The sequence below is a fragment of the Acinetobacter sp. YH16051 genome (assembly GCF_013417135.1).
GTDB classification, from domain to species: Bacteria; Pseudomonadota; Gammaproteobacteria; order Pseudomonadales; family Moraxellaceae; genus Acinetobacter; species Acinetobacter towneri.
In genome coordinates, this window is record NZ_VPEN01000003.1 from 230,686 (window position 1) to 274,690 (window position 44,005).

Below are 44,005 nucleotides of genomic sequence, written 5' to 3' on the forward strand. Positions count from 1 at the left end.
GTTCAAAACTATATTGGCGGGCGATGGTACTGGATCAATATGATGGTCGCACATGGACAAGCAATTTCAGCAATCAACAACCCGTTCAGGCAGCACAATTACAGCCAGAGCAAGTCGATTTTCAGTATCAATATATTGCAGCAGATCCACGTGTACAGTGGATTATGGCGCTGGAAAAATCTGTACCGAATCAACACGGCTATGTGTTACGCCGTGATTGGAGTATGGTGCCACAGCGTCAAAATGGTCGGATTCAACCGATTGCTTTGCAGTGGGTTGGGGAATCTGCACGTATTCAAGGGGATGATGCACAGAACGAGCGTTATCGACGCTTTAGCCAGCGTTTAAATGTTCAGGTACAGACGCAATCTGACCCAAAAGCTCAGCAATTTGCCCTGCAGATGTTTGCTCAAAGTCAGCAACAACCTGAACGCTACGTGCAGAATGTATTGCAGTGGTATCGCAATAATGGCTTTAGTTATACCTTAAAACCTGGAATGCTCGGACAAAACCGAGTCGATGAATTCTTGTTTCAGAGTAAGCAAGGTTTTTGTGAACATTATGCCTCAAGTTTTGCCTTATTGATGCGTTATGTCGGGATTCCAGCGCGTGTAGTCGTGGGCTATCAGGGTGGGGAACTTGCACCCGATGGACAAAGCTGGGAAGTACGACAGCAAGATGCACATGCTTGGACAGAAGTGTTGCTCAATCAACAATGGGTACGCATAGACCCGACAGCCATCATTGCACCTCAACGTATAGATGATGGTATGCAAAACCTAATGGCAGATGATCGGGCCGTTTTGGGTGCTGACACACAAATGTGGCAATACCAACATTCTAATTTTATTCGTTCTTTACGGGTGTGGAGTGATTATGCAAGTTATCAATGGCAAAGCAAGGTCGTGGGTTATGATGCCGAGTCACAGCGTCACTGGTTTGGACGCTTAGGGCTGCACTCAAACTATGCTTTGGCAGCGGTGTTGGTTTCAAGTATTCTCATGATCTTAGCAGGGTATTTTGGCTGGATTTTTTGGAAAAAACGTCAGCAAGGTTCTCGCATAAATCGTGCCTTAGACAAATTTTCTAAAAGATTGCCCGCTCAGTTGCAAAAACAGGATGCAGAAACAGTGAGTGTGTGGATGCAGCGTTTAGCAGCGCAGGTAGATGCAAATGAACAAGAGGCATTTAAGCGTTTAGGCGTGTGCTATCAACAATATTCTTATGCGCCTGAACATGACCGTGTTTCAGAGCAGGTGTTTTTTGATTTGCTTAAAACTTGCTCGGATGTGTTGAAAAAACACAGAAAGGACTTGTCTTAAAAATCAAAACTGAATATGATGCGAAGCACTTTAGGCGTATAGCTCAGTTGGTTAGAGCGCTACGTTGACATCGTAGAGGTCTCCAGTTCGAGTCTGGATATGCCTACCAATACATTAAAATTATATGTTGTTACATAACTTCATATAAGTAATAAAGCTCTGAATTATAACGATTTAGGGCTTTTTTATTGCTTTTCTTAAAGATACATAAATTCGCTTATAGTTTAAAAATATGTACACAGTGGTGTACACATGTAAGTTTTCGGCTTATTTTGCACTAGAGCTTTGAAGCCTCTTTCCACATTTCATTTGTGCACTGATTCGTGAGCGAGAACATGGCACCATTGAGCATTTAATGGTTATGCCAGTCACGGTTTTTGAAATTATGCTGGCAAAGGTTTTATCGATGAGCCTTGTGGTGCTTTTAGCAGCTTTTTTAGGCTTAAAAGTAGTGGTGCAGGGGGCATTACAGGTACCCATAGAAGGAAGTTTGCTGTTATTTTTCTTTGGAGCCTTGCTGACCTTATTTGCAACAACCTCAATGGGTATATATATGGCAACCGTGTCTAAATCGATGCCGCAATTCGGTTTGCTGATGATGCTTATTCTGATTCCCTTGCAAATGTTGTCTGGGGCAAGTACACCACGAGAAAGCATGCCAGAAATTATTCAAAATATCATGTTGATTGCAACGACAATGCATTTTGTAACATTGGCGCAAGCAATTTTATACCGAAATGCAGGATTGGATGTGGTCTGGCCTTCCTTTCTATGGTTAATCGCAATTGCAACAACATTTTTCTATGTATCTTGGAAACGTTTTAAAAATACCATTCATACAATGGCTTAATGTAATAGATTGAGTTTGATCGCTGAAGCACAAATTTTGACTGGGGCGTATTAAGAGTTACACCGCGCATAATTTTTGCTAATATGTATGAAAATTGTTCAATAAAAGTAAATGACATGAAACACATTCTTGTGCCAGTTTTGGTGGTGTTGGTCGTTTTATTAGGTTATCTCGTTTACTTGGAAGAGGAAACGCGAAAGCAGGCAGAACTGAACCAAGTTTTGACTGAATCTGCAAATTTATCGCTAGAAAAAACAGAAGCGGCTACACCACAGATTTTGCAAGTCACAGAATAAGCGTAGAAATCTCTAACATGTTGTGTGGTAATTGCTTTATTCATCACACTTTTGTGTGCTTCACTTTATCGTAAAATTTTATCTTTAATTCAAAAAACTAGAATTTTAAAAAAATCCCTATGGTATAATTTGCCAATTGAAACTGCTTCATCACAACTCAAAGGCATTACTTTTGAGAGTGACTGAAGTAAAAAAAGATGAACAAAGCTGCATAAAATTTATGCGGCTTTTTTATTTAGCATTCCGAATTTTTGATTTTGATAAAATCAAATGCTTGATTGTGAATTAAGTTTATCTTTTTCATGTAATTTTACATGCTCATTGGGCAAATCCATTGCCGCAACTGACACAGGCTTTTAAGTGCTGACTTAAAATTGTGTCATGCTGCAAATTCAGTTTATTTACAGGGGCTAGGTCATGACGACTCCTAATCCATCCTCAGCGGGAATGCTTGAGCGCTTATTCAAATTAAGCGAAAACAAGACCACATTCCGTACCGAGATTTTGGCGGGTGTAACCACATTCTTAACCATGTGTTACATCATTATTGTCAATCCGATGATTTTATCTGAAACAGGAATGGATCATGGAGCTGTCTTTGTCGCCACCTGTTTAGCCGCAGCTATTGGCTGCTTGGTGATGGGAATTGTTGCCAATTACCCAATCGCACTCGCACCAGGCATGGGGCTAAACGCCTATTTCACTTACTCGGTTTGTTTAGGCATGGGTGTGCCTTGGCAAACGGCTTTGGCTGCAGTTTTTGTATCAGGGATTATTTTCATTGCCATTAGCATGTTTAAAATCCGTGAAGCCATTGTTAATGCCATTCCCATGTCATTAAAATTAGCCATAGGCGGTGGTATTGGTTTATTCCTTGCTTTAATCGCGCTTAAAAATGCTGGTGTTATTGTCGATAATCCTGCGACTTTGGTGGGCTTAGGTGACTTAAAACAACCCACTGTACTTTTAGCGCTATTGGGGTTTTTAATGGTGGTGGTGATGCATCACTTTAAAGTGCGTGGTGCAATTATCATCAGTATTTTGGTGCTAACTGCGATTTCAACAGCTTTAGGTTTAAGTGAATTTAAAGGAGTGGTTGGTGAAATTCCATCTATTGCACCTACTTTTATGCAAATGGACTTTGAAGGTCTATTTACAGCAAGTTTAATTGGTGTAATTTTCGTATTTTTCTTGGTCGATTTATTTGACTCCACAGGCACTTTAGTGGGTGTTTCACACCGCGCAGGCTTATTACAAGATGGCAAATTACCTCGTTTGAAAAAAGCGCTTTTTGCCGATTCTTCTGCAATTGTTGCAGGTGCGGCATTGGGTACATCTTCAACAACGCCGTATATTGAATCATCTGCAGGTGTTGCAGCGGGTGGTCGTACAGGCTTAACCGCAGTGATTGTTGGCTTGTTGTTTATTGCCTGTTTGTTCTTGGCACCACTTGCGCAATCGGTACCAGGTTTTGCGACTGCACCTGCCTTGTTATTTGTGGGTGTGTTGATGATTCAAGGCATTGTGCATATTGATTGGGATGACATCACCGAAGCCGTGCCTGCATTCTTAACAGTCGTGTTCATGCCATTTACTTATTCTATTGCCGATGGCATCGCTATGGGCTTTATTAGCTATGCGCTGATTAAACTACTCACTGGCAAAGCCAAGTCTGTACCTTATATGGTGTGGATTATTGCTGCACTTTGGGCATTAAAATTTGCCATGTTTGGCGGTTAATATTCTTAAACTGAAAAGGGGTGTAAACTCAGTTTGCACCCTTTTTTATTTTGATCAATTTTTTAATATTCTCCCATAAAATAGCAAAAAGGACAGAACATGAATCAACTTGAGCTAATCTGTGCATTACCTAAAGCAGAATTGCATGTGCATATTGAAGGTACTTTTGAACCTGAATTGATGTTTGCCATTGCGCAGCGCAACCAAATAGACATCCCTTATCAGTCCGTAGAAGAAGTCAAACAAGCATATAACTTTCATAACTTGCAGTCTTTTTTAGATATTTATTATGCAGGCGCACAAGTGTTGGTGCATGAGCAAGATTTTTACGATTTGGCTTGGGCATATTTTGAAAAATGTGTTGAAGACCGTGTGGTACATACCGAAATGTTTTTTGATCCGCAAACCCATACCGAGCGTGGTGTGGCATTTGCAACCGTGATTAATGGCTTACAACGTGCTTGTGATGATGCGCAAACAAAATTAGGCATCAGTTCAAATTTAATTATGTGTTTCTTGCGTCATTTAAGCGAAGATGCAGCATTTGCCACACTTGAACAGGCTTTGCCTTATAAAGATCAAATTATCGCAGTGGGTTTGGACTCAAGCGAAGTTGGACATCCACCTTCAAAGTTTGAACGTGTCTTTGCCAAAGCACGTGAAGCAGGCTTTTTAGTCGTGGCACATGCAGGCGAAGAAGGGCCAGCCGAATATGTTTGGGAAGCATTAGATTTACTGAAAGTAAACCGTATTGATCATGGTGTGCGTTCTGAAGAAGATCCTGTATTAATGCAACGTCTAATTGCAGAGAAAATGCCGCTCACGGTCTGTCCATTGAGTAATTTAAAGCTATGCGTAGTGGATGATATGGCACAGCACAACATCCGCCGTTTATTGCAGCAGGGTGTTAAAGTGACAGTTAATTCAGATGATCCATCTTATTTTGGTGGTTATATGAATGATAACTTTGTTGCTATTAGCCAAGCTTTAGATTTAAGCAATGCTGAATTAAAACAATTGGCGGTTAATTCTTTTGAAGCTTCATTTATTTCGGCTGAAGAAAAGCAAAAATGGATTGAGCAAATTCAAGCATTGGGATGAGTTAAACTGAATTTAGATTAGCTTAGACTACAAAAAAGCAGCTTAATTTAAGCTGCTTTTTTGTGGGAGAACGATTTGAATCGCTTTAAACTCAAGCTTTAAAAATTATTTACCTTGTTGCGTCATACTACGCAATACATCGTCTTTATCTATAAAGTGATGTTTAAGTGCTGCAAGCATATGCCCAACCACCATTGCCCCTGCAAACCATGACAAATAAGTATGCACAGGTTTAACAATTGCTAATAGTTCGGGGTTCTTATCCACCAAGGCTGGAATTTCAAATAAATACAACACAGGCACAGGTTTACCCACGCTCCAGCTAAACAAACAGCCCGTGATTGGAATCGCAATCAGCATAAAATACAGACCTAGATGTCCTAAATGCGCTAGTGTTTTCATCAACGGTGACATGCTGTCAGGCAGTTGTGGCGCAGGGTGGGTGTAACGCCAAAATAAGCGAATCACCAATAAAAATAATCGCCATGAGCCAATGTAAAACTTGTGCGGTACGGGTGTAATATGAAGTGGAACTGTTCATGTTGTATTTCAGGCGAATAGTGTGCTTGCATGCTAAACAACAGCATGTAGCGAAAAAAGTATCCACCTGCAACGGAGTGTTGAAAATCTGCGACGCTGCAAAAAAATAGCGTTCTTGAGGGAACGAGCATATTTTTTGCTGCTATTGCGTTATGAGTCAGTCATTTAGAATGACTAATTTCCTGCCTCATGCTTTATATCGGCTAAAAAACGTTGCGAGATATATCTCTCATGTCGCAAACATAGAAGAATTATCAACAGCCTCTAGCCTAAGCACTTGAATGTAGAAATTGCAAAAAGCTATTCCTTCGCCAAACAAGTTTAGGCACAATAGCGGCATTGTTTCACCCAAATGACTTGAATATTAAATACAGGAAATATCCATGAAAAAACTACTCGCTGTATTGGCACCTATCGCTTTGGTTTTATCTGCATGTACCACCACTACAGGTACTACTACAGGAACGACAACTGCACCGACAGCAACTCAACAATTGGGTATGGCGGCGATTAAAATTGCAATTAATGCCAAGTGTGTGACTGAATTAAACAACATTCCTGCATGGCACACTGCGACACGTGTTATGACACCAACGCAAAAGCAAAATGTTCAAGCGGAAATTTGTGGTTGTGTTAGTGAAAAAGCACCACAAAATGTGACTGCAGTAGATTTAGCCACTGCAGCAATTGACCCTGCTGCACGTGCAACCATTGTGAGCAATGCAGTATCTCGAACCATTAATGCATGTGTGGCAGAAGCAGTAAGATAAGTTTTACCGATTCTGTAAAATTAAAAATGGTGCGTTGTGACTCGCATCGTAAGATAGGCTGAAGATTTCAGCCTATTTTTTCTGGAAAAAGATGATGAAAATTGCAGGTGTAGATGAAGCAGGGCGTGGGCCTTTAGTGGGTTCTGTTGTCGCTGCGGCAGTTATTTTAGATCCGAATAACCCGATTGAAGGTTTAAATGATTCTAAAAAACTGACAGAAAAAAAGCGTGAAAAGTTATTTGTTGAAATTCAGGAAAAGGCTTTGGCTTGGGCAATTGCAGAAGCATCTGCAGCCGAAATTGATGAACTGAATATTTTGCAAGCGTCGTTATTGGCGATGCGTCGTGCGGTGGAAGCCTTATCTATTCAACCTGAGCATGTCTTAGTCGATGGCAATAAAATTCCGCAGGGTTTAGCGATGTCTTGTGATGCCGTTGTTGGGGGAGATGCATTACATGCAGAGATTTCGGCAGCCAGTATTTTAGCTAAAGTGGCGCGTGACCGTGAAATGGTATTGCTTGATCAAGCATTTCCACAATTTGGTTTTGCCAAACATAAAGGTTATCCAACCAAAGCACATTTTGAAGCCATTGCACAGCATGGCGTGATTGCGGCACATCGACGTAGTTTTGCACCTGTGCGTAAAGCTTTAGAATTAATGGAAAACTCACAGTAATTTTCATGCAAAACTTGTGCTGAGTTGCCTGTAAAATAGTCTTTACATGCTTCGAATCAGCGAGCAACTCTGAAATGATGCGAGTTTTTAAAAAGCATTCAGCAGAAAAATTTAAAGCGGCAAATGAGCCGCTTTATATTCAATTACCTTAATCGTTTAACGATTAAAGTCATTTTGCGAGTAGTTATCTTCTTCAAATGAAGGTTGATAATCTTGATCTAAATGTTGCAAATGCTCATGCATGGCACGCTCGTGTTGAATACGTTGATAGATTTCTTCACGATGAACCGATACTTCTTTCGGGGCATTTACACCAATACGAACTTGGTTACCTTTGACACCAAGCACAGTCACGCTGACTTGGTCCCCAATCATTAATGTTTCTCCGACACGTCGGGTCAGAATCAGCATGTTTATCTCCTTGCAAAATGCTAAACCTGCATTGATTTTTAAAGCAATTTAAAAGTCACAACCAAATAAAAACCAGTAAATTTTAACGGAACGTATCATTATTTATTTTATAAGATACAGCGCTGCCAAAATTTATGAAAGCATATTGCTCAATATAACAGAGCCACTATAAAAAAAACTATAGTGGCTCTATTTTTTTGTACTTTTTCGCAAAATTTGTCAGACAATTACATTTTCTGACAGGGGCGTATTAAGCGCGTGCGCTAGACTCACCGCTTTCACGATCTAGACCAAATACAGTGTGTAAAGTACGTACTGCAAGCTCTAAATAGTTTTCTTCAATAATGACTGAAATTTTAATTTCAGAAGTAGAAATCATGAGAATGTTAATGCCTTCATCTGCAAGGGCAGTAAACATTTTGCTTGCAACACCTGCATGTGAACGCATACCTACACCAACGATAGATACTTTCACGATGTCACCACGTGTAGCGACTTCACGTGCACCAATTTCTTTGGCAGTTGCTTCAAGAATTGATTTTGCTTTGGCAAGTTCGCCACGGTTTACAGTAAAAGTAAAGTCGGTAGTACCATCTTCTTCTACGTTTTGGATGATCATGTCAACTTCAACATTGGCAGCGCCAATAGGTGACAAGATTTTAGATGCAATACCTGGCTCATCAGGCACACCTAAAATAGTTAATTTTGCTTCGTCACGGTTAAACGCGATACCTGAGATGATAGGTTGTTCCATGTTGTCTTCCAATTCAGTAGTAATGAGTGTGCCGACATTTTGTTTAAAATCTTCGTCGAATGCGCCATCATTGTCATTATCAAAACTTGATAATACACGTAAAGGTACTTGGTATTTACCTGCAAATTCAACCGCACGAATTTGCAATACTTTAGAACCTAAAGAAGCCATTTCTAGCATTTCTTCAAAAGAAATACGATCTACTTTTTTGGCTTTTGGTGCAACGCGTGGGTCTGTGGTGTAAACGCCATCTACGTCAGTATAAATTTGGCATTCATCGGCTTTCAATGCAGCAGCAAGCGCAACGCCAGAAGTATCAGAACCACCACGACCTAAAGTAGTGGTGTTACCTTCAGCATCAAAACCTTGGAAACCAGCAACCACAATCACACGGCCTGCGTCTAGGTTTTCAGTTAACACGTCAGTATTAATCGCTTCAATACGTGCTTTGGTAAATGCGCTGTCAGTTTGAATACCAACTTGGCGACCAGTTAGTGATTTTGCCGCAACGCCAATAGAATTCAGCGCCATCGCTAACATCGAAATCGTCACCTGTTCGCCTGTAGACACCATTTGGTCTAATTCACGCGGATCAGGGGTTTCGGTAATGGCTTTCGCGAGAGCGAGTAGGCGATTGGTTTCGCCACTCATGGCAGAAACGACAACCACTACTTTGTGGCCATGATCATGCCAGCGCTTCACACGACGAGCAACATTTAAAATGCGCTCGGGAGTACCCATTGAGGTACCGCCATATTTTTGAACGATTAGTGCCATAGTTGTTCCATATAAGCCATGACCCTGAATTTACCTGCTCAGGGTCAGTTACACAAAAAGTGAGATTATTTTGCCGCAAGCCAAGCAGTTAAACCTGCCATCACCGTTGCAAAGTTCTCGTTAAGTGGCGCGCCACCTTGTGCCAAATCAGGTTTACCACCACCTTTACCACCTAGTTCTGTAGCCAAGTGTTTGATGATGTCTCCTGCTTTAATCGTAGCAGTAAAGTCTGGTGCAACAGAAGCGATTAAGCTGACTTTATCGCCTTCTACACCTGCAAGTACAATCACTGCTTGGTCGAGTTTGGATTTTACACCGTCGTGCAAATTACGCAGTGATTTTGCATCCATATTTTGTACAGTGGTAATGAGCGTGGTACGTCCAGCAAGTTCTTGTACTTGACTTAAAAGTTCAGCTGCTTGGAAGTGCGCTAATTTTTGATTGAGCTGTTCAATCTGCTTTTGAAGGCTAGATGTTGTATCGACCAATGTATTCACTTTTTCTAAAGTTTGGTCTTTTTGTGCTTTCAACAAAGCATTGATGCTGTTGATATCGCGTTCAGTTTTTTGAACGGCTTCAACGGCTTTGCTGCCTGTAATTGCTTCAATACGACGTACACCAGCTGCAACACCACCTTCAGAGATGATTTTGAACAGACCAATATCACCTGTACGTTTCACGTGAATACCGCCACAAAGTTCAATGGAGAAGTTTTTATCTTCAATGATTGAACCCATAGAAAGTACGCGAACTTCATCGCCATACTTTTCACCAAATAGCATCATTGCGCCTTTGGCTTTGGCTGCTTCAATATCCAGTAATTCAGTAGAAACTGCGGTATTGGCAATGACTTCTGCATTTACCAAACGCTCAATTTCTTGCAATTGTTCAAATGACACAGGTTGGTCATTGGCAAAGTCAAAACGTAAAATATCAGAAGCAACCAACGAACCTTTTTGCTGTACGTGTGCACCTAAAACTTGACGTAGGGCAGCGTGCAATAAGTGTGTTGCAGAGTGGTTGCGTGCAGTAGCTTCGCGGATGTCTGCTTTTACAATCGCTTCCACCGCTTGCGCAGCTTTTAAACTGCCCATGGTGACAATACCTTGATGAACAAAGGCACCGCCAGATTTTTTGGTGTCTTGAACTTCAAAAATACCTGTTTCGTTTTTGAATAGACCTGTATCGCCAATTTGACCACCGCTTTCTGCATAGAATGGGGTTTGGTTAAGTACGATTAAAGCTTCATCGCCTTCAACCACTTCATCGACTTGTTCGCCATCTTTATAAATAGCCACAATTTGACCCTGACCAGTTGTTGAGTCATAGCCATCAAATTGAGTTTCACCTTCAACTTTTACAATTGAGTTGTAGTCAACTGCAAATTTACCTGCATCGCGTGCACGTTGACGTTGCGCTGCCATTTCAACTTCAAAGCCTGCTTCGTCAATGGTCAAGTCGCGTTCACGTGCAATATCTGCCGTTAAATCTGTTGGGAAGCCGTAAGTGTCATATAGTTTAAATACCACTTCACCAGGAATGACCGAGCCTTTAAGCTGTGCCAATTCACCCTCAAGCAATTTCAAACCTTGCTCAAGCGTTTTGGCAAATTGTTCTTCTTCTTTCAGTAATGCTGCTTCAATACGCGCTTGATTTGCTGCAAGTTCAGGATAAGCTTGACCCATTACTTCAATTAAAGGCTGAAGCATTTTGTGGAAGAATGAACCTGTTGCGCCAAGCTTGTTGCCGTGACGTACTGCACGACGAATAATACGACGCAATACATAACCACGACCTTCATTCGATGGATTCACGCCATCGGCAATTAGGAAGCAGCAAGAACGAGCGTGGTCAGCAACTACTTTGAGTGAAGCAGGGTAGTCTACAGGCTTGCCAGTTTGCTGTGCAGTTACTTCAAGAGCAGTCGTGTCTAAACCAATAATCTGTGCTGCATTTTTGAGTAAGTGCTGGAACAGGTCAATTTCGTAGTTTGAATTCACATGTTGCAATACTGCAGAAATACGCTCCAAGCCCATACCTGTATCTACAGAAGGTGCTGGAAGCGGGTGTAATACACCATCTGCAGTGCGGTTGAACTGCATGAATACGTTGTTCCAAATTTCAATGAAACGGTCGCCATCTTCTTCAGGTGTGCCTGGTAAGCCACCCCAGATATGATCGCCATGATCATAGAAAATTTCAGAACAAGGGCCGCAAGGACCTGTATCACCCATTGCCCAGAAGTTGTCTGAAGCATATTGGCCGCCTTTGTTATCGCCAATACGGATAATACGAGAAGCATCTAAACCAATTTCTTTGTTCCAGATGTCAAATGCTTCATCATCGGTGTGGTAAACCGTGGCATATAAACGGTCTTTTGGTAGCGCTAACCATTGTTCACTGGTTAAAAATTCCCAAGCAAATTTAATTGCATCACGTTTGAAATAATCACCAAACGAGAAGTTACCTAACATTTCAAAGAAAGTATGGTGACGTGCGGTATAACCCACATTGTCTAAATCGTTATGTTTACCGCCTGCACGCACACATTTTTGTGACGATACAGCACGTACATAATCACGTTTTTCTAACCCAAGGAAACAGTCTTTAAACTGGTTCATACCTGCATTGGTAAATAACAGGGTTGGGTCATTGGCGGGTACTAGAGAACTCGATGCGACACGTGTATGCCCTTGCGATTCAAAGTAACGCAAAAATGCTTCACGAATTTCAGCTGATGTCATAAAACGAGTACTCACAACCAAGTCACTCCATAATTTCCGATTGGGCTAAACGCAAGACAGTCTGACAAAAATAATTCTTTTGCTGTCATGCAGGCTTAAAATTTTAAAAACGCCAAATTATAACGGAAAAAGCCATTATCACCAATCATTTTAGTGTGAATAGATGACAATTCTGACGCAAACTTGGTTGCGATTACGCAGAATAAATCTTTGCAATAGAAGATGATGAACATTTACATTCAAAATAAGCGTTTACTGTAGGTCACGGAGTATGCCGAACTGCCATAAAGTAGAATACAAAATTTAAGAAAACGTAAATGTAAGCTAGAAAGTCAAAGCTGATATTTTTGATTTGCCGAATTAAACAACAAATTGCGTGAAAATTCGCAGAATTGATCTGATTTTTTTCAGTAAGGCCTCAAAATCTATTAACATAGTCTGTGCTTAAATTTTGATTTCATTATGAAAGGATCGGTCATGCAACGAGTGGCAATCAATGGCTTTGGTAGAATCGGGCGCAATGTGCTGCGGGCTTGGTTTGAAAATCCCAAAGACTTTCATTTTGAAATCGTCGCCATAAATGACATTGCCGATGTAGAAACCTTGGTTCATTTATTTAAATACGACAGTACCCATGGTCGTTTTAAAGGGCAGGTGGAAATTAGCCTTGAAAATGAACAGATTTTTTTGAATATTTCTGCAGGTTTGGCGCAATTAAAAGTTCAGGTGTTGAATCAGGCTCAACCTGCACAGTTGCCGTGGCAAGCTTTAAATGTAGATGTGGTATTGGAATGCACAGGGTTGTTTCGTTCCCGCGAGGCGGCAACGCAGCATATTACTGCGGGCGCCAAACGTGTGATTATTGGCGCTGCACCATTCGATACTGTAGATGCTGCGATTGTTTATGGTGTCAATCATCACGAAGTCAAAAATACTGACCAAATTATTTCCAGTGTGTCTTGCACCACGCAGGCTTTAGTACCACTGGTTAAAATTATTGATGACGCTTTTGGAATTGATACCGCATTAATGACTGAAATTCATGCAGTCACAGCCGATCAAACTGTATTGGATCAGGCGCATCGCGATTTACGTCGTGCGCGTGCATCAGGACAAAATATTATTCCTACAACTTCTTCTGCCCTAGGTGCTTTAAAACAAGTCATGCCAAAAATGGCAGATCGGATTGATGGTTACTCGATTCGTGTGCCGACCATCAATGTTGCAGCCATTGATTTAACTTTTATTTCTCAGTCGCCAATTACGGTGCATAAATTGAATCAGGTGTTGTGTGCTTCGGCAGCGCATGATTATGCCGAAATTATGCAAGTGACCGATGAGCCTTTGGTATCGAGCGACTTTAACCATTCACCTTATTCTTTAATTGTCGATTTAAGTCAAACCATGGTCGTGGGTCATCAAGCCAAAGTTTTTGCGTGGTATGACAACGAGTGGGGTTATGCCAACCGTTTACTAGATTTGTGTGAATCTTTTAGTCAGCGGGCGGTGTAAGCGGCTACTTTTTAAGACATATACAAAGTGTGAAAAGCGTGTAATAGTGATGACAGATTTTACACTTCGTATTCACGGTTAATTCACTGATTGATATAACAAAGTTTGCATAGAAAATTTGAATAGAGTAGTGGCATGATGATTATTTTATTGTGGGGATTTATTTTTTTGCTGGCACTTGCTGTCATTTTTCTGATTTGGTTGCAATTTAAAAATCAGGCAGACAGCAGCAGCGACGTGCAACATCAACAGCAAGTCGAGCAAAAAGTATTACATTTAGAAGAGCATCTAAAAAAGACGTTGGAGATCATGCAGGATTTGGCTAAAAAGATGCAGGTTCAGCAAGATGCGCTAGATAAAACCGTGCAAAAAACCGCACAGCTTGAAATGCAAAATGCTGAGTTGGTCAGTTTATTGGCAAAGGCGGTGAAATCAAATCAGGACTTTTAAATGATGGCTTTGAAAGATGTGGTGTATTCATATTTTTTTACCGCATATTTCAGAAAAAGTCAGGTGCATGAGCAAAAGTATCATGCTAAACTAGGAGAAATCGGGTGTGCTCCCGATTTTTTTATGCGGATTCGTTCCGCGCAAACAAGAATTTAGGTTTACAACATGCCCATTTCAGAGACATGGTTATTACCTGATGGTGTAGCTGATGTATTACCAGAACAAGCGCAAGTGATTGAAAGCTTGCGTCGTAAGTCACTGGATTTCCTCGCATCTCGAGGTTATCAGTTGGTGTACACGCCATTCATAGAATACATTGAATCTCTATCTTCTCTTTCAGAATCGAATCAAGATTTAGACCTTGCCACATTTAAAGTGATCGACCAACTTTCAGGTCGTTTGCTGGGTGTTCGTGCCGATATGACACCACAAGTGGCGCGTATTGATGCGCATGTACATCCTGTAGATGGCATTGCACGTTACTGCTATGCAGGTACGGTTTTACATACCAAACCACAAGGTTTTAATACCACACGTGCACCATTGCAATTGGGTGCAGAGTTATTTGGTTCAGACAGCATTGATGCCGATGTAGAAATGGTTGATCTGATGCTCAGCTTGCTAAAAGAAGCAGGTTTGGCAGAAGGTGTGCATTTAGACTTGGGTCATGTCGGCTTGTTCCGTAGCTTGGTTAAACAAGCAGAATTAAGCAAAGCCACTGAACGTCAATTGTCAGATTTATATCAGCGTAAAGCATTGCCTGAATTGGCAGAATTTACCCAAGATTTAAATTTCGGTTCAGATTTTTATGCTTTAGGTCGCTATGCCAGTGATTTAACCGCTTTGCAGGCTCATTTAAGTGCTGATGTGTTGGAAAATACCGAATTTAAGCAAGCGTTTGAAGCCGTGAAAGCAACACAAGCTGAAATTCAGGCACGTTGGCCAAACTTGCATATTGGTATTGATGTGGTTGAGCTGCGTTCTTATCACTATCACACAGGTTTAATGTATGCAGTGTATGCGCCAAATCGTGCTGCACCATTGGCACAAGGCGGTCGTTATGATGGCATTGGTCAGCATTTCGGACGTGCGCGCCCTGCAACAGGTTTCTCTTGTGACTTGTTTGTATTAAGTGCAGGTCGTTTTGAATCATCGTCTGTTGTTGTTGCGCCTAAAGGCTCACAACCTGATTTAATCGCGGCTATCCAAAACACACGTGCGCAAGGCTTTAGTGTAATTCAATTGTTGGGTAATGATGATTTAAACTCGGTTCCATACGCAACGCACCAATTGGTTCTTGCAAATGGTGAGTGGACAGTCGAAAAAATTTAATCGCCAAGGCATGTTTCATGTTACAGGTCTTGGTTTTCAATTTTAACAGCATGATGTAATGAGGCTATTATGGGCAAGAATGTTGTGGTACTTGGTACCCAATGGGGCGACGAAGGTAAAGGTAAGATCGTCGACCTGCTCACAGATCAGGCGGCGGCAGTCGTTCGTTATCAAGGCGGACACAACGCAGGCCATACTCTCGTGGTTGGTGGTAAGAAAACTGTATTACACCTCATTCCATCAGGTATTTTACGTGAAAACGTACTGTGCTTAATTGGTAATGGTGTAGTACTTTCTCCTGAAGCACTCATTAAAGAAATGGGTATTTTGGAACAAGAAGGCGTGCCAGTGAAAGAGCGTTTACGTATTTCACCAAACTGTCCGCTTATTTTGCCGAACCACATTGCACTTGACCAAGCACGTGAGAAAAAACGTGGTAATGCCAAAATTGGTACAACAGGTCGTGGTATTGGCCCAGCTTATGAAGACAAGGTTGCACGTCGTGCGATTCGTGTTGCTGACTTGGTTCGTGGCGGTGAAGCACTACGCGCTCAATTGACTGAATTATTGGACTATCACAACTTCCAATTGACACAATACTACGGTGTTGAAGCAGTTCAGTTAGATGAAGTTTTAGCGCTATGTGACCAATGGCGTGAAGTGATTGCACCATTAGTGGTTGATGTAACGACTGAAATTCATAATTACCGTAAAAACGGTGACAACATTATGTTTGAAGGTGCGCAAGGTTCATTACTTGATGTTGACCACGGTACTTATCCGTATGTGACTTCATCGAATACAACTGCGGGCGGTGTAAGCTCTGGTTCAGGCTTAGGTCCATTACATTTAGACTACGTTTTAGGGATTACCAAAGCTTATACCACACGTGTAGGTGCAGGCCCATTCCCAACTGAGTTGGTGTATGACGCAGCAAATGACGTAGGTGATGCGATTGGTAAACACTTAGGTACTGTGGGTCACGAGTTCGGTGCTTCTACAGGTCGTCAACGTCGTTGTGGTTGGTTTGATGCCGAAATTTTACGTCGTTCAGTCGATGTAAACTCACTGTCTGGTATCTGCTTGACCAAGTTAGACGTATTGGACGGTTTAGAAGAAATCAAAATCTGCGTAGGTTATGAAAATACCGATTCAGGTTGTGTAGGTTCTTCTGATGCGCTTGCATACGAAAACTTAAAGCCAATTTATGAAACAATGCCAGGTTGGTCTGAATCAACTGTGGGTGCGACCAGTGTAGAACAATTGCCTGAAAATGCAGTGAACTACATCAAACGTCTTGAGCAGTTAATTGAATGTCCAATCGACATTATTTCTACAGGTCCAGACCGCGCAGAAACTATCGTATTACGTCATCCATTTGATGCTTAAGTCGTTGTGATTTAGCATAGCATTTAAGCTCTGATGATGTACTCAGCCCTGTCTAAATGATGGGGCTTTTTATTGCTGTTGTTTCAGTTTCAATAGCGACTCATTTTTGGAAACATTATAGATGATGCTGAGTGAGTTGTTTTTTCAAGACTAAAGTTGCAGATGACTGGCGCTGTGCAGAGCAGGGTGGCTTGTTACAATGGCTTTAGAAAATTAAATTTAATTAAGGTTATGCAGGATGCATAAAAATATTACCAGTACGATTTTTTATTCTTTATTGTTTGCGATGGGCGGCGCACCGACCATTGCCATGATGCTGATTTTATCGCAAAAGCATGATCCGAATATTATGTATCAGGCATTTATTGGTTTAAGCGTTATTTTTGCCTGTATTTTGGTGCCACTGATTCTGATTCAAAATGCTTACCTACTCTACAAACGCAAAAATCCAGAAATGGAAGAAAAAGTAGAAGTAGTGTCTAAAATTTACTTGGGTTTAAATGTTTTCTGTTTAGTATTTTGGTTATGTTATCAATTTCTTTACTAGGGTAGTGATTGATCGCTCAGACATACAATCTGTACACAGCTTAGGCGTTGTTTACATAAATGATATGATTATGAAGTGATTATAGATTTAAAGCCTTGAATTGATTTCATATAATTGATTGGTATGAAGATAGCTCGCAAGGCGGAGATTATTATAATGAACAAAAAACTGATGTTAAGTTTATGTGCCGCAGGCGCAATCACAGTTTCAGGGTGTACGACTGTTGCAGACATGGCGGGTGCAGATACTGCGACCTTAAATGCAACTGCAACCAAAAGCTATAATGAAATGGTGCAAGACGCACGCAATAAAAATCAGTTAGACACAAGCTCCACCACGTATAAACGTATCAATACTGTGTTTCAGCGTTTGATTCCACATGCCAATCAAATGAACCAAACAGGTCAGCCTTTCCAGTGGCAATTGGCGGTACTTAAGTCTGATCAAGTCAATGCTTTTGTCGCACCTGGTGGTAAAGTGGTGTTCTACACTGGTATTGTGAATAAACTGAATTTAACTGATGCTGAAATTGCCGCAATTATGGGGCATGAAATGGTGCATGCTTTAGAAGAACACGCGAAAAGTAAAATTGGTGCACAGGCTTTAACCAATATTGCCTTGAACGTAGGTTTAAGTGCGGCAGGCAATAACGTTGGTCAATTGGGTGCAGCAGCAGCGCAATTGGGTACCCAAATTGGGATTGGCTTGCCATATTCACGTAATTTGGAAAGTCGTGCCGATCAGGGTGGTTTAATGCTGATGGCGCGTGCAGGTTATAACCCACAAGCTGCAATTACCCTTTGGGAAAAAATGAACAAGCTTGAAGGTGGCGGCGGTGCGTCCTTCTTATCGACTCACCCATCGAACAGTCAGCGTATTGAAGCAATGCGTAAAAACTTGCCAGCAGCACAAGCGCTATATAACCAAAGTCGTCGTTAAGATGACCTCAGCCAGTTCAACTGGTTAAGATAAAACACAAAAAAGATGCGCATGGTTTTATGCGCATCTTTTTTTTGAAGACTTTTTGACTTTAAACAGCATAAAAATGATGAGTTATTGCTGAGTTCATATTTTTAATTTCATTTTAAAGCAGTGCTTAAAATAAAATTAGGGCGCTGGATTGGGTTGTTGACGATGAATGGCTTCAATGCCTTGTAAAATTTCATCTGATAAGGTGATGTCAAAGGCATCAATATTTTCTTTGAGTTGCGCCATATTCGTCGCGCCAATAATGGTACTTGTCACAAAAAATTGCTGCTTGATAAATGCCAGCGCCAGTTGCGTCAAACTCAAGCCGTGTTGTTCTGCAAGTTGGGCGTATTGCTCGGTTGCCCATTCGCTTTGTGGATTACTGTAACGGCTAAAACGTGAATATAGCGTGACACGTGCATTGGCAGGGCGTGCGCCATGACGGAATTTACCAGTTAAATAACCAAAAGCCAAAGGTGAGTAGGCGAGTAGTCCAACACCTTCATAATGGGCAATTTCAGACATACCAATTTCATAAGTACGATTCAGCAGGTTATACGGATTTTGTACGCTAACAAATTTGCTTAATCCTAACTGTTCTGCCAAGTGTAAAAACTTCATGGTGCCCCACGGGGTTTCATTCGACAGACCTATATAGCGAATCCGTCCTTTTTGAATTTCTTGTTGCAACGCGGTTAAGGTTTCAGCAAGGTCGGTTACTTCTTGCGTATTTTGTGCTTCTTGGTTGCCATAACCAAGTTTGCCAAAAAAGTTGGTTGGGCGTTGTGGCCAGTGCAGTTGGTATAAGTCGATATAGTCGGTTTGCAGGCGTTTTAAATTGCCATCCAGTGCAGAATGAATATCCTCTGCGTTAAAGCGGGTTTTGCCATCTCGAATATGACTGCCGCCTTGCGAAGGGCCTGCAATTTTAGAGGCTAAAAACAATTTGTCACGTCCGCCACGTTGTTGTAACCAATTGCCAATAATAGTTTCAGTTGCACCTTGAGTTTCTACTTTTGGTGGTACGGGATACATTTCTGCGGTATCCCAAAAATATAAGCCTCGTTCTAGCGCATAATCGAGTTGTTGAAAGGCTTCTTGCTGGGTATTTTGTTCACCAAATGTCATGGTGCCTAAACAGATTTCTGGAACTAGAATGCCTGTTTTTGCCAAAGGTCTAAATTGCATCTTAGCATCTCGCTTAACATTGTCTTTATGAAGTCATGTCCTAAGAGGCTAAACCATTTTGAGCCGCTTGTGGCAGTTAAAATTGCTGATGCTTTGTAATGGTCGTAAGAATTATATTTTTATAGTTGAAAATGGCTATAAGTTATATACAGGCAATAAAAAAGCAAATCCGAAGATTTGCTTTTTTAATGAGCATATAGATGGTTTACTCGTCATCAAAGTTGCCATCAGTGGATTCATTTTGCTCCAAAGAAGCATCAAAAATCAGAATGGCTTTACCATCAGTTTCAATCATGCCTTGTTCTTCAAGTGTTTTTAGAACACGCCCGACCATTTCACGTGAACAGCCGACAATACGACCAATTTCTTGGCGTGTAATACGAATTTGACGACCGTTTGGCAAAATCATGGCTTCTGGTTGCGCAGAAAGATCAATCAAGCAACGTGCAATACGACCAGACACATCTATAAAGGCAAGGTCAGTTACCTTACGTGTAGTATTTTTTAAACGACGTACCAGCTGTGCAAAAACGGCATAGCTTAAGTCAGGATATTGTTTGCTGAGTTCGTGGAAGTTTTCATAAGTAATTTCTGCAATTTCACAGACATCACGAGTACGAACTTCTGCAGTACGTTGTGGATTCGATTCAAACAGACCCATTTCCCCAAAAAAGTCGCCTGGATTCAAATATGCCACAACAATTTCGCGATCATCATCTTCGCGAAGAATAATTGATACTGAACCTTTTAAAATCAAATATAACGATTTAGATTCAGTCCCCGCATCAACAATAGTTGTCCGTTTTGGATAACGGTTGATGTATGCACGTTTTAATAATGCTTTGACTGAGTCAGGCAGTTGTCCAGGGGACAATGCATCAGTGCTCAGCTGTGAAAAGTTTGAAGTCATGCTAACGGTTCCGAAAATGGATAAATAATAGATCGCACAAGACCTAGTCTGAACTTGTCACACAGTAGAGATGAAATTCCTTATCAACTCAAGTTATGTTAGTGTACAAATACCCGTGTCAATTTATAGTTTTTTTTAGGTAGTTGCAATGCAAACAAGTGTTCAGTGGTTAGAGAACGTTGCTTTTGAAGCCAAATCGGAAAGTGGTCATTCTGTGGTGATGGATGGATCTGCAGAATATGGCGGTGAAAACCGTGGTCCACGTCCTATGGAGTTAATCTTAATGGGACTTGGTGGTTGTGCTTCATTCGATATTGTGACTATTTTAAAGAAATCACGCCAAGAAGTGACGCATGTTGAATGTCAGTTAAAAGCAGAACGTGCCGATAGCATCCCTGCCGTGTTCACCAAAATTCATTTGCATTTTGTGGTCAAAGGCAAGGCTGTCAAGGAAAAGCAGGTTGCGAAGGCGGTTGAACTTTCAGCAGAAAAGTACTGTTCTGCAAGTAAAATGCTATCTGATGGTGGCGTCGAAATTAGCCATGATTTTGAAATTATTGAACAAGATTAAGCTTTGACTGATAGGTCATACAATGGTTGGTATATTTTGCCAATCATTGTAACTAAATATTTCAAATGGCATAAATAACAATCAAAAGCCTTTAATTGATTGATATGCAAGTGTATGTCAATGACTCAACTAAAATAAAAAATTACCAGACTAAACTTGAAATTTACTTTAATCAGTCCAATATTATTACTGAAATCTATCTGTTAATTTTAATTAAGATTTTGAAAAATATATAAAAAATTTAATTGAAATTTACGCCTGCGTTCCCATATATCCATCAAGTACACAATTTGTTGTGAGGAATAACAAGAATGCGTTTTGAAAAGTTTACCAACCGACTACAGCAAGCTTTATCCGATGCCCAATCTCTTGCGATAGGGAAAGATCATACTGCCATTGAAGGCATTCACTTATTGGCGACTTTGCTCGAAGAAGCTTCCAATGTCAGTTTATTACAACAAGCAGGCGCAAACCTACGTGATTTGCAAAGCAAATTACAGCAAGCGATTGCCGATGCACCGACTTTGGCCAATCCAACAGGCGATATCAACTTAAGTCCAGATGCGGTTAAAGCCTTGAATTTGGCTGACAGTTTTGCCCAAAAAGCAGGTGATGAGTTCTTGTCAACCGATTGGTTGATGCTGGGTTTGACCGAAGTGGGCGCGACCAAAACACTACTGAACAGTGTAGGCGTGACCTCAGATAGTTTGCGTAGCGTGATTGACAAAATTAGAGGGGATGAAAAAGTCATGAGCAATAATCACGAAGATCAACGTGACTCACTCAATAAATATACCATCGATTTAACCGAACGTGCGTTGGCGGGCAAGCTAGACCCTGTAATTGGTCGTGATGATGAAATTCGCCGTACCGTTCAGGTGTTGTCACGCCGTACCAAAAACAACCCAGTACTCATTGGTGAACCTGGTGTGGGTAAAACTGCGATTGTTGAAGGTTTGGCTCAGCGTATTGTGAATGGTGAAGTGCCAGAAAGCTTAAAAGGTAAACGTGTTTTATCTTTAGATTTGGGCTCATTGTTGGCAGGTGCGAAATATCGCGGTGAGTTTGAAGAACGCCTAAAAGCGGTCTTAAAAGACTTGGCGAAACAAGAAGGTGAAGTCATCTTATTTATTGATGAATTACACACACTTGTGGGTGCAGGTAAAGGCGACGGTGCCATGGATGCAGGCAATATGCTGAAACCTGCATTGGCGCGTGGCGAATTGCGCTGCGTCGGTGCCACTACTTTAGATGAGTATCGTCAATATATTGAAAAAGATGCGGCTTTAGAGCGTCGTTTCCAAAAAGTATTGGTCGATGAGCCAAGTGTAGAAGACACCATTGCAATTTTACGAGGTCTCAAAGAACGCTACGAAGTGCACCACGGGGTGAAAATTTTAGATTCGGCGATTATTGCCGCCGCTAAAATGTCGCACCGTTATATCACTGACCGTCAACTTCCCGACAAGGCAATTGATTTGGTGGATGAGGCAGCGTCACGGATTAAAATGGAGCTAGATTCTAAGCCTGAAGCCTTAGATAAATTAGAGCGCCGTTTAATTCAATTAAAACTGCAACTTGAAGCCGTGAAGAAAGATGAAGATGCAGGCAGCCGTGCTGAAGTTGCACATCTGGAAAAACAAATTATTGAAGTTCAGAATGAATACAATGATTTGGAAGAAGTCTGGAAAGCGGAAAAAACCTTGGTTGAAGGCACCAAGCAAATTCAGACTCAGCTTGATCAGGCACGTATGGCATTGCAAAAAGCGCAGCGTGAAAATGACTTGGCGGAAATGTCACGTTTACAATACGGTGTGATTCCTGAGTTGGAAAAACAACTGGCACAAGATGAGTTGGTTGAAGAGAAAGAAGAACCAAAATTATTGCGTAACAAAGTTACGGACAATGAAATTGCTGAAGTCGTGAGTGCTGCAACGGGCATTCCTGTATCGAAAATGCTGCAGGGTGAACGTGAAAAATTGCTACACATGGAAGATTTCTTGCATAACCGTGTGGTGGGGCAAGATGAAGCTGTGGTGGCGGTGTCGAATGCGGTACGTCGTTCACGCGCAGGTTTGTCTGATCCTAACCGTCCAAGTGGTTCGTTCCTGTTCCTTGGCCCAACAGGGGTAGGTAAAACAGAATTGACCAAAGCGTTAGCGAACTTCTTGTTTGACAGCGATGACGCCATGATTCGGATTGATATGTCTGAATTTATGGAAAAACACTCGGTCAGCCGTTTGGTCGGTGCGCCTCCAGGCTATGTCGGTTATGAAGAAGGTGGTGTATTAACCGAAGCAGTACGTCGTAAACCGTACAGTGTGGTGCTGTTTGATGAGGTGGAAAAAGCCCATCCAGACGTATTTAACATCTTGTTGCAGGTGTTGGATGATGGACGCCTAACCGACTCGCAAGGTCGCGTGGTGGACTTTAAGAACACTGTAATTGTGATGACTTCTAACTTGGGTTCACACGAAGTACGTGAATTGGGTGACAATCCAACACGTGAAGAAGTGCGTACCGTGGTCATGGCCGCAGTTTCACAACATTTCCGCCCTGAGTTTATTAACCGTATTGATGAGTTGGTGGTGTTCCATTCACTGGAAAAAGCACAAATTCGTGGCATTGCCGATATTCAATTGGATCGTTTACGTGCGCGTTTAAGCGAACGCGACTTGAGCTTGTCGATAGACGATACTGCATTTGATCAATTGATTGAAGCAGGTTTTGACCCAGTCTACGGTGCGCGTCCATTGAAACGTGCAATTCAGCAACAAGTGGAAAACACATTGGCGCAAAAAATCCTCGCAGGTGACTTTGTTGCAGGTGATACGATTTTAATTAAAGCTGAAAATGGTCATTTGCTGTTTGAAAAAATGAAACTCAGCTAATTGGCTATGTGTAAGCAACTTTTAAGAAACCCAGCTTCGGCTGGGTTTTTTATGACTGACAATTTAGGTCACATAAGTAAAATTTTTGGTAAAAAATGACAGCTATTTTTAATATTTTGTGATGAATATTATATTTAAGTGATTTATTTGCAAAACAATTATCTTTTTTAAAGAAGATTAATTATAATTTATTGTTCAATAAGAATAGATAAATTCTGAGCAGAATCTATGTCAAAAATAGTATGGGGTGGAATGGGGGTTGCAGTGTTGGCAGGAGCTGTCACTGCAGGAAATTTATATGCAGATAAGAGCCTGCGTGAGCATTATCAACAAAATTTAAATCCTGTACCCAATGTGAGCGTCCAATATACGGACTACGACATGGGGACTTTAACAGGTACTGCCAAATGGAAAATGACCATTATTGCAGACCCATGTAATGCTAAAGAAAAACTGGTGTTTCACGGACAAGATCAAATTCAGCGGACATGGAAAGGTTACCAAATTGATTCTAAAATGAATCTGGAACAAGGGCAGGGACAATTTTCCGAGTTCTTTCAGCAGCCTCTAAATGTGACAACGCAAGTGAATTGGTTGGGTGTATCGACCACGAAATTGAGCATACCTGCTATAGAGAAAAAAGAAGCAGGACTTGAAGCTAAATTTTCTCCTATGCAGATTGAGTTTCAGGCGAAACAAAGTCAGGGGCAGCAGAAAATTGTAAATATGAGTTTTGATGTGCCTCAATTGACGGTGCTGGATCAATTTGGACATCTTCAAGTAAAAGGCATGCAGTTTAAAACCAATCAGGCTTTGAATGTGCAGTCTTTAGAGCCGGGCTATTTCCAATTCAGTATTGCAGAAATGCAGCGTCAAGACCCAAAAGCAGTGGGTTCAGGCAAAATGAAAGACTTCAGTTGGCGTATGGATACTCAACTGCATGAGCGCACGGTAGATATTCAATCGAAATTTAAAATTGCCGAGTTAGGTTTAAATAATGTGCCTGCCATGCAAGACCTGCAAGTGAATTGGGATGTTAAAAACTTGCAGCGCAGTAAAATGCAGACGTTTCTTGATATTGTGCAAAAACAAAACAACTCATGCCTAGAAGCGGAAAACTTTGAGAAAGAAGTTCAACAAGCCTTGTTGGCTGTGATTAATGAGGGCTTTCAGTTCGAATCCAAGAAGAATCAGTTGAAATTAGGCACAGGCAGTATTCGGGCAGATTTGGTTGGTAAAGTGATGCCAGGGCATCAAACCACTGTAGAAGGCTTAGCGAAAATGTTCCCAAGTTTATTGGAAATGCAAACCGATGTGAGTTTTAACAAGCAAGTGGTCAAAACCATTATGAATAATTATATGAATGCTGCAGGTAAAAGCATGTCTGATCAAGAGTTGGAACAGATACTCAGTGCGATGCAAAGCAATCAGCAAATTCAACGTGATGGTGATGAATTTAAACTGTCGATGCATTATCAATATGGTGAAAAGAAGTTTTTAACTGGTCAATAATCTAGATACTGATCTACGATAAAACAAAGCCTGTTCAAATGAACAGGCTTTGTTGTATTGCCATATCGTTTATTTAAACAGGCGGGTGCTGAATTTTCCAAGCACGGTGGATTTTGGTGTTGCGTTTGAAATCTTGCCCAATGGTTTCATGGCTAATTTCCTGCACATCAAACATGGCTTCAATTTCTTCATCCATTTCAAAACCACGGTAGTTGTTGGAGAAGTACAGCGTTCCGCCTGTGGTTAAGCGGTTCATGGCACGCTTAATTAAAGAAACGTGGTCGCGTTGTACGTCAAATGTTCCGTAGAACTTTTTAGAGTTTGAGAAAGTTGGTGGGTCAATAAAGATCAGATCATATTGTTCATGACCTTCTTTGAGCCATTCAAAACAATCACTGGCAAAGAATTGATGTTGTTCATCGGCATGGTCTACCGTTAAACCATTCAATACAAAGTTTTCTTTAGACCAATTCAAATAAGTATTGGATAAATCGACGCTGGTGGTACTTGCTGCACCGCCAAGCGCGGCATGTAAACTTGCAGTTGAGGTATAACTGTATAAATTCAGGAAGTGCTTGCCACGTGCTTCTTTGGCAATACGTAAACGCATTTGACGATGGTCAAGGAACAAGCCTGTATCTAGGTAGTCGGTGAGGTTAACCAAAATTTTAGCCTGACCTTCTTGCACAATAAAACGCTTCGAGGCGGTACTTTGTTTGGTGTACTGGTTTTTACCTTCCTGACGGGCACGGGTTTTAATAAATACCGCATCGCGCCCTAAACCTGTGACAGCGCGAATGGCTTGTAAGGCAAGGTTAAAACGCTTTTTGGCTTTTTCAGGATCAATTTTTTTCGGCGGCGCATATTCCTGCACGTGCAAACGGTCGCCGTATAAATCGACTGCGACATTAAAGTCAGGTAAGTCTGCATCGTATAAACGCAGGCAATGCACATTTTCTTTCACCGCCCATTTTTTCAGGCTCTGCATGTTTTTTTGCAAACGGTTGGTGAAATCTTCTGCGCCTTCAATGGGTTCAAACTGTTGCGGTTGCCAATCTGCTAAGAATGGGCGTGCGAATGTTGCAGGTTTGATCGTACCAAAACGGACATAAATTGGCAGTTTACCGTTCATCAAACGTAAAATTTGCGGGTCATTGAAAGCCAACACATCGGCTTGTTCAACTTGGGCTGCAATGACGGCTGCTTTTTGATTTGGGAAATGCTTTTGCAAGAGGGCAGACAGACCCAAATATAAGGCACGGTTCGAGGCTTTATCGCCCAAACGCTCACCATAAGGTGGGTTGGTTACAATAAAGGCCTTTTTACCTTCGGCTTGAAAGTCGGGCCAGTCAGCCAAAGTACGTTCTTCAATTTGAATCTGATCGAGCAGACTTTCAAAACCTGCCGCAATAATATTTTGCTTGGTGGCTTTGACTGCTTCCCAGTCGGCATCGAAAGCATAGAATTTTGGCAAGGGCTGTTGTAATGCAGTTTGATGGCGTTCTGCCGCTTCTGCTTTAATGCTCATCCACAATTCATGGTCGTGACCTTGCCAACCGTTAAAACCAAAACGACGTACCAAACCCGGTGCACGGTCAGTCAGCATCATCAATGCTTCAATAATAAACGTGCCCGAACCACACATTGGGTCTAAAATAATGTCGGGTTGAATTTGTTGTAATTGACCTTTTTGCAGAATCGCTGCGGCAAGGTTTTCTTTAATTGGGGCATCGGTCATAAAACGACGATAGCCGCGTTTATGCAGTGAATCGCCAGATAAATCTAGGCAGTATGTATGTTCTTTTTTACCTGCCAACACGTATAAGGTAATTTCAGGCTGTTTGATGTCAATGCTTGGACGTTTGCCCACTGCATCCATAAATGAATCGACCACACCATCTTTAACGCGCAAGGTCGCAAATTGGCTGTTCACTTTAATGTCACGCTCTATATGCAAACGCACTGCAAAAGTACTTTGTGGCGCAAAAATCAGTGACCAATCAAAGCTCAGCGCACCTTCATAAAGCTCTTCGGCTACATCGCGCGCGTCGTGACTAAATTCAATTTCGTGTGTGTGAATTGGTGTAAGGACACGTGAGGCTAAACGTGACCACATGCAGACACGATAGGCATTTTCGAGTGTGCCTTTGAAAATTAAACGACCCGGTAAACGTTCGATATTTTGAATACCTAAACCTTGCATTTCTTCTTGCAATAAGGTTTCAAGTCCATCTGCACAGGTGACCCAATATGTAGAAAGACGGGGTTTCGAATTCATGAAAATTTCCAAAAGCAATTCAGCAATCGGCTATTTTACCGTATTTTGTGCTAGAAAACTTAGTGATTTAGCGTGAATCGTGCAGAATTTTAAAGGTCTAGGTTTGAAGAGCTTCAGGGCATTTTTTACTGTTTTTTTCTAAAAAGGCAATGAGGATGTAATGACATCTCTAAAAAATTTTGAGTGATTGTATTGCGGAAAAATAAAAACCTGAATATTCACATGATTGGTATGTATTTTGCTCATACATTGTTGTGATGGTGAACATTTTGCAGATGAGCATCAAATACTGCAAAACAACAATGAAGCGATAAGGGGAATATTTAAATGACCACGGCTACTTTAAACACGGCACAGGCTTTAACAGCAAATAACGAGATTTTTTCAGTTGCCACTTTAATTTATACGCGATTAAGACGGGTCAGTGGACGTGTGATTGATGTCATGTATCTGGTTGAAAATTCAGACTATGCACGTGCTGTGCTGCAATTGGCGCTCGCTACACACGATGAGGAATTGTGCCGTTATGCGCTGCGCTTAAACAGTATATTGGCTAACTTAATGGATGCTGATGCAGAAATAACGTCGCCACAGACTGAAGCGCAGCAATTAGATGCAGTAGAAAATATAGATGACTTGACTGAACCTACAGCTGAAGAAATTTATCGGGCGCAGGTGTCCCATCATTATATAGGGGCATTGCGTTAAACGGTGAATTGTACAGACTATGCCTACATAGCCTGAAGGTTGCGTAGGCAGTTGTAGGCGAAGATTGACCCACCAGATGTTCATCAAGCCCATATCAAGATGATTGGCTAGCAGAGCAGTTAAATATAAATGCCATCCTTTCACATCGCTTTGTAGAGTATTAAGCATGAAAGAAAGTGTAGATGAGTCTGCATGACTTAATTTTTAAAATCATAAGTTTCTTTTGACTAAATCACGCCAAGTTACACTGCTTTGCCAAATCAATTTCTGTATAATGCGTTAACTTAACGTATAAGGAATCTCTCATGCATTTGGCGGCATTGCATACTCCGAGCCAGATTCAATTGAATAAAGATGGGCATTTAAAACACTTTTTAACCATCGAAGGTCTTTCCAAAGAAACCCTCACCCAAATTCTGGACACAGCACAGTCCTTTTTCAATGAACAAAACCAACTGATCACCAATAATTTGCTCGAAGGGCGCACGGTGATGAATTTGTTCTTCGAAAACTCTACTCGTACCCGCACCACATTTGAAGCCGCAGCCAAGCGTCTTTCTGCCAATGTACTCAATATTGATATTGCCCGTTCAAGTACCTCTAAAGGTGAAACTTTGCGTGACACTTTGTGGAACTTAGAGGCGATGGCTGCTGACATTTTTGTGGTGCGTCATTCATCTTCAGGTGCAGCACATTTTATTGCTAAAACGGTTTGCCCAAAGGTTGCCATTATTAATGCGGGTGATGGCCGTCATGCACATCCAACGCAAGCGATGTTGGATATGCTGACCATTCGCCGTGAAACCCAACGACCTTATGAAGAATTAAGTGTTGCGATTATTGGTGATATCAAACATTCACGCGTGGCGCGTTCCGATGTGGCTGCCTTGCAAACACTGGGCTGTAAAGACATTCGCGTGATTGCACCGAACACCTTGTTGCCCTACGGTTTTGATGAATATGGCGCAGGCGTGCGTTTATTTAACAAAATGGAAGAAGGCATTAAAGATTGCGACGTGATTATCACCCTGCGTATTCAAAATGAACGTATTGATTCGCCAGCACTTGCCTCACAAGCCGAATTCTACAAAATGTACGGTTTAAACAAAGAGCGTTTGGCGCTTGCAAAACCAAACTGTATTGTGATGCATCCTGGTCCAATGAACCGTGGTGTCGAAATTGATTCAAGCATTGCCGATGGGCCTCAATCGGTGATTTTAAATCAAGTAACCAACGGTATTGCGGTACGTATGGCGGTATTGGCCTTGGCGATGCAAGGTCAATTGCAAGAACAAGGTTTGATTGACGCGATTGCGGTATAAGGAAAAAGTCATGGCGATTGTAAAAATTGAAAATGTACGTGTGCTTGACCCAATCCAGCAAATTGACCGCGTACAAACGGTATATCTTGAAAATGGCAAGTTGGTTGCAGAAAGTGCAGATATTAGCGAAAGCATAGATGCCCAAGGTCAATGGCTCATGCCAACTATGGTCGATTTATGCGCACGTTTACGTGAACCTGGTCAGCAACAACATGGCACGCTCAAATCTGAAGGCAAGGCCGCACGTGAAAACGGAATTCTGCACTTATTTACGCCACCCGATTCTAAACCAATCGTGCAAGACAACGGTGCACTCATTCATGGTTTGGTCGAAAAAGCCATGTTGGATGGTGGCATTTATTTAGAAGTGATTGGTGCACAAACTCAAGGTTTAAACGGCAAGCAGCCTGCCAATATGGCGGGACTGAAAAAAGGCGGCTGTAGTGCAGTGTCCAATGCCAATGCACCTTTTGAAGATGATGATGTCGTGATTCGCACACTGGAATATGCTGCAGGTTTGGACATGACCGTGGTGTTCTATGCCGAAGAACCGCAAATTGCTAAAGATGGCTGTGTGCATGAAGGTTTTATTGCATCGCGTCAGGGCTTGCCTATGATTCCAACTTTGGCAGAAACCGTAGCGATTGCCAAATATTTGCTGATGATTGAAGCCACAGGTGTACGTGCGCATTTTGGCTTATTGTCTTGTGGTGCATCAGTTGAATTGATTCAACAAGCTAAAGCCAAAGGTTTGCCTGTCACTTGCGATGTGGCGATGCATCAACTGCATTTAACCGATCAAATTATTGATGGTTTTAACTCGTTAGCGCATGTACGTCCGCCACTGCGCTCAGAGCAAGACAAAGCATTACTGCGTCAAGGTGTAAAAGATGGTGTGATTGATGCGATTTGTACTCATCATGAGCCGTTAAATAGCTCTGCAAAAATGGCACCATTTGCAGATACTTTGTCAGGTTTTACTGCATTTGATACTTATATTCCATTTGGGATTCAACTGATTCAGGAAGGTCTGTTCAGTCCATTGGAATGGGTAGAAAAAGTGACACTTGCACCTGCGCGTGTGGCAAAAATGCAAAGTCGTTGGGAACAGGAAGCGGGTTGGGTCTTGGTTGATCCAGAAGTGGAATGGACACTGAACAAAGAAACGATTGTGTCACAAGGCAAAAATACGCCTTTGATTAATCAAGTTGTAAAAGGCAAAGCAGTACGCGTCTTTACTGCTTAATATGCTCTGATTGATATTTTATTTTCAAGTTTAAATAAGAGTCAGCTTCGGCTGGCTTTTTTATTGAATTTTAACAATCCCCAAATAGAAAATCGAAGAAGAGACTCTACATTCCGTTGACTCAAATTTCACAACAAAATCAAAACACCACAATTTATTACATTTGTTTAAATTTTAAGCATATACACTAAAAAACAACTTGAAAACAAAGACAAAAAAGAGGGCATATATATGCAAACAGATTTTATAGACTTGCTCAAACAAAGTGTGTCATCCATTGTATTGGAAGGGGAAACCCAGCATTTGCTTGAAAAAAATCAGGCATTAAATAGTTTTTATCCCATTTTATTGTCTATTTTAAATTCACGACCTGAACTGATTGACAATCTGCTGCGACAACTGAATCCACGTGTGGGCGATGTATTTGGTTCAAATCTATCTTTAAAACAGCAGTTTTTAGATTTGGTCAGCGGCACAGCACCGCAAACCGAAATTGAAAACACCCTGAATCGTTCAATTGCACCAAGTTTAAACTTTTTGGAAAATCAGGCAGGTTCATCTGACCCAGTTGCCATTCAGCATTTACTGCAAAACAATTTAGATTCAATTCAGGCGGCTTTACCGCAGTGGGCAACAGCATTATTGGCTGCTTTGGGGGTAAATAATGCTGCGGGCCAAACCGTACATCAAGCACCTGAAGTCATTGTGACTGAGCCCGTAGAAGAACGCCGTTCGTGGTTATTGCCAATTTTAGCTTTAATTATTTTAATTGGTTTATTGGCATTTTTATTCCGTGCATGTAGTGACCGCAACCAAGCGCCTGCAACCACACAGACCCAAGTGGCAGCGAATCAGGCTGCAATGTTGCAAGTCAGTACAGGCAGTGATGGTAATTTGGTGACCTGTCAAATTTTGCTGAATAATCCAAGCTATATGGAAATTCTGCAGAATGAAGTGAAGCAAATTTTCAATCATCCAACAGGTTGTGGTGCAGAAAATTTTGCCAACTATCATTCGGAATTTATTGATCAGGACGTGATTCCAAGCGTTTTAAAAATGCTGAAAGGTGTACCGAATGTCAATTTAAACTGGGTGGGTAATCAACTGTCTATTCAAGCCGCGAACCCTGCCGATGCAGAGCGTTTAGCCAGTCAAATTCGTCCATTGGCTAAAAACATGACTGTAGTGACTCAGCAACCTGCAGAAACTACAGTAACCGATGTGAATCAGGCTGTAACCAGCAGTATTAGCAATGCCGAGCAGGCTTTGGCTGCAATTAATCCTGACAATATTCAAGCTTTGGATATTGCGACGGCACTCAATATGCAAATCATTAATTTTGATTCTGCATCGACTGAAATTCCAGCAGCCAATAAGTCTATTTTAGATCAGGCTGCGGTATTGATGCAGCGCGCGCCACAAGTGCAATTAACCGTGAAAGGGCATACCGATGCCGTAGGTGATGCCAATGCCAACAAAACTTTGTCACAACAACGTGCGCAAGCAGTGGTCGATTATTTAGTATCACGTGGTGTAAATCCGGGTCAATTGCAAGCCATTGGTTTTGGTTCAGAGCAGCCGATTGCGGCAAATGCAACGCCAGAAGGTCAATTTAAAAACCGCCGTATTGAGTTTGAAGTCTTGAATGTAGATACAGGCACGGTGCGTAGTGTGGAAGATGCTGGCGTGGTAGAGCAAAAGGCGCCTCAATCTTAAAATAGGTCTATTTTCTTGTAAGCCTTCACTTTGCAAAGTGAAGGCTTTTTTATTGTGGATCAATCCCGAAGTATTGTGCAAATATCGAAATTGAAAGTAATTTTTGGATGCTCTTTGGTTTGAGGAATAGTTTTATAAATTAGTGATTTGTTGAGTAGATTGAATAAGTTGAGTGGGAAAGTATGAAAGTCAAAACAAACCCTCTCCCTTGTATTAAGTTTTAAAGCAGTGCATCAAAACTTGCAAAGGAGAGGGTTATTCACTCGAGATAAATTCATCAAGCTGCGACTTTTTGTAAGGCAACACCTGTGACTTTTTGAATTTCATCAAAACTGACATCGGGTGCAAGTTCAATCAACTTTACGCCTTGTGGAGTAATATCAAGCACGCCTAAGTCGGTAATGATACGATGCACCACCGCTTTACCTGTGAGTGGCAAACTGCACTGCGATACAATTTTAGGCGTACCATCTTTGGCACAATGTTCCATCAGCACTACAACTTTTTGTACGCCTGCAACCAAATCCATTGCACCGCCCATACCTTTAACTTTCTTGCCGGGAATCATCCAGTTGGCAAGATCGCCTTGTTCAGAAACTTCCATTGCCCCTAAAATAGCGATATTGACATGCCCGCCACGAATCATGGCAAAGGAATCTGCGCTAGAGAAAAAAGCCGCACCTTTACGCGCTGTCACAGTTTGTTTACCTGCATTGATCAGGTCGGCATCTACAGTTTCGGCAGTTGGGAACTCACCAATGCCAAGCAAGCCATTTTCGGACTGTAACCAGACATTGATATGTTCAGGAATATAATTGGCGACCAGTGTGGGTAAGCCAATGCCTAAATTGACATAAAAACCATCTTCTAATTCTTGTGCAGCGCGCTGCGCCATTTGATTACGCGTCCAAGCCATGTCTTAAGCCTCCGCCTTTAAAGTCATTTGTTCAATCCGTTTTTCTGGGCTTGCATTGAGGACAATGCGGTTCACATAAATACCAGCTAAGTGGATTTCGTCGGGGTCTAAATCGCCAATTTCAACGATTTGTTCAACTTCGGCAATGGTGATTTTGCCTGCCATAGCACAAACAGGATTAAAGTTTAGTGCTGTTTTACGGAAAATAAGATTACCCGCTTTATCTGCTTTGTAGGCTTTGACCAAAGCGACATCTGCAGTCAAAGATTCTTCTAAAATATAATCTTTGCCGTTAAATTCACGGACTTCTTTGCCTTCTGCAATGACAGTGCCTACACCTGTTGGGGTGAAAAATGCAGGAATACCCGCACCGCCTGCGCGTAATTTTTCTGCCAGTGTGCCTTGCGGGGTAAGTTCAACTTCCAGTTCACCGCTTAAAAACTGGCGTTCAAATTCTTTATTTTCGCCGACATAAGATGAAATCATTTTTTTAATTTGTTTGGTTTCAAGCAATAAGCCTAAACCAAAACCATCGACCCCTGCGTTGTTGGAAATACAAGTCAGCTGTTTCACACCTGTATCTTTTAACGCAGCAATCAAGGCTTCAGGAATACCGCATAAACCAAAACCACCCACCGCCAAGGTATGCCCATCTTGAACCACGCCATTTAATGCAGCTTGTGCGCTGTCATATACTTTATTGGACATTTGTCACCTCTTTATTCTCTGCACGGCATTCACTTGCCATGTTGTGTTGTTGCCATCCTTATTGCTTATGTTCCAATGCTATTGAGGATGAAATGGGTTTTAAGCACAAACCTTTTGCCAGTAGGCATTGGCATAGTGAGATGGATTATCACGCTGTAAGATATTGCTGATGTTGCGACTGGCTTGCATCAGCGGCTCTAACCGCACACCTGTTTCAAAACCCATCTTGGACAGTAAATAGTACAAGTCTTCGGTAGACACATTGCCCGATGCACCTTTGGCATACGGACAGCCACCCAAACCAGCAATGGATGAATCAAATACACGAATGCCTTGTAAGAGCGATTGATAAATATTGGCAATCGCCATGCCGTAAGTATTGTGAAAATGACCTGCTAAAACTTTGGCATCGACCTCTGCCAAACATGCATCCCAGACTTTTTGCACACGGTCAGGGGTTGCTGTACCAATGGTTTCACCCAAAGACACTTCATAGCAGCCCATGTCCAATAATTGCTGTGTGACTTTTGCGACTTGTTTCGGGTCAATTGCGCCTTCATAAGGACAGTCCACCATACAAGATACATAACCACGCACGCGAATGTTGTGCGCTTTGGCTTGACGCATGACATCGCTAAATTTTTCCAAACTTTCTTCAATTGAACAGTTGATATTTTTTCGGGTAAAGCTTTCAGAAGCGGCGGTAAACACGGCAACTTCTTTGCAACCCACCGCCAAAGCCGACTCAAAACCTTTTGAGTTTGGGGTCAGTAAACTGAATTGAATGTTTGGGTTTTGTGGCAGGCTGGCAAACAGCACATCGCTGTCTGCCATTTGCGGTACCCATTTGGCCGATACGCAAGAACCGACCTCAATGCTGCTTAAACCTGTTTGCATTAAATCCAAAATCAGGTTTTTACGGTCTGCCAAAGTGAGTGGCGTTTTCTCATTTTGCAGACCATCTCGTGGGCCAACCTCTACAATTTTGACAAATTCAGTCATGCAACTTCCTCCGTCAAGGCTTCAAATTCAACCAGTTCATCGCCTGCTTTGACCTGATCGCCCGCTTGAAAGTACGAACTTGCCACAATGCCATCGAAAGGCGCACGAATTGAATATTCAATTTTCATGGCTTCCAGTGTCATCAGTACATCATCTTTTTTCACACGGGCATTGGCTGCCACCAAAACTTGGGTGATTACACCCGGCATTGGTGCAGTCAGATTGTTGGCATTGTCTTGTTGATCATCGCTGTTAATGTTTGCTTGTACATAGCTAAACACATGACGCTGACCGTTTTGGAACAGGGTGATGCCTTGCGCATGTTGGTTAAATGCCAGTTTTTGCTGCTGACCATTGATACAAACCTGTAGACGATGTGCATCCAAAAGCTCGCCTTGAACGCTCAGCGTTTGCCCATTGTAGTGAGCCTCAAAACCAGAAGTGCATGGTTTTAACTGGATTTTGAGTGTTTGGTCATTGCACTGTAATTGCACTATGTGGGCGCTTTGCTGATTTAAGCGCCAGAAGTGGTCTTTTTGCCAAACCGCGTTGTTTGCCGCTTTGTTGTTTTGAATACGAGAAAGTACATCAATTAACGCAGCTGCAACGACAGTTTCTGTAGCGACTTCAGGTTTTGCGTTAAGTAAAAATGCTTCCTCACGTTGAATAAGCCCTGTATCCAAATTGGCATGTTTAAAGGAATCACACAGCACCAAACGATCCAAGAATGCAATGTTGTTGCCTAAACCATCGACGTGGAACTGACCTAAAGCATGGTGCATTTGCGTTAATGCTGCTTCACGGTTTTTACCCCAAACAATCAGTTTGGCAATCATTGGGTCGTAGTAGGTGCTGATTTCATCACCTTCGACAATCCCGCTATCGACACGTACGGCATCATTTTGCTCTGGATAATGCAGATAGCTGATTTGACCAATGGCAGGAATAAAGCCTTTTTCTGGTTCTTCGGCATACACACGCGCTTCAAGGGCATGACCATGAATTTGCAATTCATGTTGCTGTTTTGGCAATGGCTCACCAAAAGCAACTCGCAATTGCCACTCAACCAAGTCTTGCCCTGTAATCATTTCTGTGACGGGGTGTTCGACCTGCAAGCGGGTATTCATTTCCATGAAATAAGCAGTACCGTCTTGCTCGACAATAAACTCTACCGTACCTGCGCCCACGTAATTTACAGCACGTGCGGCATCAATTGCGGCTTGGCGCATAGTTTCGAGTTTATCTTCTGGCATTTTTGGTGCAGGTGCTTCTTCAAGCACTTTTTGGTGGCGACGTTGTACCGAGCAATCACGTTCAAACAAATGCACGTAGTTGCCGTGAGTATCGCCAAAAACCTGTACTTCAATATGACGTGGTTGAATCACATAGCGTTCAATCAGCACATCTTCATTACCAAAGCTAGAACGTGCTTCACTTTTACATGAAGCGAGTGAGCTGAGAAAGTCTTCACTGCGTTCTACTAAACGCATGCCTTTACCGCCACCGCCTGCACTGGCTTTAATGAGCACAGGATAACCAATGCTGTCGGCTTGTTGCTTTAAAAATGCCGCATCTTGATTGCTGCCGTGGTAGCCCGGAGTTAGTGGCACACCTGCTTTTTCCATCAAGGCTTTAGAGGTTGCTTTTAGACCCATCGCCAAAATGGCTTCAACTGGCGGGCCAATAAAAACAATATTGTTGTCTTTACAGGCAAGTGCGAATTGGTCATTTTCAGATAAGAAACCATAACCCGGGTGAATCGCTTGTGCACCTGTGCTTTTGGCTGCCTGAATAATACGTTCAACTTGCAAATAACTTTGTGCCGCAGGCGATTCACCAATATAAATGGCTTCGTCTGCCAGTTTAACGTGTTGTGATTGCGCATCGGCATCTGAATACACCGCGACAGTCGCAATCCCAAGTTTTTTTGCGGTACGAATTACACGGCAGGCAATTTCACCACGGTTGGCAATTAAAATCTTTTCAAACATCGTGCGATCCTTCTTTTATTCTGCCGTGGTCTTGATCCAAGCCGGGCTTTGTTTATTTAAAAAAGCATTTAAGCCATTTTTCGCCTCAGTTCCTTGGCGAACATGTGCAATATGCTGTGCAGTTTTTTGGAGTAAATCTTCGGTCAAAACTTGATGATTAACCATCTGAATCAGTTGTTTAGAAGCATGTTGCGCTTCTGGGCCACCAAGCAATAAGGCTTGCACAATTTCATCAATTTTGCTGTCTAAGTCTTCGGCTGAAGTGACTTCATGCGCTAAACCAATTTGCTGTGCCTGTTCTGCAGAAATACGCTCTGCCGTTAAAAAGTAACGTGATGCCTGACGTGCGCCAATCGCACGAATGACGTAAGGGCTAATGGTAGATGGTGCTAAACCTAAACGTACTTCAGAGGTCGCAAACTTGGCATCGGTGCTGGCAACGCAAATATCACAGGCAGCTGCCAAACCCATACCACCACCAAAGGCAATACCATGCACACGGGCAATAGTCGGTTGTTTTAACGTCGCTAAACTTTGCAGCATTTTTGCCAGTTTTAGGGCATCGGCTTGATTTTCTGCTGTAGAAGCTTGACCTGCCTGTTTCATCCAGTTCAAATCTGCACCTGCAGAAAAGCTTTTGCCGCGTCCTGCCAAAATCACCACTCGAATATCATCACGGCTATTCAGTGCCTGAAAGCAGGCGTGTAATTCTTCAATTACCTCTGTATTGAAAGCGTTATGCAATTCCGCACGATTAATCCAAACCGTAGCCACTTGGTTGTTCTGTTCGAGCTGTAAAAACTGATAATCCATTTTGTCACCTCTTACATGCGGAACACGCCAAATTTGGTCGGTTGGATGGGTGCATTGAGGGCAGCGGCTAAACTTAATGCCAAAACTTCACGCGACTGTGCTGGATCAATCACACCATCATCCCATAAGCGTGCAGACGCATAATATGGATGACCCTGACGTTCGTATTGTTCACGAATTGGCTGTTTGAACTGATCTTCTTCTTCTGCAGACCAGCTACCACCTTTGGCTTCAATCTGATCACGCTTTAAGGTAGACAATACGCTCGATGCTTGTTCGCCACCCATCACTGAAATACGTGAGTTTGGCCATGTCCACATAAAACGTGGTGAATAAGCACGACCACACATCCCGTAGTTACCTGCACCAAAAGAACCGCCAATCACCAAAGTCAGTTTAGGCACATTGGCTGTGGCAACCGCCATCACCAGTTTGGCACCATTTTTGGCAATGCCTTCATTTTCATATTGGCGTCCAACCATGAAGCCTGTGATATTTTGAATAAATAACAGGGGAATGTTGCGTTGGGTGCATAGTTCAATAAAGTGTGCGCCTTTTTGTGCCGACTCGGAAAATAAAATACCGTTGTTGGCAATAATCCCGACAGGCATACCATATAGTTTGGCAAAACCTGTAATTAATGTGGTGCCAAAGCGCGCTTTAAATTCATCAAAACGTGAACCATCGACAATACGGGCAATCACTTCACGTACATCAAACGGTTTACGCGCGTCAGTCGGAACAATGCCATACAGTTCAGAGGCATCGAATAATGGTGCTTCTATATGCTCAGGCTGCGGGTTTGGCTTTTTATTTAAATTGGCAACGATGTTGCGGGCAATTGCCAAGGCATGTTCATCATTTTCTGCCAAATGATCGGCTACACCTGAAAGGCGAGTGTGTACATCGCCACCACCCAAGTCTTCGCTGCTAACCACTTCACCTGTTGCGGCTTTAACCAGCGGTGGGCCGCCCAAGAAAATTGTCCCCTGATTACGCACAATGATGGTTTCATCTGACATGGCAGGGACATACGCACCGCCTGCGGTACAACTTCCCATCACAACGGCAATTTGGGCAATGCCCATGCTCGACATACGCGCTTGGTTATAGAAAATGCGTCCGAAATGATCACGGTCTGGAAAGACTTCATCTTGTAGCGGCAAATATGCACCGCCAGAATCGACCAAATAAATACAAGTCAGGTGATTCTGTTCGGCAATTTCCTGTGCGCGTAAATGCTTTTTCACAGTCAGTGGATAGTACGTTCCACCTTTTACTGTGGCATCGTTGGCAATGATCATGCAGGTCACGCCATTCACTTGACCGACACCCGCCACTACACCCGCAGCAGGGACATCATCCTGATAGACCTGATAAGCGGCCAACTGACCAATTTCAATAAATGCAGTACCCGGATCGATCAGGTGGTCAATCCGTTCACGTGGCAGTAATTTGCCACGGTCTAAATGTTTTTGGCGTGCAGTTTCGCCACCACCCAAAGCAATTTTTTGGACTTTTTCTCTGAGGTCATCGACTAGGCTTTGCATCGCAGCTTGGTTGTTTTTAAACTCGTCGCTGCGAATATTAATTTTGCTCTGTAATTGATTCATGCCAACATCCTTGTCTATTCTTGTGATTTATTTTTAGGCAGTTTCGTTAAACAATTCACGGCCAATCAACATACGGCGAATTTCTGAAGTACCCGCACCAATTTCATAGAGTTTGGCATCACGCCATAAACGTCCTGCAGAGAACTCATTGATATAGCCATTACCGCCCAAGGTTTGAATGGTTTCACCTGCCATCCATGTGGCTTTTTCGGCAGCGTATAAAATGGCACTGGCTGCATCTTTACGTAAACTACGGCTGTGTTCAGCTTTGTCACATTCTGCGCCAACGGCATAGACCAGTGCTTTACATGCCAACCAAGTCGAATACATATCGGCAATTTTGCCTTGCATAAGCTGGAATTCACCCAATGCCTGACCAAACTGTTTACGCTCATGAATATAAGGAATCACGGTATCCATGCAGGCATCCATAATGCCTAGCGGCCCTGCACTTAAAACTGCACGTTCATAGTCCAGTCCACTCATTAGTACTTTTGTACCATTGCCCACACCGCCCAAGACGTTTTCTTTTGGTACTTCAACATTGTCAAAGAACAATGGATAGGTATTTGAGCCGCGCATCCCGAGTTTGTCTAAATGGCTGCCGTGGCTAAAACCTGACATGGTTTTTTCAATTAAGAAAGCAGTCATACCTTTGGCGCCTGCCTGTAAGTCAGTTTTGGCATACACCACCAAAACATCGGCATCACCGCCATTGGTAATCCACATTTTTGAGCCGTTGAGCAAGTAATGATCGCCTTTATCTTCAGCTTTCAGTTTCATGCTAACCACGTCTGAGCCTGCATTTGGTTCAGACATTGCCAAAGCGCCGACGTAATCGCCTGAAATCAGTTTTGGTAAATAGCGTTGCTTCTGTTCTTCTGTCCCATTTCGCTTAATTTGGTTCACACATAGGTTAGAATGAGCACCGTAAGACAAACCAATGGATGCTGATGCACGAGAAATTTCTTGCATGGCAATGATGTGAGCTAAATAGCCTAAGTTAGTGCCGCCGTATTCTTCACTCACGGTTAAGCCAAGTAAGCCCATATCGCCAAATTTTTTCCAAAGCTGGGCAGGGAATTCGTTATCACGATCAACCTGTTGAGCAATGGGTGCAATTTCCTTTGCACAAAAAGCAGCGATTGAATCGCGCAGGGCGATTAAGGTTTCATCTAAGCCGAAGTCTAAGCTTTGTAAAATCATGTGTTCATCCATCCTGTGGTTATATTTGTTGTCCCTAAAACAAGCATTGTTGTTGTGCTTAGGTTCTAACATACATCGAAAATTTAAAAAAGTGAACTAAAATTCACAAAATGATTTACAATTCATTTTATCTGGTTGAGAATAAGATATGAGTTATAAAAGATCATCATTGATGCAGGAACGTATGGAACAAAATCGCATGGCGATTTTAGATTCTGCTCGTGAACTTATTGCTCATGGGGGCTTTAAAGAAGCGTCTATCCAAGCCATTGCAGAACGCGCAGGCGTATCTACAGGTTTGGTGTATCGCTACTTTGAAAATAAAAGTCAGATTTTGATTGAAGTTTTATCGGATGCGATTCGTCGTGAGGTCGAAATTTTGGACCACATTGCGAAGTCAGATTTAAGTGCAAAACAAAAATTGCAAAAATCTGTCACCACTTTTGTGAAGCGTGCGATGAACAGCCCTCAATTGGCGTATTCGTTAATGTTCGAGCCTGTAGACCCAGAAATGGAACATGAGCGTTTTCGCAGTAAACAACTGATCAAACAGAGCATCAAGGAAATTTTGGCTGAAGGAAAAGTCAATGGTGAGTTTGATTTTGAAGATTTGAACACTGCTGCTTTAGGTGTGGTTGGCTCCATGACCTTTGTAGTGATTGAACCTTTAAACCCGTCTCGCAATGTGATGTTTGATCAAAATTATAAAGATTACTTTGTCAAACAAATTGCCGACTTTTGTGTAAATGCAGTGCGAAAACAGCAGGGAGGGTAGTAAAAACAACGCACAAAACAGGCAAAAAGTGATCGTCGTCATAATGGAAAACAGAATTACAAAGAATCAAGGAGATCGATTCAATGACACAAGTACGGTTAAGTTATGCCTATGGCACCAGTAATCAGCCTTTGTTAGGCATGACCATTGGTGAAAAGTTTGATCAGGCTTGCCAGCAATATGCAGATCAGGATGCTTTGGTAAGCGTGCATCAAAATGTGCGTCTGACCTATAAGCAACTACAGCAACAGGTCAATGCCTTTGCCTGTAGTTTGTTAAAACTCGGTTTTAAAAAAGGTGACCGCCTTGCCATTTGGTCTCCGAATTGTGTGGAATGGACGATCACTCAATTCGCAGCCTTTAAGGCAGGGGTGATTTTGGTGAATTTAAACCCAGCCTATAAAAGCAATGAACTGGAATTTGTGCTCAACAAAGTTTCCTGTAAAGGTTTGGTAATTGCATCGCAGTTTAAAAGTACCAACTATCAGGACATCTTAACGAAAATTGCCCCAGAGCTGTGTCAGGCAGACAATAAAGTCCTCAACGCCAAGCGTTTACCGCATTTAAAGCATGTGATTAAAATTGATGATCAAGCACATACAGGAATGCATCGTTTTCAGGATTTATTGACAGCTCCAACCACACACATGCTGAAAAAACTGCAACACATTGCTAGTGAGTTGCAGTTCGATGAAACCATTAATATTCAATTTACCTCAGGCACGACGGGCAATCCGAAAGGCACTATGCTGACCCACAACAACATTTTAAATAATGGTTACTTTGTAGGAGAAGCAATTCATTTAAGTCCACAAGACCGTGTTTGTATTTCCGTGCCGCTGTTTCACTGCTTTGGTATGGTGATGGGTAATTTAGCTTGTATCACACATGGTTCAACCATGGTCTATCCATCGGCAGTGTTTAACCCGCTCGATACCTTAAAAGCCATTCAGCAAGAAAAATGTACAGCTGCTTACGGCGTACCGACCATGTTTATTGCCATTTTAGAGCATGAACAGTTTGATGAATTTAATTTATCTAGCTTGCGCACAGGCATTATGGCAGGCAGTCCGTGTCCGCAGGAAATTATGCAACGCGTCATCGACCGTATGCACATGGCGCAAATCACCATTTGTTATGGCATGACCGAAACAGCACCTGTGAGCGCACAAAGTTCGACTGAAGATTCTGTGGAGCGTCGTGTCAGTACGGTGGGGCGTGTACATCCACATCTGGAAGTAAAAATTGTCGATGAAGAAGGCAAAGTCGTGCCGCGCGGACAGTTAGGAGAATTGTGTGTGCGTGGTTATTCAGTCATGCTGGGTTACTGGGATGAACATGACAAAACCCAAGAAGTCATTGATGTTGCACGTTGGATGCACACAGGCGACATTGCAGAAATGGATGATGAAGGCTTTGTAAAAATCAAAGGTCGCATTAAAGATGTGGTGATTCGTGGCGGTGAAAACCTGTTCCCGAAAGAAATTGAAGATTTCTTATATACTCACGATGCGGTCTGCGATGTGCAAGTAATTGGCGTGCCAGATCATCGTTATGGTGAAGAACTATGTGCCTGTATTATTTTGCATGAACACCATGAATGTACCGAAGAGGCAATTCGCCAATACTGTGCAGAACACATTTCACACAATAAAGTCCCACGTTATGTGCGCTTCTTTAGTGAATTTCCAATGACCGCTTCAGGCAAGGCACAGAAATTTAAATTACGTGAATTTATGCGTGAAGAATTAAATTTAAAGGAAATTGCTTAAGACATTATTTCAGCTATTTACTGCTGCAAGATCGACCTTTTAATTTTGTCAGCACACACCCTTTATTTCTCACGCAGAGATAAAGGGATACTCTATACAGGAATAATCACACTAAAAATATATCGCATGCTCGGCTTAATAAAAGATGGCACAAGTTTAAGCATGATGCGTGATAATCAAGGATGAAAATAATGACCGTACGCAATGATTGGACTCGAGAAGAAATTCAGCAGTTATATGAACAACCTTTTCTGGATTTAGTCTTTGAAGCACAGCGTGTGCATCGCCAACATTTTGCTGCCAATACCGTACAAGTCAGTACCTTATTGTCTATTAAAACAGGCAAATGCCCTGAAGACTGTAAATATTGCTCGCAATCTGCGCATTATGATTCACAGCTTGAAGCTGAAAAACGTATTGCAGTTGATAAAGTCATTCAGGAAGCCAAAGAAGCATTAGCCTCAGGCTCTTCACGTTTTTGTATGGGCGCTGCTTGGCGTAATCCGCATGAACGCGATATGCCCTATGTTCTGGAAATGGTGCGTGAAGTCAAAGCTCTGGGCTTAGAAACTTGCATGACTTTAGGGATGTTAAACCAATCGCAGGCAGAACGCTTAAAAGATGCAGGCTTAGATTATTACAACCATAACCTAGACACATCGCGTGAGTATTATCCTAATGTGATTA

Annotated in this window: 35 protein-coding genes, 1 tRNA gene and 2 pseudogenes (1 of these 38 cut by a window edge); 24 read left to right on the top strand and 14 right to left on the bottom strand. The window is 42.1% G+C overall.

From position 1 onward, the window contains the following. The 6 genes and pseudogenes from FTV41_RS04550 to FTV41_RS04575 all read left to right on the top strand — a co-directional run. Positions 1 to 1,322: the 3' portion of a DUF3488 and transglutaminase-like domain-containing protein gene (locus FTV41_RS04550; RefSeq protein ID WP_179996194.1), read on the top strand. The gene continues 706 nt to the left of window position 1, outside the view; only the last 1,322 of its 2,028 coding nucleotides appear in the window; the start codon falls outside the window, past its left edge; it ends in the stop codon at positions 1,320 to 1,322. A 32-nt stretch (positions 1,323 to 1,354) separates the two neighbouring features. After that, a tRNA-Val gene (locus FTV41_RS04555) sits at positions 1,355 to 1,431 on the top strand. Positions 1,432 to 1,635: 204 nt separating this feature from the next. Beyond that, positions 1,636 to 2,172, top strand: a pseudogene (locus FTV41_RS04560) (ABC transporter permease); the annotation flags it as partial. A 116-nt stretch (positions 2,173 to 2,288) separates the two neighbouring features. Beyond that, entirely contained in the window at positions 2,289 to 2,468 is a 180-nt protein-coding gene (locus tag FTV41_RS04565; protein ID WP_179996195.1) for a hypothetical protein, read from the top strand. A gap of 417 nt (positions 2,469 to 2,885) precedes the next feature. Beyond that, positions 2,886 to 4,208 (top strand): NCS2 family permease, encoded by a 1,323-nt coding sequence (locus tag FTV41_RS04570; protein ID WP_179988410.1) that lies wholly within the window; start codon positions 2,886 to 2,888, stop codon positions 4,206 to 4,208. Between the two features lie 99 nt (positions 4,209 to 4,307). Next, on the top strand, positions 4,308 to 5,309 hold the full coding sequence (locus tag FTV41_RS04575; protein ID WP_096901064.1) for an adenosine deaminase: 1,002 nt from the start codon (positions 4,308 to 4,310) through the stop codon (positions 5,307 to 5,309). Positions 5,310 to 5,414: 105 nt separating this feature from the next. Here FTV41_RS04575 and FTV41_RS04580 read toward each other — a convergent pair. Further along, positions 5,415 to 5,850 (bottom strand): annotated as a pseudogene (locus tag FTV41_RS04580) (cytochrome b). Between the two features lie 382 nt (positions 5,851 to 6,232). On the opposite strand from FTV41_RS04580, the gene FTV41_RS04585 reads away from it, so the two are divergent. Continuing rightward, positions 6,233 to 6,619 (top strand): hypothetical protein, encoded by a 387-nt coding sequence (locus FTV41_RS04585; RefSeq protein WP_004971594.1) that lies wholly within the window; start codon positions 6,233 to 6,235, stop codon positions 6,617 to 6,619. Between the two features lie 94 nt (positions 6,620 to 6,713). Continuing rightward, on the top strand, positions 6,714 to 7,295 hold the full coding sequence (rnhB, locus tag FTV41_RS04590; RefSeq protein ID WP_004971591.1) for a ribonuclease HII: 582 nt from the start codon (positions 6,714 to 6,716) through the stop codon (positions 7,293 to 7,295). Between the two features lie 156 nt (positions 7,296 to 7,451). Here the strand turns inward: rnhB and csrA are convergent, their stop codons facing one another. From csrA to alaS, 3 genes are all read right to left on the bottom strand, one after another. After that, positions 7,452 to 7,706, bottom strand: a complete 255-nt coding sequence (gene csrA / locus FTV41_RS04595) for a carbon storage regulator CsrA (protein ID WP_004971589.1) — start codon at positions 7,704 to 7,706, stop codon at positions 7,452 to 7,454. A 250-nt stretch (positions 7,707 to 7,956) separates the two neighbouring features. Beyond that, positions 7,957 to 9,237, bottom strand: a complete 1,281-nt coding sequence (locus FTV41_RS04600; protein WP_004971586.1) for an aspartate kinase — start codon at positions 9,235 to 9,237, stop codon at positions 7,957 to 7,959. Positions 9,238 to 9,302: 65 nt separating this feature from the next. Then, complete coding sequence (gene alaS, locus FTV41_RS04605; protein WP_179996196.1) at positions 9,303 to 11,996, bottom strand: alanine--tRNA ligase; 2,694 nt, start codon at positions 11,994 to 11,996, stop codon at positions 9,303 to 9,305. 462 nt (positions 11,997 to 12,458) lie between these two features. Here alaS and FTV41_RS04610 point away from each other — a divergent pair, with 462 nt between their 5' ends. The 6 genes from FTV41_RS04610 (at position 12,459) to FTV41_RS04635 (ending at position 18,150) form a co-directional block, all read left to right on the top strand. After that, positions 12,459 to 13,493, top strand: a complete 1,035-nt coding sequence (locus tag FTV41_RS04610; protein WP_004971581.1) for a type I glyceraldehyde-3-phosphate dehydrogenase — start codon at positions 12,459 to 12,461, stop codon at positions 13,491 to 13,493. Between the two features lie 135 nt (positions 13,494 to 13,628). Beyond that, on the top strand, positions 13,629 to 13,943 hold the full coding sequence (locus FTV41_RS04615; RefSeq protein ID WP_004971580.1) for a hypothetical protein: 315 nt from the start codon (positions 13,629 to 13,631) through the stop codon (positions 13,941 to 13,943). 165 nt (positions 13,944 to 14,108) lie between these two features. Then, entirely contained in the window at positions 14,109 to 15,275 is a 1,167-nt protein-coding gene (locus tag FTV41_RS04620; protein WP_096901061.1) for an ATP phosphoribosyltransferase regulatory subunit, read from the top strand. 69 nt (positions 15,276 to 15,344) lie between these two features. After that, positions 15,345 to 16,664: an adenylosuccinate synthase gene (locus FTV41_RS04625; RefSeq protein ID WP_004971574.1), complete on the top strand. Its 1,320-nt coding sequence runs from the start codon at positions 15,345 to 15,347 to the stop codon at positions 16,662 to 16,664. A gap of 238 nt (positions 16,665 to 16,902) precedes the next feature. Beyond that, complete coding sequence (locus FTV41_RS04630; RefSeq protein ID WP_004971573.1) at positions 16,903 to 17,211, top strand: hypothetical protein; 309 nt, start codon at positions 16,903 to 16,905, stop codon at positions 17,209 to 17,211. 156 nt (positions 17,212 to 17,367) lie between these two features. Then, entirely contained in the window at positions 17,368 to 18,150 is a 783-nt protein-coding gene (locus FTV41_RS04635; protein ID WP_004971571.1) for a M48 family metallopeptidase, read from the top strand. 168 nt (positions 18,151 to 18,318) lie between these two features. Here FTV41_RS04635 and FTV41_RS04640 read toward each other — a convergent pair whose 3' ends face one another. Together FTV41_RS04640 and crp are read right to left on the bottom strand one after the other, a co-directional pair. Beyond that, complete coding sequence (locus FTV41_RS04640) at positions 18,319 to 19,368, bottom strand: NADP(H)-dependent aldo-keto reductase (RefSeq protein ID WP_179989325.1); 1,050 nt, start codon at positions 19,366 to 19,368, stop codon at positions 18,319 to 18,321. A 205-nt stretch (positions 19,369 to 19,573) separates the two neighbouring features. Then, a complete protein-coding gene (gene crp / locus FTV41_RS04645) occupies positions 19,574 to 20,278 on the bottom strand; it encodes a cAMP-activated global transcriptional regulator CRP (protein WP_004971566.1) in 705 nt (234 codons plus the stop codon). Between the two features lie 148 nt (positions 20,279 to 20,426). Between crp and FTV41_RS04650 the strand changes: the two genes are divergently transcribed. The 3 genes from FTV41_RS04650 (at position 20,427) to FTV41_RS04660 (ending at position 25,252) form a co-directional block, all read left to right on the top strand. Continuing rightward, positions 20,427 to 20,849 (top strand): OsmC family protein, encoded by a 423-nt coding sequence (locus FTV41_RS04650; protein WP_004971563.1) that lies wholly within the window; start codon positions 20,427 to 20,429, stop codon positions 20,847 to 20,849. Positions 20,850 to 21,160: 311 nt separating this feature from the next. Next, positions 21,161 to 23,740 (top strand): ATP-dependent chaperone ClpB, encoded by a 2,580-nt coding sequence (clpB, locus tag FTV41_RS04655; RefSeq protein WP_004971561.1) that lies wholly within the window; start codon positions 21,161 to 21,163, stop codon positions 23,738 to 23,740. A 228-nt stretch (positions 23,741 to 23,968) separates the two neighbouring features. Further along, the gene (locus FTV41_RS04660) at positions 23,969 to 25,252 is read left to right on the top strand and encodes a DUF945 family protein (RefSeq protein ID WP_179995349.1); all 1,284 of its coding nucleotides are present in this window, start codon (positions 23,969 to 23,971) and stop codon (positions 25,250 to 25,252) included. 73 nt (positions 25,253 to 25,325) lie between these two features. Here the strand turns inward: FTV41_RS04660 and rlmKL are convergent, their stop codons facing one another. Beyond that, the gene (rlmKL, locus tag FTV41_RS04665) at positions 25,326 to 27,530 is read right to left on the bottom strand and encodes a bifunctional 23S rRNA (guanine(2069)-N(7))-methyltransferase RlmK/23S rRNA (guanine(2445)-N(2))-methyltransferase RlmL (protein ID WP_004971555.1); all 2,205 of its coding nucleotides are present in this window, start codon (positions 27,528 to 27,530) and stop codon (positions 25,326 to 25,328) included. A 327-nt stretch (positions 27,531 to 27,857) separates the two neighbouring features. Between rlmKL and FTV41_RS04670 the strand changes: the two genes are divergently transcribed. From FTV41_RS04670 to FTV41_RS04685, 4 genes are all read left to right on the top strand, one after another. Beyond that, positions 27,858 to 28,238 (top strand): hypothetical protein, encoded by a 381-nt coding sequence (locus tag FTV41_RS04670; RefSeq protein ID WP_179991197.1) that lies wholly within the window; start codon positions 27,858 to 27,860, stop codon positions 28,236 to 28,238. Between the two features lie 305 nt (positions 28,239 to 28,543). Next, positions 28,544 to 29,560 (top strand): aspartate carbamoyltransferase catalytic subunit, encoded by a 1,017-nt coding sequence (locus FTV41_RS04675; RefSeq protein ID WP_004971550.1) that lies wholly within the window; start codon positions 28,544 to 28,546, stop codon positions 29,558 to 29,560. A 10-nt stretch (positions 29,561 to 29,570) separates the two neighbouring features. Beyond that, positions 29,571 to 30,806, top strand: coding sequence for a dihydroorotase (locus tag FTV41_RS04680; RefSeq protein WP_004971548.1), 1,236 nt, complete (start codon positions 29,571 to 29,573; stop codon positions 30,804 to 30,806). A gap of 231 nt (positions 30,807 to 31,037) precedes the next feature. Beyond that, complete coding sequence (locus FTV41_RS04685; protein ID WP_178318494.1) at positions 31,038 to 32,522, top strand: OmpA family protein; 1,485 nt, start codon at positions 31,038 to 31,040, stop codon at positions 32,520 to 32,522. Between the two features lie 277 nt (positions 32,523 to 32,799). Here FTV41_RS04685 and FTV41_RS04690 read toward each other — a convergent pair whose 3' ends face one another. The 7 genes from FTV41_RS04690 to FTV41_RS04720 all read right to left on the bottom strand — a co-directional run bounded on the left by FTV41_RS04690 (position 32,800) and on the right by FTV41_RS04720 (position 40,771). Further along, positions 32,800 to 33,438, bottom strand: coding sequence for a CoA transferase subunit B (locus FTV41_RS04690; protein WP_004971544.1), 639 nt, complete (start codon positions 33,436 to 33,438; stop codon positions 32,800 to 32,802). A gap of 3 nt (positions 33,439 to 33,441) precedes the next feature. Continuing rightward, on the bottom strand, positions 33,442 to 34,146 hold the full coding sequence (locus FTV41_RS04695) for a CoA transferase subunit A (protein ID WP_179996197.1): 705 nt from the start codon (positions 34,144 to 34,146) through the stop codon (positions 33,442 to 33,444). Between the two features lie 99 nt (positions 34,147 to 34,245). After that, positions 34,246 to 35,148: a hydroxymethylglutaryl-CoA lyase gene (locus FTV41_RS04700; protein WP_096901054.1), complete on the bottom strand. Its 903-nt coding sequence runs from the start codon at positions 35,146 to 35,148 to the stop codon at positions 34,246 to 34,248. Beyond that, positions 35,145 to 37,139 carry an acetyl/propionyl/methylcrotonyl-CoA carboxylase subunit alpha gene (locus FTV41_RS04705; protein WP_131261350.1) on the bottom strand — a complete coding sequence of 665 codons (1,995 nt, stop codon included), beginning with the start codon at positions 37,137 to 37,139 and terminating at the stop codon, positions 35,145 to 35,147. Before FTV41_RS04705 ends, FTV41_RS04700 begins: the two co-directional genes overlap by 4 nt. A gap of 15 nt (positions 37,140 to 37,154) precedes the next feature. After that, entirely contained in the window at positions 37,155 to 37,952 is a 798-nt protein-coding gene (locus FTV41_RS04710) for an enoyl-CoA hydratase/isomerase family protein (protein WP_179996198.1), read from the bottom strand. An 11-nt stretch (positions 37,953 to 37,963) separates the two neighbouring features. Further along, a complete protein-coding gene (locus FTV41_RS04715) occupies positions 37,964 to 39,565 on the bottom strand; it encodes a carboxyl transferase domain-containing protein (protein ID WP_131261348.1) in 1,602 nt (533 codons plus the stop codon). 33 nt (positions 39,566 to 39,598) lie between these two features. Next, positions 39,599 to 40,771, bottom strand: a complete 1,173-nt coding sequence (locus tag FTV41_RS04720) for an isovaleryl-CoA dehydrogenase (protein ID WP_004971528.1) — start codon at positions 40,769 to 40,771, stop codon at positions 39,599 to 39,601. A gap of 148 nt (positions 40,772 to 40,919) precedes the next feature. Between FTV41_RS04720 and FTV41_RS04725 the strand changes: the two genes are divergently transcribed. The 3 genes from FTV41_RS04725 to FTV41_RS04735 all read left to right on the top strand — a co-directional run. Continuing rightward, a complete protein-coding gene (locus FTV41_RS04725; protein ID WP_004971526.1) occupies positions 40,920 to 41,546 on the top strand; it encodes a TetR/AcrR family transcriptional regulator in 627 nt (208 codons plus the stop codon). A gap of 83 nt (positions 41,547 to 41,629) precedes the next feature. Then, the gene (locus FTV41_RS04730; protein WP_178865544.1) at positions 41,630 to 43,318 is read left to right on the top strand and encodes an AMP-binding protein; all 1,689 of its coding nucleotides are present in this window, start codon (positions 41,630 to 41,632) and stop codon (positions 43,316 to 43,318) included. A gap of 191 nt (positions 43,319 to 43,509) precedes the next feature. Then, the coding region (locus FTV41_RS04735; protein WP_179996199.1) for a radical SAM protein at positions 43,510 to 44,005 on the top strand (496 nt) is incomplete at its 3' end.

Excerpts from the sequence above, each read along its gene's own strand:
- FTV41_RS04565 (WP_179996195.1), top strand. The coding sequence starts at position 2,289 with ATGAAACACATTCTTGTGCCAGTTTTGGTGGTGTTGGTCGTTTTATTA.
- FTV41_RS04570 (WP_179988410.1), top strand. The coding sequence starts at position 2,886 with ATGACGACTCCTAATCCATCCTCAGCGGGAATGCTTGAGCGCTTATTC.
- FTV41_RS04575 (WP_096901064.1), top strand. The coding sequence starts at position 4,308 with ATGAATCAACTTGAGCTAATCTGTGCATTACCTAAAGCAGAATTGCAT.
- FTV41_RS04585 (WP_004971594.1), top strand. The coding sequence starts at position 6,233 with ATGAAAAAACTACTCGCTGTATTGGCACCTATCGCTTTGGTTTTATCT.
- rnhB (WP_004971591.1), top strand. The coding sequence starts at position 6,714 with ATGAAAATTGCAGGTGTAGATGAAGCAGGGCGTGGGCCTTTAGTGGGT.
- csrA (WP_004971589.1), bottom strand. The coding sequence starts at position 7,706 with ATGCTGATTCTGACCCGACGTGTCGGAGAAACATTAATGATTGGGGAC.
- FTV41_RS04600 (WP_004971586.1), bottom strand. The coding sequence starts at position 9,237 with ATGGCACTAATCGTTCAAAAATATGGCGGTACCTCAATGGGTACTCCC.
- FTV41_RS04610 (WP_004971581.1), top strand. The coding sequence starts at position 12,459 with ATGCAACGAGTGGCAATCAATGGCTTTGGTAGAATCGGGCGCAATGTG.
- FTV41_RS04615 (WP_004971580.1), top strand. The coding sequence starts at position 13,629 with ATGATGATTATTTTATTGTGGGGATTTATTTTTTTGCTGGCACTTGCT.
- FTV41_RS04620 (WP_096901061.1), top strand. The coding sequence starts at position 14,109 with ATGCCCATTTCAGAGACATGGTTATTACCTGATGGTGTAGCTGATGTA.
- FTV41_RS04625 (WP_004971574.1), top strand. The coding sequence starts at position 15,345 with ATGGGCAAGAATGTTGTGGTACTTGGTACCCAATGGGGCGACGAAGGT.
- FTV41_RS04630 (WP_004971573.1), top strand. The coding sequence starts at position 16,903 with ATGCATAAAAATATTACCAGTACGATTTTTTATTCTTTATTGTTTGCG.
- FTV41_RS04635 (WP_004971571.1), top strand. The coding sequence starts at position 17,368 with ATGAACAAAAAACTGATGTTAAGTTTATGTGCCGCAGGCGCAATCACA.
- FTV41_RS04640 (WP_179989325.1), bottom strand. The coding sequence starts at position 19,368 with ATGCAATTTAGACCTTTGGCAAAAACAGGCATTCTAGTTCCAGAAATC.
- crp (WP_004971566.1), bottom strand. The coding sequence starts at position 20,278 with ATGACTTCAAACTTTTCACAGCTGAGCACTGATGCATTGTCCCCTGGA.
- FTV41_RS04650 (WP_004971563.1), top strand. The coding sequence starts at position 20,427 with ATGCAAACAAGTGTTCAGTGGTTAGAGAACGTTGCTTTTGAAGCCAAA.
- clpB (WP_004971561.1), top strand. The coding sequence starts at position 21,161 with ATGCGTTTTGAAAAGTTTACCAACCGACTACAGCAAGCTTTATCCGAT.
- FTV41_RS04660 (WP_179995349.1), top strand. The coding sequence starts at position 23,969 with ATGTCAAAAATAGTATGGGGTGGAATGGGGGTTGCAGTGTTGGCAGGA.
- rlmKL (WP_004971555.1), bottom strand. The coding sequence starts at position 27,530 with ATGAATTCGAAACCCCGTCTTTCTACATATTGGGTCACCTGTGCAGAT.
- FTV41_RS04670 (WP_179991197.1), top strand. The coding sequence starts at position 27,858 with ATGACCACGGCTACTTTAAACACGGCACAGGCTTTAACAGCAAATAAC.
- FTV41_RS04675 (WP_004971550.1), top strand. The coding sequence starts at position 28,544 with ATGCATTTGGCGGCATTGCATACTCCGAGCCAGATTCAATTGAATAAA.
- FTV41_RS04680 (WP_004971548.1), top strand. The coding sequence starts at position 29,571 with ATGGCGATTGTAAAAATTGAAAATGTACGTGTGCTTGACCCAATCCAG.
- FTV41_RS04685 (WP_178318494.1), top strand. The coding sequence starts at position 31,038 with ATGCAAACAGATTTTATAGACTTGCTCAAACAAAGTGTGTCATCCATT.
- FTV41_RS04690 (WP_004971544.1), bottom strand. The coding sequence starts at position 33,438 with ATGGCTTGGACGCGTAATCAAATGGCGCAGCGCGCTGCACAAGAATTA.
- FTV41_RS04695 (WP_179996197.1), bottom strand. The coding sequence starts at position 34,146 with ATGTCCAATAAAGTATATGACAGCGCACAAGCTGCATTAAATGGCGTG.
- FTV41_RS04700 (WP_096901054.1), bottom strand. The coding sequence starts at position 35,148 with ATGACTGAATTTGTCAAAATTGTAGAGGTTGGCCCACGAGATGGTCTG.
- FTV41_RS04705 (WP_131261350.1), bottom strand. The coding sequence starts at position 37,139 with ATGTTTGAAAAGATTTTAATTGCCAACCGTGGTGAAATTGCCTGCCGT.
- FTV41_RS04710 (WP_179996198.1), bottom strand. The coding sequence starts at position 37,952 with ATGGATTATCAGTTTTTACAGCTCGAACAGAACAACCAAGTGGCTACG.
- FTV41_RS04715 (WP_131261348.1), bottom strand. The coding sequence starts at position 39,565 with ATGAATCAATTACAGAGCAAAATTAATATTCGCAGCGACGAGTTTAAA.
- FTV41_RS04720 (WP_004971528.1), bottom strand. The coding sequence starts at position 40,771 with ATGATTTTACAAAGCTTAGACTTCGGCTTAGATGAAACCTTAATCGCC.
- FTV41_RS04725 (WP_004971526.1), top strand. The coding sequence starts at position 40,920 with ATGAGTTATAAAAGATCATCATTGATGCAGGAACGTATGGAACAAAAT.
- FTV41_RS04730 (WP_178865544.1), top strand. The coding sequence starts at position 41,630 with ATGACACAAGTACGGTTAAGTTATGCCTATGGCACCAGTAATCAGCCT.